Genomic DNA, 44,343 nt, shown 5'->3' on the forward strand with positions numbered 1-44,343 from the left:
TAAGAAGAAGAAATTTATAACATCAGTTACTGGAAAAAGCAGGAGTATTGAATTATTGATTGGAAAAGATCAGTTACCTGAATTTAAGTAAGGGCAACTGATCAAAATATATGTGAAAGGGTACTAGCACCTAGCACCTAGCACTGTAGGCGTGAAATTTATTTCGCGCGATGATCTATTTAAAACGTGTCATGTAAGCAGAACGACTACATATTTTATTTACTACGCGATATAAAATCGCGGCTACAATCTTGCAACTCGCACCTACGTCAAACGTAGGGCGATGAACTCAGCGAGTTTATCTACGGCGGTGCCGGGGTCGTCGGTGCGTTTAATTAAGCTAATACCGATTTGACCAAGCTCAGGGAGGTCTTTGGTTTGTATTTGGTAGTTAAGCTCATTCGGTACGGTGCTTTTTGCGAGTACCGTAATGCCTAAGCCTTCTTTTAACGCCGCAGTTAGGCCAGTTAAGTCGGCATTACTGTAGGCAATGCGGTATTTAATACCCGCACTTTGTAGCGCCTCGATTGCGCGGCGGCGATAAATACATCCCTCGGGGGCGGTTACAAGCGTTACCACATCGTTCTGTGCAAGGTTTAAATCGCCCACCCATACTAGTTGGTCTTGCATAAAAATAGGGAACTTGGCAGATTCTAGCTCTTCGTTTAATGCCAGTACTAAATCGAATTGATCTTGGCGCGAGACCGACAATAAATGCTTACTCAAACGAGAACGCACTTCGAGCGATACGTCAGGGTAGAGGGCCACAAAGTCACCTATGATCGAAGGTAGAATACGTGCAGCAAATTCACTGGGGATCCCCAAACGCACTTTACCGGTCACGTTTTCGCTGGTGAACTGCTGCAAAATGGCATCGTTTTGTTGCAGCATTTGCTTTGCTAATGGCATGAGCAGTTCGCCATATTGATTAAGCACTTGGCGCTGACCTTGCTTTTTAAACAGCTTATGGCCCAGCATGTCTTCAAGGCGCTTTATTTGTAAGCTCACAGCCGGTTGCGATAGCCCTAATAATTCACCCGCTTTGGCAAACCCGCCAACTTCAACAACAGTGACTAAAGTACGTAAACTATCGGTAGAAATGTTTTTCATTAAAAAATTCTATTTATAGGGCTGTATATATAAGCATTATTTATCAATTGATAAATAATTACAATTTGTTGTTGCTAGCACGGCGCAATATACTTCAGCCATTAATGATTGATAGGTGTCACATATGACTTTTACGCCAATAATGTTTGCTCGCCACAGCCAAGCTGAGACCCCAGTAGACAACGTGCTACAAGCTAATAGCGATACTGCCATTATGGATTTTAGTGGCACTGAAGCAATCCCATTTTTAACGGCTATTTTAGGTCTTGATATTAATAAGCTAACCGCCTGCGGTTTAGGCTTACGTAGTTCATTAGACGATGACCTAACAAGCAGCTACGCTTATGCCCTGTATTACTTTAACGAAACTGCATTTCGTTTTGTGCTAGGTAAAGATGCCAGCGTGCAATTACAGTCGCTTATTAGTGAGCAACAACTACGTTACGACATTGATTATGTAATGCGTGACGATTTAAGCGCACTAACCCTAAGTGGTGAGCAAGCGTTTGATGCTTTGGTTGACAGCTTTAAGCTAACGCCGGGGCTGCGTTTATCAGACATGCACAGTTGTTATGGTGCACAAAGCGGTGAGGTATTTATTACCGCCATAGATAACCAAGCAACACAGCAATTTCAGCTGGTGGCGCGCCAAGCAGAGCTTGATAAATGGCAAACGCACTTACAGCAGCTCGGCTTTGATTTAGCCTTAGCCAACGTTGCTTAAAACATAAAATTTTTAAAACAGCTACGCACTTGGGTGTTTAGCTGTTTTTTAGTTACAAAATCGCAATTTGGGTGTGACAACTGTGCAACTAATGTATAATCGCCGCCCATGTTATTCCCCCTCATTAAATTGAGGCCACGCCCCACAACTTGTGGGTTAATTTAAAAGTGAAGGAATATTATGACTTCTAAAACAGTTTTACATGCTAAGCACCTTGAAGCTGGCGCAAAAATGGTTGATTTCCACGGCTGGGAAATGCCAATCAACTACGGCTCACAAATCGAAGAGCATAATGCGGTTCGCACAGATGCAGGTATGTTTGACGTATCTCACATGACTATTGTCGATATTCAAGGCGAGCAAGCGCAAGCGTTCTTACGTAAGCTAGTTGCAAACGACGTTGCTAAGTTAACTGTACCGGGTAAAGCACTTTACACAGGTATGCTTAACGAAGAAGGCGGCGTAATCGACGACCTAATCATCTACTTCTTCTCAGAAACGAACTACCGTTTAGTAGTTAACTCAGCAACACGTGAAAAAGATTTAGCGCATTTAGCTAAAGTTTCGGCTGATTTCGCCGTAACGGTTACTGAGCGTCCAGAGTTTGCAATGATTGCCGTTCAAGGCCCTAATGCACGTGCTAAAACAGCAACAGTACTTAACGCAGAGCAACAAGCTGCTGTTGAAGGTATGAAGCCTTTCTTTGGTGTGCAAGCAGGTGATTTATTTATTGCGACAACAGGCTATACTGGCGAAGATGGTTATGAAATCGTAGTACCTAACGATCAAGCTGCTGATTTATGGCAACAACTTCTAGACGCAGGCGTAGCGCCAGCGGGTCTAGGTGCGCGTGATACGTTACGTCTTGAAGCGGGTATGAACCTTTACGGCCTAGATATGGACGAAAGTGTTTCTCCACTTGCTGCAAACATGGCGTGGACAATCGCATGGGAGCCAGAAGATCGTAAGTTTATCGGTCGTGAAGTATTAGAACAGCAACGCGCTGACAAGAGCACAGACAAACTAGTTGGTTTAGTGCTTGAAGAAAAAGGCGTATTGCGTAGCGGTTTAAAAGTCATCGTAGAAGGTGGTGAAGGGGTGATTACCTCTGGTACATTCTCACCAACCCTTGGTCACAGTGTTGCGCTAGCACGCGTTCCGCGTTCAACTGGCGAAACAGCCCAAGTAGAGATGCGTAAAAAACTGGTTAACGTTAAGGTTGTTAAACCTTGCTTTGTACGTAACGGCAAATCAGTTATCTAAACTATAAAAAATTTGGTGTTATCACCCAATATAAACCAAAGGAACAAAAAGATGAGCAATATCCCAAGCGAATTAAAATATGCTACTTCACACGAGTGGGTTCGCGACGAAGGTGACGGTACGTTTACTGTAGGTATCACTGAGCACGCACAAGAACTTCTTGGCGACATGGTATTCGTTGAATTACCAGAAGTTGGTGATGAAGTTGACGCGGGTGAAGACTGCGCAGTAGCTGAGTCTGTAAAAGCAGCATCAGACATCTACGCACCAATCGGCGGTGAAATCGTTGCAATCAACGAAGAGCTTGAAGATTCGCCTGAAACAGTAAATAACGACCCGTACACTGACGGTTGGTTATTCCGTATCAAAGCATCTGACACATCAGAGCTTGATAACCTGTTAGACGCTGAAGGCTACGCTAACACAATCGACGAAGACTAATTAATTAGTCACGCCGACTAAAAGCCCCGTCTAGATCCCCAGCTAATTAAATGCGCTGCTTGGGTTTCACAGGGGCTTTTATGATTTTATAGCTTACTTTTCCATACGCTGTAAGTTACTGAATCAACCTGTTTTTAAGTTATTGCCAGTTACCCATTGGCAGTAACCACTTTTTTTTGGATCATAGGAATCTGGACAAATGTCAAACGCCAAATCTCTTGAACAATTAGAGCAAAAGCAAGATTTTATTCGCCGTCACATTGGGCCAAGCCCAGCGCAAGTAAGCGACATGCTAAGCGCTCTTGGAGTATCGAGTGTTGAAGAGCTGATCGGTCAAACGGTACCTGCAAGCATTCGCTTAGAGCAAGGTTTATCAATTGGCGAAAGCCGCACTGAAGTTGAAACACTAAGCTACTTAAAATCAGTAGCAAGCAAAAATAAAGTGTTCAAATCATACATCGGTCAAGGCTACCACCCAACTCACGTACCACACGTAATTTTACGTAACGTACTTGAGAATCCAGGCTGGTACACTGCGTATACACCATACCAACCAGAGATTGCACAAGGTCGTTTAGAATCATTATTAAACTTCCAGACTATGACCCTAGACCTAACAGGTCTTGACCTAGCAAGCGCGTCATTACTTGACGAGTCAACGGCTGCGGCAGAAGCAATGGGCCTTGCAAAGCGTGTTGCTAAAGCTAAAAAAGCAAACATCTTCTTTATTGCTGATGACGTACACACACAAACAATCGACGTTGTTGCTACACGTGCAGACCAGTTTGGTTTTGAAGTAGTAGTTGGTCCTGCAAGCGAAGCGGCTAATCATGAGATTTTTGGTGCATTATTCCAATACCCATCAACAACCGGTGAAATCACTGACGTAACTGACCTAATCGCACAAGTACAAGACAAAAAAGCGATTGCCTGTGTTGCTGCAGACATCATGAGCTTATTAATGCTTAAAGCACCAGGTAAACTAGGTGCAGACGTAGTACTTGGTTCAGCACAGCGTTTTGGTGTACCTATGGGTTACGGTGGTCCACACGCTGCATTCTTCGCAACACGCGACAAGTATAAGCGTTCACTACCAGGTCGTATTATCGGTGTTTCTAAAGACCGTTTAGGTAACGACGCACTACGTATGGCAATGCAAACACGTGAACAACATATTCGTCGTGAAAAAGCCAACTCAAACATCTGTACAGCGCAAGTATTACTAGCGAACATGGCAGCGTTCTACGCGGTTTACCACGGTCCACAGGGCCTTAAAACTATCGCTGAGCGTATCCACCGTTTTGCAGATATCTTAGCGGCAGGCTTAAAAGCGAAAGGTGTAAACCTTAAGCACGACACATGGTTCGATACACTGACTGTTGTTGCAGATAACAAAGACGAAATCGTTGCACGTGCAGTAGCACACGGCGTTAACTTTGCGTCTAACCGCGCAGGTGAATACTCAATTTCTGTATCAGAAACAACAACGCGTGCAGACGTAGCTGAGTTATTCGACATCATCTTAGGTGAAGATCACGGCCTAAGCGTTGATGCATTAGCAAACGAAATCGAAGTAAATGGCAGCAACTCAATTCCTGCAAGCCTAGTACGCGATGACGAAATTTTAACGCACCCTAACTTCAACTCGTACCACAGCGAGACTGAAATGTTGCGTTACATCAAGCGCCTAGAGAACAAAGACTTAGCGCTTAACCACTCAATGATCTCATTAGGTTCATGTACGATGAAACTTAATGCGACAGCTGAGATGATCCCAATCACTTGGCCTGAGTTTGCAAACTTACACCCATTCTGCCCACTTGATCAGGCAGCGGGTTACCAAATCATGATGACTGAGTTACATGATTGGTTAGTAAACATCACAGGTTACGATGCAGTTTCACTACAACCTAACTCAGGTGCACAAGGTGAATACGCAGGCTTAATCGCGATTCGTAAATACCATGAGTCACGCGGTGAAGGTCACCGTAACGTATGTTTGATCCCAAGTTCAGCGCACGGTACAAACCCAGCGTCTGCACAAATGGCAAGCATGAAAATCGTGGTTGTTGACTGTGATAAAAACGGTAACGTTGATATGGCAGACCTTAAAGCGAAAGCCGAAGAGGTATCTGAAAACCTATCTTGTATCATGATCACTTACCCATCTACACACGGTGTTTACGAAGAAACAATTCGTGAAATCTGTGACATCGTGCACCAGCACGGCGGTCAAGTGTACATGGACGGCGCAAACATGAACGCGCAAGTTGGAGTTACAAGCCCAGGTTCAATCGGTTCTGACGTATCGCACCTTAACCTACACAAAACATTCTGTATTCCACACGGTGGTGGTGGTCCAGGTGTTGGCCCTATCGGTGTTAAATCTCACCTAGCGCCATTTATGCCTAACCACAGCGTAATTAATGTTGCTGGCACAAACATCGGTAACGGTGCGGTTTCTGCTGCTCCTTACGGCTCAGCAGCTATTTTACCAATCTCGTGGGCATACATTGCTATGATGGGCTCTGAAGGCTTAAAACAAGCAACAGAAATGGCTATCGTGAACGCTAACTACTTATCTGAGAAGCTAAGCGAGCACTACCCAATTTTATACCGTGGCCGTAACAACCGCGTTGCGCACGAGTGTATTGTTGACCTACGCCCAATCAAAGAGCAAACAGGCGTAACAGAAATGGACGTAGCTAAACGTCTACAAGACTACGGCTTCCATTCACCAACTATGTCATTCCCAGTAGCTGGCACACTAATGATTGAGCCAACTGAGTCTGAGTCTAAAGTTGAGATCGACCGTTTCATCGAAGCAATGGTGTCAATCAAGTCAGAAATCGACCGTATCGCATCTGGCGAATGGTCAATTGAAAACAACCCGCTAGTGTTTGCACCGCACACACAAGCAGACGTACTAGGCAATGAGTGGGATCGTGCATACGACCGTTTCTACGCAGCATTCCCAGTACCAAGCGTAGCAAAAGACAAATTCTGGCCTACAGTAACCCGTATCGATGACGTATACGGCGACCGTAACCTAGTTTGTTCATGCCCAGCGGTTGAGACATACCGTGACTAAGGTTTGATTGTCGAGCTCGAATAAAGAATGCAACTATCGGAATTAAGTTTGCAACTCAAATAAAGTTTGCAACCGATAGTTGGATTTTGAGGTAAGTAAAATAAAAAAGCGAAGCAGAGATGGTTCGCTTTTTTTAACTGTTTGGAGCTTACGAGCCCAACGTTCAACATTATAATTTCTTCAGTTGTTCGTTACTCTTTGACAGTAGCAAAAGTCACCATATTGCCATCAATTGTTTTAATTGCGACTGGAAGCCCTATCTCATAGGTAGAATCGTTTCTAACAGACTGAACTACATAGTCTGTAATGTCTTCTTTCAATGTATTACCGGTATTAATCGCATTTTGAGCGACCGCATTAGCTTGAGCCCCGTAGGTATTAACCATCCCCAAAACACCAATATCGTTTGCTTGAATTAGCTCTTTTTGGCAGAAGGCTTCAATTCCACCTTCCAATAAATTTCTAGTTCTAAATGAGTATTTGTAAAGATGATCCACCCTTTGTACAGGGCAAGTAAGACCAAGCATAATTTCCGTTCGCATTGCATCTAAAGCTTGTTGGTCTATTACATGTTTCATTTTGGATTCAAGTGCTTTATTTATGGAATGCTCTACAACATCTGAAACAAACTCGGCAGTTAGCAAGTTTTGATAGTCTCGCTCAGGGATAAAGATATCGTCATCATAAACGCTGGATCTTCCATTTGATATCAAGTTATTTGCGTCACAGTTTTTTCTAACAATACATTTAAATTCATTACCAGATTCATAATCAATTCTCAATTTCCCCAAATGCCCAGTAATGTTATTGATAATGTGCTGAGCTGTAAGGGTGCTTCCTGCAAATGCAATTAAACATTTATATGTGGTGAATACTTTAATGTAGTCGTGAAAGTTTTCACCGATAAAGTGCGGTTCCCAAACATGAATCGGAACTTCCACAATTTTCCTAAATTCAGATACCAGAGGTTTTCTTCCAGTGGCAGTTACAGTACTAATAATACTGTCAGCAACCATAAAAATTCCGGAACGTCTATCAGGAATAAATGTATTTTTTTTGCCCCATGTGAATTTATTTTGTTTATAACCAGCTACTACTAGTGTCATTACGATCCTTATAACAATTTCAAATTGGATTCGACTCTCTTACGAAGTCATTTACCTCTATTCTTTAACTCATCTTGAAAATTGAATTCAGTAATTACTAGTGAAGGAGGAGTATCCCCTAAATTTTCTTCTTCGATTTCTGCGTCTAGCATTTTTCGGCTTAGTCTTTCTTTCATTGCTTTATAAGGCTTCTGTAAAAGTGAAATTGCACCAGCTATCGTCAAACCTTTTTCAGCCACACCGATAGCAGTCGAGCCAATGTCTAAAGCCACTTTACCAACTTCCAAAGCTGGCTGATAAAGGCTTATTGCGATTTCAAAAATAGAGCTACCTTCGCTGACAGAACTTAGCGACCAAATGAGAGAAGAATCCCCATTAGATTCCTCAATATCGCTAAAATCAGTATCATCGAAGCATGATTTAAGTTCGCTTGTTAACTCAAAATATGCTTCTAAATGCTTTGGTGTTGATACGCCAATTTCTTTCAATTCTTGGTAATTGCCAAGAACACTTAATCCCACAACATCATCAATATATGGGATATCAGTTGTTATAGTGATTGACGCCAACTTTGTTACATTGTGCAGTGACATTATCTGATGCGTACGATAGAGACTTTTATTCCCAAACTGAAGAGGTAATGGCTCTTTTGATTCGGACTTACTTGATTTCAAATAATTATAAACTTTGTGGAGGAGGTGTTCAGAGGCTAGCCCCCTGAATTCAGCGTCTCCCATTAGTTTATTAAAAATTTCTTCATTGCCATCCATTCGTTCTATAACAAGGCTGCTAAAAGCCTTATTAAATACGTACCTGAAGTCATCTATATTGTTTGCTTGCGCAGCAAGCTGTAATTTTTCACTTTCTACAGCTTCTTGCTGAATCTGGTCGAAAAACAATTGATCAGCTTGAGTGAAATCAGTTCCAAAACGATCATTAAGCAAATCAACAAGTTCAGACAAACGAATCATATCTTCGCCTTGTTGACCTGTTCCTACATCTGAAGGGCCTTTAAGGGGCTTAGCTTCGCCAGTATTGAGGTTTATTTGACCTTCGCTAATTTTTTGTAATCGGTAGTACTGTAATTCAACATCATCTTCAACGTGATAATCTGGACCGCTTGCTTTTCTGGGAAGTTTAGTTAAAAGAAAGCGGGCGTATGTATATAACTGCTCTAAGTCTGAGTCTTGGTAAGGAATAACCTGTGACATAAAGGCATACATGTTACGAAAATCAACTAGTAACCCTTTAAACTCAGATTGCTCATCCTCATCTAATTCTTTAAAGCGCTCAACGGCTTTATCAAGAATATTGTTGAATTTCGCATGATCTGTTTTCGTTTCTTGCCTTCTTGGCTGGAAGTAAACAGCACAGAATTGAGCTACTTCTTCTTGAAAAATAATACCAGTCTCATTAATTTGATCTTGAAGACGATACAGGTGTTGAGGGTCGGTCAATTCTTCAGCTTTTACCTCTTCATAGAAGTCTTTAAACGCTCTGAAAATATCTTCCCTTTTATTTTGGAAATCTAATACAAAAGTGTCTTCTTTGCCTGCACACATTCTATTTAGGCGAGAAAGAGTTTGAACAGCTTGTATACCTGACAACTTCTTGTCCACATACATTGTGTGAAGCAAAGGTTGATCAAAGCCAGTTTGATATTTTTCCGCTACTAACAGCAATTGATAGTCGTCGGTATCAAATTGCTCTGGCAGTTCGCTTTCTTTAATACCCCCATTTAAACCTACTTCAGTATACTCTTTGCCTGGAACTTTTGGATCACTAACTGTGCCCGAAAAAGCGACTAATGACTTTACATCGTCATATCCTTTTTCTTGAATATATTGGTCAAACATTTTCTTGTATTCGACGGCTTGTAAACGAGAACTTGTTACGACCATTGCTTTTGCTCTGCCACCAATTTTATGCCTTACATGCTGTCTGAAGTGTTCAACCATCACTTCAGTTTTTTGGTATAAGTTGGTCGGGTGACTATTTAAGTTTCTGGCCAGTGCTTTGGCTGCTTTTTTTCTCTCTACATGAGGGTCGTTTTCGGACGATTTAGCGATACCGAAATATGCTGTATATGTCGTGTAATTTTTAAGAACATCGAGGATGAACTTCTCCTCTATTGCTTGCCTCATTGAATACTTGTGGAAGGGTACTTCTCCAGTAACTGGGCTAGGTTCATTAAAGACATGTTTTGTTTTGTATTTCGGAGTTGCAGTGAAAGCAAAGAAACTAATGTTAGGCTGTTTGCCGCGTTTCATCATCTCTCGACAAACGTCTTCAAAGTTGTCGATATCCTCGTCATCTACATCATGCTCTACCGCGTATATAGCCGCTTCTTGTGCAATACCGTCTTTATTTAAAACACCTTTTAGTTCCATAGCTGTTTCGCCAGTCTGTGAGCTATGAGCTTCATCAACAATTACGGCAAAATTTTTACCAGCAGTACTAAATTGTAACGCCCCATCTAGCTGGTTTTCTTCATTCAGCTTTTCAATTGTTTCTGTAACAAAAGGGAATTTCTGTAAAGTTGTTATGATTATCGGTGTTCCATTAACCAATGCATTTACAAGCTGGCGTGTATCTTCATCTATTTTCTCAACAACACCTTGTTTATGTTCAAATTGATATATGGTGTTTTGTAACTGCTGATCTAAAACTCGTCTATCAGTAACCACAATAACCGAATCAAAAATTCTATTCTCTTCTTCGTTATGTAAACTACTTAAACGGTGTGCTAACCAAGCAATTGAATTAGATTTACCTGAACCTGCCGAGTGTTCAACTAGGTAGTTATGGCCTGGCCCAACTTGGTAAGCATGTTTTATTAAGCTCCTAACCGCATCCAATTGGTGGTAACGGGGGAAAATCATGGTTTCTTTAGTGACTTTCTTAATGCCTTTATCGGTGAGAACTCGCTTTTCCTCAACTTGAAGATGCATAAAGCGACCAAGAATATCTAATATGCTGTCTTTGCTAAGTGTTTACTCCCACAGGTAAGATGTCTTATAAGAATCATTTTGGCTCTCAGGATTACCAGCTCCGTGGTTACAGCCTTTATTAAAGGGTAAAAAGAACGTTTTATCACCATTAAGCCTTGTTGCCATAAAAACAAGCTGGGTATCAACAGCGAAGTGGACCAAGGTGCGTTTTTTAAATTCGAAAATTAGCTCTTTAGGATCACGATCATGCTTGTATTGTCGCTTAGCGTGTTCAACGTCCTGCCCTGAAAGCTCGTTTTTAAGCTCCATAGTGACAATTGGCACACCGTTGAGGAATAGAACGACATCCAATGAGTTTCTGTGTAAGTTAGAGTAATAAAGCTGGCGTGTAACACTTAAAATATTGTTTTTGTATAAAGCCCAAGTTTCTTCATTTTTGTTGTTATTTGGCGCAAAAAACGCCATTTTAATTTTCTTGCCGTAACACTTAAAACCATGTCGAAGAACTTTTAGCGTACCTCGGGTATTTAACTCTTTGGCCAGTGTATCGACGATTAAATTAGGTGTACCTTCACCATGTATTTTTTCTAGCGCAGACCATACCTTTGGTTGTGTAGTTTGAACAAAGCGAACAACTCGTTGTGGTTCAAGTGATTTTTCAGTATCAAACTCATTGCTAATGCCTTGTTCGTAGAAATGTTTTTCTAGTAGGCAGGCTTCTATTGCGTCTTCAAATCGAGCTTCCGTATGTTTTTTCATCGTACTTCCTTACCCAACTAGCACAGGGCATTGATTGTCTAATTCTTCTAATTTCATACCATTCAATTCATCGTAGTGGTAATGGCGAATACTATGATCTCTAATAATATAACCTTCATCATCAACAAAACGACTGGGATCATCCATTGTTGAAAATACAAACTTTTTCAGATGAAGGCGCTTCTTTTCATTAGTATATAAACTGATAATTGCCTGAACGGCTTTGCACCAAGATTCTGTCGCTGAAAGCTGGTCAACCAAGCTTTCAGGTAAAGAAGCCGATTTAAACTCAATACAATACACCGACAATTTATTGCGATAAAGCTGGAAAATAACAAAGTCACATCGTTTAGACCAAGGCCTAGCATCGTCCTCTAAAAAGTGGAATAGGGGATCTGTATTGCCTTTTTGATTTTTCAAATCCAGTTTGAGCGCAAGTATTTCACCGCTAAATGCCAAACGCACTTTTTGCTTACGTTCTGCACCACCTGCAAGGAAGATTTTTTCTTCTAAAACAACACGGCCACCGTCTCGTTTAGTTATTTCATAGGCATTGGTGTTTAAGTAGGCCTTCAATCCCCTGAAATATTTATTTGCATCCACTGCCATATGGTCAATCTTCCTTTCTTACATCAATCTGTCCTGTTATGGCCGCAATGATTGAAGCTGAGCGATAATCTATAAGCTTGGATATTGCGTTCTCATGTTGAGCTATCACTTTATCAATTGCTGATACTTTGGTATCTAGATAATCTTTGATTGCTAACTGTTCATGATATGGAGGACAGCAACAAAAGTAGTTTTCTAAATCGCTCTGAGTAATACTTGGCAATGCTGTCTGTGTAGATAGATACCGATATTGGATGGTCAATGAAAAGTAGTACATATATTCAGGGGAGACATTTTTTTCTGGAACGGAATAGAACATTGTATCTACTGTCCAAAATTTTCCATAAACCAAGAGTGGTTTATCAATAGTTCCTTTACGTCCATAAAGTACCGATGGACCATCATGAAGATATTTATTAGCCTTTCTAAATACACCTCCAGAACCATAAACTGGGTGACCATCTTCATAGTCTTGAATTTCAACATGCTTATAGTCAGTGCCATTTTTAATACTGGACATGAATTTCAATCGTTTCACTTCCCAATGTGCGGGAATTTTACCTAAAAAGTGGGTGTCAGATTCTTTTAGTCGAACTTCTGAATCTAATCCTTTAGTTACTGAATGATATATTAATGCTTCACGTTGCTTCTTTAATATTCCTATAATTTCTTTCTTTTTCTTGATCAAATTATCAATTTTGGCCGACTTTTTTTGAATAAAAGAAGCTATTTTATTTTGTTCTTGGAGAGGTGGGTAAGGTAATTTCTGCTGGTTAATAACTTCGACAGATATTCCTGGTTGTGCGGCTGCTGTAGACAAATTTCCAAGGTTCATTACGCGTAACGTTTCACCTAACCAGAATGTGTTAACCTCACGATCTGGGGTTACTACAATCGCGTGTTCAGAAGCCCAGAACTTTCCTGAGGCATAATTAATATTTCCACACAATGCCCCCTGTCGGCCAATTAGTACAAAATCACCATCATGAGTAAAGCTATGAAAACGTCCACGCGTGCCATTTCCTCCGTACACAAGATAGTCACCTGAAGGGTCCATTTCTACGGCTGTAATATTTACACCACTTTTCAAAATCGCCATATGACTTATTTTTATCATATCCCAATGAGAAGGGATTGTAGGAAGCCAGTGTACCCCGGACTCCTTCTTATCATCATATTTGATTTGTTCCATTACAATCCCTTGTTTATCATAGCTATAACGTCTTGCTCTAAAGCCTTAATTTCTCTTTCAAGAAGCTCTAAGTCTCCAGGTTCTTCATAGGTATAAAAGTGGCGACTGAATGAAACTTCATAGCCTACTTTTATTTTGGAGTAGTCTATCCAAGCATCATATCTATATGGCAGAACCTCTTTTGCTAAAAACTTTTCGCAATGATCTTTGGCTAGCTCCAATAGTTTAGAAATGTCTACTTTGCCTTTGTTCTTTTTGGTTTCGTAATCAAGCGGAAGTGGTAAATCAATTAATGGGTTCACTTCATCTCGTTTGCCATTAATTAATATGCCACCTGGAAATGGGATATTCTCGTAATCTCTTAAATCAGAATCAGGCTCAGGTTGCCCCTTAGAATCTAAACAAGGTTGAGCAGTCGGGTCTTTTTCTGCTAACGCACCATTAGAAAGTAGTGCCTTTTTCATTGCCGCATCGAATTTTATTTCTGAGCCAGCAAACAGTTTTTTAAGTTGGTTCTCAATAACTTTTCTATCTTTTACTAACTCACCATTTGCGTATAGTTTTTGGGCTTCAATTAAAATTCTTAGCAGTTCTTCTTGGTCAGCCTTTCCAGCAGCAATTTCATCAGCTATAGCTGCTTTATCTTTGCGTTTAGCTGAAGTAGCTAAGTTTAAGAAAAAGTCAGAGTTTTTGACTCGTTCAATACGCTCATCATTAACAATAAAGTTTAATCTTAGTGGTCTTTCTACAGTAACTTTAAAATAGCCAAAGTCTTGATTATTAAATATTTTTGAAACAAAAATATCTCTATCTTTATCACGCTTTTTATCTTTCGGGCTATCTAAGTTAGTTCCTATTTGATTTAAAGTTCGGGTTACACCATCTTCAAAGTTGGCATAGAGCTTTGTGATTTCAGAGATATGATCGGGTTCGTTTACGTCTCCATTTACTGGACCTTCGCCAATTTTCTTACGCTTGTCACCCAAGCTTTTTTTCATCTTCCACGCATAATCTGTGGCATTGATTAGCTGAACTTTACCTTTTCTTCGAGCTTCTTTACGGTTAGTTACAATCCAGATATAGGTATAAATACCAGTGTTATAGAACATTTGGTCAGGCATGCCGACAATGGCTTCTAGCATGTCATTTTCAATAATGTAGCGTCTGATATTACTCTCACCGCCACCGGCATCCCCTGTAAACATTGGTGAACCGTTAAATATAACGGCTATGCGTGAGCCTCTGCCGCCTTCAACACCGCCTGGTGCAGGTAGCTTGTATGACTTTGGTGGACGTTCCATTTTTGACATCATGTGCATCAAAAATAGCAATGCGCCATCATTAATGCGTGGTAAGCCAGGACCAAACCTTCCGTTGAAACCAAATTGATTGTGCTCTTTTGTTACGTTGTCTTTCTCTGGTTTCCACTCCACGCCAAAAGGAGGGTTTGCAGCCATGTAATGAAACTTTTCATCAGGGTGGCCATCACCATCTGCAAAACCTTCTTTAAACTTCCCAGTGCCTAACGTGTTTCCGTATACAACATTGTTGACATCTTCACCTTTGATCATCAAATCAGAGCCACAAATTGCATATGACTCAGCATTGTATTCTTGACCAAACAACTCAACGTTAGCGTCGCTATTGAGGTCTTCGAGGATAGTGCGTTCTGCTTCAGATAATATGCCACCAGTACCACATGCTGGATCGTAAATTTTAATTACTTTACCGGCTTTATGGATTTGTTCTTCCCCAGCGAAAAGCAAATTAACCATCAATTTAACCACTTCTCTAGGTGTCGAAATAATGTCGTTTTCGACAAATGAAAAATTGTTACCACCCCGTATTTATTGACTTAAAGAGTGGTAACAGTTTTTGAGGAATTTACTCTAAAAACAGGAGTAAATTGAGGCGGGAAAATACAGTTTTGTTACTATTTCTAACGCTTTTTATTGGATTGTGATAACACTGATCCTGCAAGTTCTTTTGTATCTTTATTGTATTTGTCGCTTTGTAGTACCTTTGATGCGAAGTCTTCCATGTCAGCACCTGTTTGCTTACTAGTTCCTTTTTGCGACAAGGCAGAACCAGCTAATTTTTTGGCTGTCTTAGAGGCATTAGGATCGGTTAATGTTTTAGCTGCCTTAGATGCCACGCTTTGGGATGTTTTCTTTGTGTTTTTACTCATAGTAAATACCTCATGGTTGTTAATTAAATTATGAAAATTTAGAGTCCGTGTTTTAGCCGTTCAGCAAAACCATTACGCTCTGCCAATACTTCATCGTACATGTTGTAAACCTGCTGAATATGCTCCCACAACGACTCATTTTGCGTTCTCAAATCGTCAGCTAGCTCCTTATAATCAACGTTCGATTTTTTTAACGATTCAACTTCTTTCTTAAGCTGCTCATTTTCAGTACCAACAGCAATAGACTCAGCCTTGTGTTTCTGACGCTTTTGCGCAGTCTGAATATCTGGGATCTTTTCAGGGTTAAACTTGTAGATTGCAGAATTTGAAATTCCTAATCGTTTCGCAACTTGGCTAACGTTGATTTTTTCATTATTTGCTGCCATTTCAGACAAGGCCGTATCAATTTTGTCTGCCATTGTGATCTCAACTGATTCGCTCATATTAGGCTTCCTTCACTTTTATCGTTAACTGGTCAATGATGATATTGGCGGCTTCAAGGTTGTCGTTTAATGCCGTACTAAATGCTTTTAACCGCAGCTTTATCTCTGACGGAAATTTTTCAAATGCTGCTAATTGCGATTCACATCGCTTTTTAACAACCAGCCAGTGTGGTAAATGTCGAGGTGTTGCAATGTAGCTATCGCACCATACACAGTGGCTTGGATCTGCTACATTACGAACTTTACACTCTGCCCCCTTGGTACAGTAACCATGTGACACGCCTCTAAAGTTGTTGGTATGTTTAGCAGCAAACGTGATCAACTCTTCCATATTTTTGAAGTGAGGTGTGCTTCCGGTAGTAAGATCATCTGCCAGAATCTCAGTCAATTTGGCGATAAATTTTTGTCCGCCTTTTCCTGCTAGTGTGCCGTCTTGTGCAGCGCTCACCATATCTTCCATTGCTTGCGAGATCATAAACTCAGAGAAGCTTTCAGTTAGTCCAATTAACTCCTCCATAGACTCATATCCTCGTTGGCTGTAAACCAACGACATCATGTTCTCTAAATGTTTGTACTGATACTTAATATCGTCTAAATCACCCAATCGATTTGCGACCATAAACCAAGCAAAGGTATGTCTAAATTGATGGGCGGTAAAATTAAAGAAATCGCCTACTTTGTATGGTTTCTTAAACTTTTTATGATTTGAGCTGACGGATTGGCAATTGCACCCCATGCGCTCAAGATCGGCAATATCATGCTCAGTAACTCTAATCGAAAACATTTTGTTTATGTTGTTAAAGCTATTTTTAGTGGACTTAGTATTTAATGAAAACTCGCAGGACTTTTTATGGGGTGACACACCAAACAAAGTTCGATTACTCAAACCAAACTCTAAATTCAACTTCCGCTTTCGTGGCAATAAATCGCTGTGATACTTTAGTAGCAAAGCTGCACGCTCACGGTAAACAGAACAAACTCTTGTGAGCAGTTTTACCGCCCGGTAGGTGACTTCATTCGTGACCCATTCTAAGCTTTGGGTTTCATCTGTTGTTTTAGACAACAACGTCTTGATAAAGTATTTACCGTTTCGCTCAATAGCTGAATCATCAGTTAGTGTCATTGCTTCGCTATAACGCATACCTGTATAACTAACCACAAGCACAAAGGTATATCTGCGAAGATTTTTAATCAGCTCATAATACTCGTCTAATTCAGCAGATTCTGACTCATTTAATCCATCAACGTATGTCGAGTTTTTAAGGTACTTTTTCGGTGCGTATTCAACACCGTCATTGAGTTTTGTTTGTAGGCTTTGCCACTTATCGATGATCTTCTCAACGGTATTAACATGTTCTTCGCTTGCCTTGAGAACTTGCTTCATTATTTGAATCGGAATGACTGAATGTTTGTTTCTGCGTTCTTTTTTTAATAATGTAAATGGGAAAAAATATTCATTCATTAAATCAAAAAACGGCTCGCTTTTAACTACTGAATAAAGCTTCAACCAATAGATAGCTGATAGAAGTGACTGTGCATAAGATGGATGCTTCTTTACATCAGACGCTTGCACCCAGTCCAATATGATATTGCGCAAACGCAATTCTGGCAGTTTGTCTAAGTCACCAAAGCTCTCAATACCATAACGTTCAAGCCACTTAGCAAGGCGCTTAAGGTTAGCAATATTACTACGTATCGTAGTCCATGCAAGCGGCTCCATGCCTTGTCCTGAGCCTTGCGTATACATACCAAGTGCTAGGGCCTTAAGTTGGTATTGATACTTCGGCCCAACACCGTTAAAGGTTACGGATAAATTGTTGCCTTGCGAATACCAAGAATTATCCCCGAACAATGTGATCTGTTTTTTATTAGAGCGGATATATTGCCAAAGCACCAACGGTGTGAGTTCGGCATCAATCGATGAACTATAGGGGTTGATGTTGATAAGTCCATCAATCTTTAAACAGGCATCTACAGCAGTTGAAATTCCTGTCATAAAATATCTCCCACATTCTCTACTGACGTTACTGCAAATGCCCAAAACGGATGCATTCCTTTTTCCGCCATCAGCTCTTTTCCCTTAGTCACTGCCTTCGGGTTTTTAATTGCTACTTGCTCTAATATGTCATCAACTCGCTGATGCAGTGCCGTAATCGCTTCTTGCTGAAATTCATTATTTTCAATATCAGAAATACTGGCCGACATATCTGCCAGCACATAATCTCGATAGCTAAGCAACTGCCAAACATGCTCTGGATCAGCGACTGTTCTGAAGTGCCTGCACCACACACAAGCCAAAAAGTCACTACACCATCCATTTTCCTTACTGCCTGATAGGTGCCGATGTTCTTTACCGTATTGTGAAGCTTCTGCATCGTTACCTTGCGATGCACACTCGCCTGAGGGCGTTTTTTGAGTGCTACCGTCATCAACCATTAACACCTTAATTTCCGGGTCAATTTCTCTACCTGTAAAATAACGCTGCATCACATCTACTGCGGTGTGCAAAGTTTGTTGTGTTTTTTCTTCACTCACTCGTTGGTAGTGCTTGATGAACGTGTCGAAGGTGTGAAGTTTTGCTGATTCATAAGCACGCATTTGCTTTGCTACTTCACGGTAAAGGTGATTTGCACCATTCTTGCGAATGCGCATCGAATCATAATCAACTGTGCAACCAAGTCGCTTTAAAATAGTTTTGATATAAGCAATGATATTGCCTGCCAATACACGACTTACATTCGTTTTTTCTTTGGAGATAAATAGATATTGCCGTGTATGTCCATCTGCAAGGTGGCGATAGTTGTTGGTCAGAGTATCTCTTACATGAACTATGTCACGCATCACACTATTTACAGTTCGCCCATCTAATGAATAGGTGTCGGTGTCATAACCTTTTCTCGGTTTTTGGATCAACACTGTAATACTTTTTTTAGCGGTTGGCAGAGAAACTTCCGTGATATCATTGAGCTCTATGTCCGTCATAGGTGACGTATTCCAACAACTTTTTACTTGGATACGAGCAAAGTACAATGCGATTAATTGCTTTACGTTATCCGTTTCTTTGATCCCTTTTTCAATGTAAAAAATCAGTTCTCGCAATTCTTGATCATTGTATAAATCTTCGATTTTCATTCTTCTGGCGTGACGTTGATGCCGTTTAAATGACAGTTTGAAAGCTTCAACAACGGTCTGACCTGTAATTGCCATTACCCATCTTATTATTTCAAAATAAGATGCTCCCGTTCTTAAGCTTATGGTTTGCCCTTTAACACCAGACTGAATGCGTTGAAACACACTTTTTTGTATTTGGTTTTTGTTTAAGCTAAGGCATTTAAAACCATGCTTTTTAAGTTGCTCTGTATAATCAGGTAATACAAATTTCACCAAAATTCGATTAAGTCTGATGAAGCGACCATGTAAAGTAACCATGCCATAGTTCTTCTCTGGCAAAAGTTCGGTTTCAGATTGATGGATTTCTAATAGCTCGCTCTCAATTTCAGGACACTGCTTCACTAATTCAAAGTAATTAATGTGTCTAAACATCTTCTCTTTTTCAAAATAAAAAGGCAGCAAATGATCAACGTAATCATGGCGATGAATCTCATGCCCAAAGTGCAGCTCTAGCAGTAAAAGCAACTCAGTGAATTGATCTCTTCTTAGTGATGTCTTAGCTTCTTTAAGTAAAGCAAATTCATCTTTCTTGAAGCTATCAAGCCCTTCATCAACAAAAGCACACTTATTCTTGCCAGCGACTATTCGAATGCTACTCATAACAGCAATAAAGCGCCTAGTTATTGACACAACATCATGCTCTAGCTTCCCCCTAAATTTATCTGAGTTAGCAAGCGCTTGGAGCTGTTCAACCAACAGTGGCTCAATATCGTTTAAATCAGTAACGTCTATGCATTTATCATTAATAGTGATCCGAATAACTTGAAAATGATCTGGCTTAAATGCGCTAAGCACCGAGAGTAATGCCGGCTGAAGTACGCAGTGTTTATCTTTAATCGGGTATTCGTTAAAAACCTGTCTAAAGTGCATGGTTGAGTTAAACCATAGCAAACCATACTCATTAAGCTGCTCAGCGACTGAAGGAGATGCTTCACACAACAGTTGTAAACATTTTTGCGCCATTTGTGCGTAAAAGAGTGTGGTGCTTCTTGCAAGCGTTGACCGCTTATCCCACGCACCTATGGCATCGTTAAGCTCTTTACCTAAGCGAAAGCTTTTCCGATACCAATGCAATAAATCAATATTTTTATCAAAAACTAAAACGGTGCTAGGTCTTGAATTGATCTTGGTTAATGCGGTTGCAAAATGAAATAAGCAACGCCTGAATAACACATCATCTTCTGGTTCGATATGTTGTGCCTGTATCTCTAGTTTGAGCCAATAGTCGTCTCGAAATAGCGAGTTAAAATCTTGTATTAAACTTTGGCAATGGCTTCGCAACACTGAATAACGCAGCAAAAGCCGTTTTAGAAAGCTAATGTGTAATTTAATCCGTTTACAGTTTTCGTCAGTTACACATCTGCCTAGCTGCTCTTCCAACTGTGACAAATCAAGCACGGTATCAAGCATCTGCACCTCCTGATTGCTCAGCAAGAAATGCATCTTCTTGTAGTGGAGCAACAAACTCACCAAACAATTTATCTACCCAACTCGCCATTTGCTTATCGAATGTCAGTGATCGAGCGAAATTGATGTACTTCTGAGTTGTTGAAAAATCCGCATGACCCATCAACTGCATCAACTTGTATTGCACAAAGCCAATGGGCAGATTCTTATGGATTAGGAAACCAGCAAGGTTTGTTGCAAAAGTTGAACGTAAATCATGAAAATCACGCTTTAGTGTTTTCCCGAATGGCACTAATTCCTTACGCACTTTTGAGATCACATTGCCGATAGATTTACGAGACATAAAATCACCAGAGCGATTAAGAAACAGCGGTGCATCATCACAGTTACCATGTTCAAGCTGCCACTTAGCTAATCTGTCTTGGTGTTCTTTGCCGTTACGATACTGCCAAAGTGATGTCATCAAGCCTTTTGACACCATTATCGTGCGCTCTTTGTCGTACTTGCCGATTATAGTTACGTAATAAATTGCTTTATTATCCAAGGCAGGATCAACAACATGACTGGCAGTAAAAGTGGCAATTTCTTCCGCACGCAAGCCGCATTGCACGGCTAAATCTACTCGCAATTTAGCACCTTGCTTTGTCAGTTCCTTGCTGGCATAGAGCAGATTCAATTCATCTTGGCTGTAAGGTGATAAACCTTCATCGCCTGATTTCTTTTGCTTATACTTTTTAGGGATCAGCAAATCAGTCGTGGTAATGGTAAAGCCTTTTTCCTCACTCCCGTAGTCGGTAAATAGCAAATCTAAACCGCCATCTTTGCGCTTTTTCTTAATGACTTTGGTTTTATATTTGAATGGCACTTTATCAATTCTGCGTTGCTTTCTTGCCCACTCGTAAAACTGCCTAACATGGTTGATGTATAGGTTTGCCGTATCTCGGTCTATATCCTTTGCTATAACTTGTTCTATAAGGTGCTTGCGATAGCGGTACACAGGAAGCCAATATTTCGCTTTATCACTGTCACTTACGGCATAAACCTCATGCCAGTCCACGTTATTCTTCTCAACCCATTGCAAAAACAAACTCATCGAATTTGCTAATGACTGCACTGTCGTAAGCGACACGCCACCAAGAGGGTTCTTTTTACCGCCACGTTTAGGCGGCATAAAAAGCCCTTTATATCTGTGCTCTAGGAATAAATTGATTTCGAGAGCGTCCTGAATTCGCAATAGCGATAACACTCTAGGGAAGCGTTTCACAATATGATCTTCATGAAAAGCTACAGTATGTAACCCACCCCCATCAGCATTAAGAAAATAAGGGAGACATCCTACATTCACACTTCTGCGTACAACTCTCGGTTTAACGAACACAAACTCACTCCATTTCAATGATGCATAAAAAATAACAAGATACAATTGAATGTCAATCAAAATTAATGGAAATAATGCATCATATTCATACCGCATGAATTGCACCATTTGTATATCGCAAAAAATTTTAGTTATAAGTTATCTTTTTTTGTATGAATATGCTTAAATCTAAAAACTAAGCTAAAACATTCGTGCTTTAGCAACTAAATAAGTGGTTTATATATTTTATAAAAAGGTATCAGCTCCAATGTTTACAATACTTTGCGAGGTTGCTGATGTGTTTGCTGGCTATCCCTTTAGAGGAACTATTCCTTCTGATGAAAATGGGGATGTGCACGTAATCCAAGTTAGAGATACACGCGCTACAGGAGAAGTTTTTCAGGATGAAATGATTAAAGTAATACTTCCCGGTAAAAAGGCGCCAAATTGGCTACGTTCCGGTGATGTGCTGTTTGTTGCTAAAGGTGTAAAGCATTTTTCTGCTTTAGTTGAAGACTTGCCAGTAAAAACAGTCTGCTCCCCACACTTTTTTTTGATACGAGTAAAACCTGAGTATCAAAATCGAGTGAAACCTGAGTTTATCTGTTGGCAATTAAATCAGCTACCAGCTCAGCGCTATTTCAGAACCACCGCTGAGGGGTCGTTGCATTTAAGTGTGCGTAGGCAAGTACTAGAGAACACCCCGCTAAAGCTGCTAGATATTAAAGACCAACAACTTATCGCAAATATGCATAAGTGCGCTATTAAAGAGCGCTCAGCATTACTTCAACTGATTGAAAATAAAGATAAAGAACAAGCAGCAATTGCATTAAATTTACTGAATTAAGATGTTTATAATTAACTAAATTAAGGTATGTCACGACTATGGAAACAACTATAAATCAAATCAATCAGGACGATATTAACAAAGCGGTGTGGAACGCCTGCGACACCTTCCGTGGTGTGATCAGTGCCGATACTTATAAAGACTTCATCCTCACCATGCTGTTTTTAAAGTACATCTCTGATGTTTATAAAGACGAATACAACAAATTAGTTGCGCAGTATGGTGATAACCCTGAGCTTATTCACGCCATGATGTCGAAACAGCGCTTTGTACTGCCAGAAGGCGCAAGTTTTTGGGATCTATATGAAAAGCGTTATGAAGCAGGCAACGGTGAGCGAATCGATAAAGCCTTACACGCTATTGAAGAAGCCAACGGCAGTAAGCTTAAAAACGTATTCCAAGACATCAGTTTTAACACTGACCGCTTAGGCCAAGAAAAACAAAAGAACGATTTACTTCGTCACTTGTTAGAAGACTTTGGGAAAGACATTTTAGATTTAAGCTCAGAGCGTGTGGGTAGCTTAGACATCATCGGTAATGCCTACGAATACCTTATCAAACACTTTGCGGCTGGCAGTGGTGCTACCGCTGGTGAATACTATACCCCGCCAGAGGTCTCAACCCTTTTAGCAACGGTTTTAGAGCCAATTGAGGGCGACCAAATCTGCGATCCATGTACAGGAAGTGGCTCGCTGCTTTTAAAATGCGGTGCAATGGTGCGCAAAAACTCTGGCTCTAAAAAATACGCATTATTTGGACAAGAAGCGATAGGTTCAACTTGGGCGCTCGCCAAAATGAACATGTTTCTTCACGGTGAAGATAACCACCGTATTGAATGGGGCGACACCATACGTAACCCACTACTAAAAGAAAAAGACGGAAACGGCTTACTGCACTTTGATGTGGTGACAGCCAACCCTCCATTTTCACTTGATAAGTGGGGACATGATGATGCCAGCAACGACCCTTATGGGCGCTTTAGACGTGGTATTCCGCCAAAAACTAAAGGTGACTATGCGTTTATCAGTCATATGATTGAGACCCTAAAACCAGAAACGGGTCGCATGGGCGTGGTAGTGCCACATGGTGTGTTATTTAGAGCATCTAGCGAAGGTAAAATTCGTAAGCAGCTGATTGAAGAAAACTTGCTTGATACCGTTATTGGCCTACCTGAAAAGCTGTTCTTTGGCACAGGTATCCCAGCCGCTATTTTGATATTTAAAAAGCACAAGACCGACAACAACGTATTGTTCATTGATGCCAGTCGTGAGTTCAAATCAGGCAAAAACCAAAACCAATTAACTGACGAAAACATTCAAAAGATCATCGACACCTACAAGGCTCGTGAAAGCGTTGACAAGTACGCATACCTTGCCAGTTTTGATGAAATCAAAGAAAACGATTTTAACCTCAACATCCCACGCTACGTTGATACCTTTGAAGAAGAAGCAGAGATTGATTTAGTAACAGTGCGCACCGAGCGTGTTCAGCTTAAAAATGAGCTGCAAACTCTCGAAGTAGAGATGGAAGGCTACTTAAAGGAGTTGGGTTATGGTGCCTAATGGATGGGAAGTAAAAAAATTTGGTGATCTCTTTAATGTAAAATCAGGTTTTGGCTTTAAACACTCTGAATACGCAGATTCAGGTACACCTTTAATAAAAATAGATAACGTATCTCACGGATATGTAAAATGGAACAATGTTAGCTATTTACCTGATAGCTATCGAGAAGACTATTCAGATATTTTATTGAAAGAAGGTGACTTGTTACTTGCTTTAAATAGACCAATTACCCAAGGAAAGCTTAAGCTTGTTAAATTAACTAAGAGTGATGTACCTAGTATTCTTTATCAAAGAGTTGGTCGTATCGATTTCAAAACAAATGACTTAGAAAAAGATTTTTATCTTTATCTACTTGATACAGCCATCTATAGGTTTGTTTCTCATAAAGCGATTGGCTCTGATCAACCATTTATTAGCACAACTGAATTAAAAAAGTTAAATATTGTTAAGCCTCCTCTTCCTGAACAACGCAAAATCTCCAAAATCCTATCTACTTGGGATAAAGCAATTAGCACCACTGAGCGCCTAATCGACAATAGCACACAGCAGAAAAAAGCACTCATGCAACAACTGCTCACAGGCGCTCATACCCAACGAAAGCGCCTACTTGATGATTCAGGTAAACCGTTTGAGGGTGAGTGGGAAGAAAAACGCCTTTCAGAATTAGGGGATATTTACTCTGGTGGAACACCGAGTACAGCAAAGCCTGAATACTGGGATGGTGATATTAATTGGGTTACACCTACCGATATTACTAAGCAAGATAGTATTTATATTGAGTCAACTGCTCGGCTAGTCTCTATGGACGGTATTAAAAACAGCTCTGCAAAACTTCTCCCTAAGGGCACACTGCTTGTTTGTACTCGTGCAACGATAGGTGAAATGGCAATTGCAAGTCATGAAATGAGCACCAACCAAGGTTTTAAAAACATCGTTCCAAATGAGAATACAAATATTGAGTTTGTGTATTACCTTTTAAATTTCTATAAGCATAAACTAATTAGCAAAGCGAGTGGCTCAACGTTCTTGGAGCTTTCCAAGAGTGCTTTTGAAGGACTGTACTTTTATGTTCCCGAATATCAGGAGCAGAAAAAGATAGCAGCAGTATTACTGAATGCTGATCGTGAAATCGATGCATTGCAACAACAGCTTGCTGACTTAAAACAAGAAAAGAAAGCCTTGATGCAGCAATTGTTAACTGGCAAAAAACGAGTATTAATTTAAGGAAGAATAATGGCAGTAAAAGTATTTATAAGTTATGCACACAAAGATGAGCAATTTAAAGACAGTTTAGTCGAGCACATGTCTGGGTTAGTTAGAGCGAATGTTGTAAGTGAATGGAATGATAGAAAAATAGTACCCGGTCAAGATTGGAGTGACGAGATTTCTGAAAACTTAGCCTCGTCAGAAATAATTTTATTTTTAATTAGCTCTTCTTTTATGAATTCTGACTATTGTATGGGCGTTGAAGTGCAAAAAGCACTTTCAATGCATAAGGAAGGCAGAGCACAACTAATTCCTATAGTTATTAGAGCTGTTGATTGGTCTGATTCAGAGCTTTCGAAAATACAAGGGTTGCCAAAAGATGCTGTACCTATTGCATCTTGGGGTAACGAAGATGAAGCTTGGGTGAATGTTATTGGAGGTGTTAAAAAGCACATCCAAGAGTTTAAGCCTAAATTACACCCAATTAAAAAAGCTAAAGCACAAGGAGTGCAATTAACTGATAAAGCGAGTTCTTGGCTCAGTGATACCGAAATAGTGCTCACACATCGTAAAGTTAACCAAGTAAGTTTAGATGATATTTATGTTGTTCCAGATGTTGAATTAGATAGCTCCAATGATTTAGTAGACATAAAGCCAGCAAAACATTTATTACAAAATCTTGGTCATCACATTATATCTGGCGAAGAGCAACAAGGTAAAACTTCGCTTCTAAAATATCTATACAAAGAGTTACTGAAACTATCATTTCTTCCAGTCTATCTTGATGCATTAAACATAAAAAAAGCGTCCGCTGAGCAAGAAATATCGAGGGCATTAACCGAGCAATATGAAAATCTCACGTTTGAAGGCTTTAATAAAAATGAAAAAGCTGTCGTTCTCATCGATAACATTGATGAAATTGGCCTAAATAAAAAATTCAAAAGCAAATTTCTTGAAGAGATAAATCAAACAACCGACAACACTTTTATAACTTGTCATAGTTCATATACGTTTATTTATGGTGATATTCCCGCTCTAGATGAACATGACCGAATCGAATTGATGGGGCTTGGGAACAAAAAAAGAGAGGAATTAGTTCAAAAATGGATTTCTCTTGGTGTTGAAGAAAGCATTGAAGAAGGTGAACTTTACGCTAAATGTGATGAACTTAAGGCTCGACTTAATATTGTCATCAAAAAAAATATTGTCCCGCCAAAGCCAATATACGTCTTGATGCTATTGCAGATGTTTGAAGCAAATGCGCAACTTAACTTAGACTTAACATCATATGGTCATTGCTATCAGCAGTTAATTTACCAATCATTTGATAAAGCGAATATTGATAAACAAGATTTTGATAAATACCTCAATGTACTAACGGAATTGGCTTGGGAAATTTTTCAACATGGCTCCGATCTCAACATTCATCAGATTGAAGAATTTTTTAAAAATTACAGCGAAGTCTATTTGCATGTTGATAAAGAAAAAGTACTAAGAAAGCTTGTTGGACACTCAATTTTATCAAGCAACGGTATTAATGTTGGCTTTAAATACCCTTATATTTACTACTTCTTTGTTGGCAAAAAAATTGCCGAATCATATAGAGATAGCGAAGAAACCCAAGCCAAAATTCAAGATTTATTAGAAAGACTCCATAGAGAAGACTTTGCAAATATTCTAATCTTTATTACGCACCACACAAAAGATTCGTGGGTTTTAAATGAAATAAAGTCGATATTAACTTCATTATTTGATGATCAAAAGGAAGCTACTTTAGATAAGGAGCAGCTTTCATTTATGTCTGAGTTTATGAAGGCTATCCCTGAATTAATTATTGAACAACGTGAAATTCAAAATGAACGTGACAAGCAAAATGAACGTTTAGATCAAATGGAACGAAATTCTGATGATAAAGATGAAGTTGAGCTGGATATATTAGCCAATATCAACAAAACCTTTAAAGGTATGGAGATTGCGGGACAGATTATTCGCAATCGACATGCAACACTTACTCGTGATGCAATGGAAGAATTAGCTAAAACAGGAGCGAATGCTGGTTTAAGGTTTTTGGAATATTTTATTAAGATCTCTGATACAGCGAAAAAAGAAATCGTTAAGTTGATATCAACTCACTTATCTGAACACCCAAATTTGACAAATAGAGAGATTGAAAAACAAGCAGAAAATGCGTACCTACATCTTACTTATGGCGTAATAAATGGTATCACAAGGAAAATTGCATCTTCTGTAGGCTCGAAAGAAGCTTTGGAAGTTTACAGAGAAATGGAAACAAATGTTGGTACACCTGCTTTCCATTTGATACGACAAGCAATCGAACTTCAGTTCAATAAATCTATAAATATTGAACACATTTCTAGCTGCGTTAAACAACTTAAAGACAATCAAGTCTGCCTTAGAATTTTGAAAGAAATGGTAATTCAGCATATTTACCTTTTCCCTGTGGACTATAAAGAGAAACAACAATTGTCGCACCTTTTAGGAATATCAGTGCAAGGACAGCGATGGATGGATACGAAAAAAACAGGGAAAGGCTAAAATGACAGTCAGAGTTAACTTCCAAGAAGAATTCAGCGCTAAAATTCCTGCGCTTTCGTTGCTTACAAATTTAGGCTACAACTTCATTCAACCAAGTGAATGCGAAGCGCTACGTGGCAATGCCCTAGCGAGTGAAAAGAAAAGTACTCATCAGGTTATTTTATTGCCTCTAATGCGTGCTTTTTTAGCAAAGCAAACGTTCTCGTTTGCGGGTAAGCAACACACATTATCAGAAGCAGCTATTGATAAAGTCTTGCATGAGCTAAACCCTGCCATGAACTTAGGGTTAAAAGCGGCTAATGAGAAAATTTACAATGCTTTAATGTATGGCGTGAGCGTTACTGAATTTATAGATGGAAAAAAAGCCTCCCCCACCATTAAACTTATTGATTGGCATAATATTGATAATAACCAATTCCATTTTACTGAAGAGCTAGTGGTTCAAAATGCCGAAGGTACTGGCAACCGCATTCCCGATATTGTGTGTTTTTTGAATGGCTTGCCATTAGTGGTTATCGAGGCGAAACGCCCGGATTCAAATAAAGAAGGGAAATCGACCAACACTGAGGCGATTTCTCAGCACATTCGTAATCAAGGTCAGGCTGAAATTCCTCACTTGTATGCCTATAGCCAATTGCTACTAGCAGTAAATGGGCATGTAGGCTTATATGCCACATGCGGCACCCCTGAAAAGTTCTGGGCGAAGTGGAAGGAAGAACAAATACCAGAAGCGGAATTTGTCAGGCTAAAAAATCATAAGTTGAGCGATGAACAATTAAATGAGCTGTTTAATCATCGTCCTGCCAAAGCTAAAGATGCCTACCTGTCATTGGTTGCTGCGGGTGACTTAACTGTTACCGATCAAGATAGGCTTATTGTCAGCTTACTGCGTCCTGAGCGCCTATTGGATATGACTCGCTTGTTTACCTTGTTCGATAAAAAAGCAGGCAAGATTGTCGCTCGATATCAGCAGGTGTTTGGTATTAAGGCTCTGATAGAGCGTATTAATACGTTTGATGACACAGGCGCTCGTGAAGGTGGTGTTATTTGGCACACAACAGGCAGCGGTAAGTCATTTACGATGGTGTTCTTATCCAAAGCACTTATTTGGCTTGAAGAGCTTGCGCAATGCAGGGTGATCATAGTCACAGACCGTGTAGACTTGGAAGATCAACTAAGCCGTACCTTTGCATCTGGCGGTGTATTAACTGACCGAGATAAAAAAGATGCAATGGCGACCACTGGTAAGCGTTTAGCTGAACAAATTGGTAAAGGGAATGAGCGAGTTATCTTCTCGATCATTAATAAGTTTGGCTCAGCGATCAAATATAAAGAATGCTACAACGATAGCCCAAACATTATTGTACTTGTTGATGAAGGCCACCGTAGCCAGAACGGTGAAAATAATATCCGTATGCAGCAGACGCTGCCTAAAGCCGCCTATATTGCTTTTACGGGTACACCACTGTTAAAAGACGATAAGACCGAAAACAAATTTGGTAAGATCATCCACTCTTACACCATGCAACAAGCGGTTGAAGATAAAACCGTTACCCCTCTGTTATACGAAGAACGCATTCCAGAGTTGAACGTTAATGACAAAGCTATTGATGCATGGTTTGAACGCAGCACTAGCAAACTAAGTGATAAGCAAAAGACCGACCTAAAGAAGAAGTTTTCTCAAAAAGGTCAAATCTACCAAACTGAAAGTCGAATTGATCTGATTGCTTATGATATTGCCGACCACTTCCAAAACTTTAAACAGCAAGGCTTAAAAGGCCAATTGGCTTGTGACTCCAAAGCCTCTGCAATTCGTTATAAGAAGGCATTAGACAAAATTGGTACAGTAACATCGGTTGTGGCGATGTCGGCTCCAGATACTCGTGAGGGTCACGAGGCGGTTGATCAAGAAAGTAAGGACATTGTGCAAAATTGGTGGAAGGCAAACGTTAATAAAATGGACGAAAAAGCCTACACGAAAGCCATTATTGAAGACTTTGGTAGAGATGATGGCCCAGACATCATGATCGTTGTTGATAAGCTCCTTACAGGCTTTGACGAGCCAAAGAACACTGTGCTTTACATCGATAAGCCTCTAAAGGAGCACAACCTAATACAAGCAATTGCCCGTGTTAACCGATTACATAGTAAAAAGCAGTTTGGTTACTTAATCGATTATCGAGGCATTTTAAAAGAGCTTGATACCACCATTGAGAAATATCAAGACCTTGCGGAGCGTACCCAAGGCGGCTTTGATATTGATGATCTGAAAGGTTTGTACAACCGCATGGATACGGAATACAAAAAGCTTCCGGGACTGCATAGCGATTTATGGGCGATATTTGAAGGTGTTAAAAACAAGCAAGATGGCCCAGCACTTCGCCAAGCGTTAGCGCCTAAAGTGCAAGAAGTTGATGGCAAGCTTGTTGATACGAATCTTAAAAAGCGTGATGACTTTTATTCTGCTCTAACTGCATTTTCTAACTGTATGAAAGTAGCATTGCAATCAGCGACCTACTTTGAAGATAAGTCATTCGATAACAAACGTGACTTGTACAAACGTGATCTAAAAGCCTTTGTCGATTTGCGAAAACAAGTGCGTGAAGATGCTGACGAAACCATTAATTATGATGAATACGCTGAAGACATTCGCAGCCTTCTAGACAAGCACATAGCTGGTATTGAAGTGAAAGAGCCTGACGGAGCGTACTTGGTTGGTAATTTAGGGAAAGACGTTAAGCCACAGGATATGAGCGATGATGAGGCTCGTAACCAGACTGATAAAATCACAGGCCGAATCACTAAGATAATTGAGCAAGACTTAGCAGATGATCCTTATGCACAGGAATATTTCTCTAAGATGCTGAAAAAGGCGATTGAAGATGCCAAAGCGATGTTTGATGCGCCTGTTAAACAATACATCCTTTTTGCTGACTTTGAGCAAGAAGTGAAAGAACGCAAAGTGGCTGATGTTCCCAATGACTTTGTAGATGACTCCGGCAAGTTAAATAAACATGCACAAGCCTATTTTGGTTTGTTTAAGCACCTATTTGAAGCTGAGTTCTTGACTGAAAAAAATCTGGATAACGACAAGTTAGTAGCCTTGGCGTTTAGCATTGATGATGTAGTGAATACCGCTGTTGCAGAGTATTCAATCAACCCTGCGGAAATTGAAAACGCTATTCACATGAAGCTGTTGCCGCTGTTATTTGCTGATCTTGGCCTTAATAACGCTCAAAAGCTGATTGAAGAAGTGTTAAAACGAGCAAGGTTAGGATTATCAAGAGGTGACTTTTAGTGTCTAATTTGACATTAGCTGCTGAGATCCGAACAACAACCAATGAACGTGGTGTTTTTACCTATGGTAACGACACCATTCACTATGATGTTATTCGTAAAACCAAGCCTGTTGAAAATGCTAAAAAAACAGCACGCAAGGTCATTATTAAGGTTCACCCTGATCAGCGTGTTGTAGCTACTGTTCCACATGATGCAAGTGATGATGCTATTCAAGATGCCATGCATAAGCGTGCCAGATGGATTTGGCAAAGCATTGATGAGTTTGCTAAGCAAAAAGATACCGTTTTACCTAAGCGTTACGTGAGTGGCGAAACGCAGTTTTACTTAGGTAAACGCTATGTATTAAAGATCATCAATGATGCCGAGCAAGTTCCCAATGTGAAGCTAAGCCGTGGAAAATTGAACGTCACTATCAAGTATGACATTAGCAAAAATAATGATGATCGGTTGATGAAAATTAAACCACTAATCGACAAGTGGTATCAACACAAAGCAAAAGCAATTTTTCATGAGCGACTATCCGAACTACTTCCGAAAGCCACTTGGGTAACAGGCATTCCTTCTTTTCGTGTGATGGCAATGAAAAAGCAATGGGGAAGTTGCTCAACCAAAGGCAACTTGATGCTCAATCCTCACCTAGTTAAAGCACCGAAAGAATGCATTGATTACGTGATACTACATGAGCTTTGCCACATTGCTGAACATAACCACAGCGAGCGCTTCTGGCGTTTATTAACCCAAGTAATGCCAAACTGGAAAGAAGTAAAAGCCAAATTGGATGACATGGCGGAGATGTATTTGAATGAATAAGGATTGCTGAATGAAATGCCCAACTTGTGAAAAGTATATTAGCTGGGATTGGCTAGAAGATGAATGCATTGAGCCTAATGAAAGCTTTGATTGCCCACACTGTGATGAAACCTTGCGCTATGGAGTGGATGAAGGTACGTACTTTGGTGCTCAACATGTAACGATTGAAGTTGTGGATGATTGATATGAAGAAAACAGCAAAACTGTCCGATTGTAGAACTTACCGTTATGAACTTTGGCGCACTTGGGACGAGTCGAAACCCTATGCGATGTTCATAGGACTTAATCCATCAACAGCAGATGAAACTGAAGACGATCCTACTATTCGTCGCTGTATTAATTTCGCTAAAACGTGGGGCTATGGTGGCTTATGTATGACCAACCTTTTTGCTTATCGAGCTACTCAGCCTGAAGACATGAAAAGAGCATCTGATCCTATCGGTAATAAAAATGATGAGACACTTATCCTACTTGCCAAAAATGCGGGAGTAATTGTTGGGGCTTGGGGAAATGATGGTATGTTTTTGAATCGCTCTAAACATGTTCGAGCCTTGATTCCAGAATTAAATGTATTGAAAGTCAATAAATCAGGTGAACCAGCTCATCCACTTTATTTAAAATCGACTTTAACACCTATTGAGTGGTAACACTTTATGCTGCTATTGGAAGGTGGCATTCGTTAGTAAAAAATGAAGATGACATTATGTAGTGATCACCAGCTTCTTCGTTAGCTTGTTCATTGAATCGTCTAACGAGATCTTCAAAGACATTACCCATTTTATCGTTTGGTACTCTATCTGGGTGCAGATCTACATCAGCCATTGCTTTAACAACCTCGTAGAGGCGGTTAGCATCGTCTAACTTTTCGATCTCTTCGGCAAAGCTGAATTTTTCAATGATGTCACGAGCTCTTTTTGAGAAACCAGCAATGAACTTATTGAGGTTAGCAGCAAGTTTATCGGGATCATCCAGTAAAGTTTTAAAGGTGAAATTTGAAGTGTTATAAAACTTAAGATCAAATTTTTGGAAGATGATTTGTTCGACAGTATCTTCATCTTGGTTGGCTTTTACTAGCTTTTCATATTGCTCTAAAACTTGCTGCTTGGTTTCAAGTAAAACAGAATCTAAACGTTTTAAAACTGTAAGGGGGATCATTACTCTGCGGTACTGAGGTGGTCTGTACGGTCCACGCAATAAATTCGCAATTTCCCAAACCTTATTACAGTGTTCTTTAAATTGTCCAAGTTCTATCATTTTCTATTTATCCATTGATTTTGTGTTAGGTTAGGGCCTAATTTTCAAAAAGTTCTTCGTCTATTTTCTTCAGGTGTAATACCTGTTCGTCACGGCTGCCGATGTTGTATCGCAGCATGCGCTTCGCTAATTCAGTGCCGTTGATAAGTACAATGCGAGTACCTAAATTTTGTGCTGTCTCGATGGCTGATGCAGTGAACTCAGAAGTAGTAATAAAAATACCTTTCTGCGCTTTTTTAAGATTTAGCGCTCCGAAGAAGTCTCGGATGTCACCAGCACTTACGTTATTGCCTTCGGCATAACGCTTTGCCTGAATGTAGATTTGATCAACACCAAGTGGGTCTTGGTCTATAACGCCGTCTACACCATTGTCACCTGTTTTACCTAGCGCATGTGCGGCACCTTCACCGGTACCGCCATAACCCATGGCGACGAGTAGCTCAATCAACAGATCTTCAAAAAACGCTGGAGTGACTTTACGGGTTCTATCGAGAATATCTTGCGCTAAAGCATCGTTAATCTTTTTGTAAGCCGCTCTAAGTGCTTCATCAGGGGTAATGTCTTTGTCTGGCTCTACATCAATGCTATGCGCATCTGATTCATTTGTCTTTTGCTTAAATGCGACAAATTCATCAAATTGCTTGAGATAGTCATTGTCAATTTTAACACTGGGATCTTGCAAAGCTGATATACCACGAGCGGTGATCACAAAATGTGCTCGTCGTGTTGTTTCAAGCAAGCCTGCTTTGGTTAGGTAAGTCCTAGCCCAACCAACACGGTTATCAAGAATAGATTGTCTGCCGCTTGGCAGTGTCTCTTCACGTTCTGCTTCAGTTAGACAGAACTTATCAGCTAACTGATTTATCACATCGCGTAACCTAACTTCTTTGCCATCAGCTTGATGAGCTATTTCGAGAAAGGGGCGCATGAATTCTTGATAACTAGGGATCATATAACGTCCTTATTTATTCTTTTGGTTGAGGACTCTTTTGTTCTTCAATCCACTTTTCCAAATCTACGCGCTTAAAGCGCCAACTTCCACCCACCTTGAACCCGGGCAATTTGCCTTCACTTGCAAGACGATATGTCGTCTTTTCATTTAGCTTTAGGTAGGTTGCGACCTCTTGAATGGTCAAAATATCATTGGCCATGTTTAATCTCTGTATGTGAACAAATGATAGTATGAGAAAATTGAGGAGTAAGCAATTGATCACGACTGATCTTAATAGGCTTTTTACTGGTTTTATGATTTAAGAAAATAGGAATTAGGTCTTTCTTTATGCCTAACCCCTTCATCAACCCAAAACCATTCTGTTAGCACCTAGCACCTAGCACCTAGCACTGTAGGCGTGAAATTTATTTCGCGCGATCCCATTAAAAAACAACTTCGGAAGAATTTTTGTATTTATATGGGTACAAGCATCAAATAACCTGTATTATGCATGCTTTGTTGTTGGGTGGTGAAACCTCTTAATTAACCACCTGATTATGTTGTTGAAAATTTAAGGTGAAAGAATGTTAAAAGGGAACTTTGTGCGCATTAAAAGGGCTTTGGCCGGTTTGCTTGTGTTAAATCTTGGGGTTGCTGGAGCTTCGGCTAATGACGATACACCAATAGAGAGTGTGGTTGCTGATGCTAATCTCTTAACGTGTTTACAAGAAAGTGGCTATAAAACTGTGGGTGAGGTGACAAAAATACATTGCAGAGATCGCGGTATTACCTCAGCCAAAGGGCTTGAGCATTTTAGTAACTTAACAAAACTCATCCTCAGTAATGAAGGGGATAGCTTCATAGTTGGTGAAATTGGTGGCATTACAAGTAGACCTGCCGATAAGAAAGTGCCAAACCAGCTGACCGAAATCGACATAAGCCACAACAGCCAGCTTTTCCATGTTAATTTAAGCCAAAATAGCCTTACGAGTATTGATGTAAGTAACAACGAAGAGTTAGAGACTTTAATGCTGAGTGGTAATAAGCTTTCAAAGCTTGATGTAAGCACTAACAGTAAACTTACATGGCTTGATCTTAATGATAATAAGCTGACAGGTGAATTGACGCTTGTTAATTCTGAACTATATCAACTTAACCTGTCGGGCAATAAGCTCACAAAAGTAAATATACCGAGTGGTATTCGTAACCTTGAGCTTGCAAATAATCAGTTAAAAAACATAGATTTAAGCAAGTTCAAGATGCTCAGCGAACTAAACCTAGATGCCAACCAGCTTAGCGCTTTAGACATAAGCCATAATAAAAAGTTAACTGCACTTTACGCCAGTAATAATCGCTTAAGCACTATCGATTTAACAGCAAACCCCATGCTCCAAGTGCTCTTTTTGTCGAATAACAAATTAAAAAACATTGATTTACGTGAACATGCAAATTTAGAAGATATCAGCCTTTTTAATAATCCACTAAAAAAAGTAGATGTAAGCAAAAGCTATAATTTAGAGCTGTTAGAACTCGACAGTGGTGTTGAGTGCATAGGCATAGGTTGTGCAACAAGGTTTGAAGGGTATTAATAACAGCGTGTTGGGCAGAGCACTGCGAAGCTCAATAAGTTAGCGAGGGGAAAGGAGCTATCAGCTTTCAGCCGTCACCTATCAGATTAAAACAAAAGAGCTTTAAGCCATAAGGTTTAGGTTAGATTGTGCCTGTACCTTGCTATGGCTAATCCCGATACCGTAGGTGTGAAATATATTTCGCGCGAAATAAATTTCACGCCTACGGATGAGCATTCCAATTTAAGTATGCGTAGGCACAATCTAATCTGACTTCTAACGACTGATATTTAATAACTCTTTTTTCGGCGTTAAAACGCCTCCTACGACTCGAATTTCGCCTCTTTCCCCTTTACTCTTTCTAACTCGCAAACTTGTGTTCGTAATCTGATAGCTACAAATGTTGGGTTTCGCTCCGCTCTAACCAACCTACAAGCTGATGCTCTTATGTTCATCGCGCGAAATAAATTTCACGCCTACGGATGAGCATTTCAATTTAACTATGTGCGGGCACAATCTAATCTGACTTCTAACGACTGATATCTATTATCTCCTTCCTCGTCCCTCGCACCTATTAAAAATTTTTATCCCTCCATAATTCATCCATTATTGTGATTTACCCTTTGAAATATGAACCTTTTGTACCCCAATTTGGGTGGGTTAAAGCTTAACCATTTCGAAAAGAAGTCGGTCGGACTTTGAGTAGAAGTAAGCATTTTATTAATTAATAGTTTGTCGAAATTACAATCAATAATTAGGAATCGTAATATGAATCAGTGTAAAAGGATTAGTGCTGTGTTGGCTTTATCCCTACTTTCAATAGTTGGGTGTTCTGATGATGACTCTACCGAACAAGAAGCTGTTGCTAATGTCGCTTTGAAATCTATGACCTCAGTCTCCGATGACGTTTATCAACCAGGACAACAGATCACAGTTGATTTCAGTACCGAAACAACCTTATTAACGAATGAACACGTTGGTGTTTCATTTATTTTAATTGAAAGAAGTAAAGTCGCTGAACTCGAAACTGAAGATGAGCCTGATGGCTACGATTTGGGTGAGTTTTATATCGAGCAGTTACAAGAAGGCGAGCAAAATCATACAGCAACATTAATTTTACCAAATGAAGATCTCGTATCGGGTGAATTTATTATTGCCGCTTTTGTTGACACAAGTGGTGTGATCTCAAACGAAGTTGATGTTACAGATAATAAATCCCGTGGCATTGAATCTGGTGACGAAAGCACCTATAGCTCAGTAACCATTAGCGATGGTCATTACCATGATTTTGTTTTAGATAAACTTAAAGTGGGCGACGGCTTTGCTATTTTTCCTGGCCCGGGTAAAAGAGATACCACAGGTACAGGTGAGCCAACACAGAAAGTACCTGATTTAATAGGTTTTATTAATGCCACCAAATTTGGTAATTCAGTCAACGAGGCTGACATCAGTGCAACAATAACCATCGGCGAAACGACTTATCATGCTCACTTATGGAATGAGCAAGCACAAGCTTATATGGAGACGATGCGTATTAAGTTTCCTGATCATGAGCAATCTCATTACTTTCCTTGGGATGTTGCAGTAAATGGCGTATTGCTAAAAGCGATACACGATGATTTTGATCACGATGGTGGTGAAAACAGTTTTAGCATGACATTTACCTTCCACGACAACTCTGATGAAATTGAAGCTCATAGCGAAAATAATAGTATTACCGTTGAAGTACCTTATGCGCTTTATCATGATGAAGTGAGTACTGCAGAATCGGTAGAGCTAAATAGTAATAAAACAACAATAGCGTCAGCATCAGCGATGCAGACTACAGCTTCATCAGCAACAACGTTAGCCAAAGTTGGCAGTTGGAGTGCTACCTATGGTGACAGCGATGCTGTGGCAATCAGCCCTTCTTTTTATAGCTATATGAATGTTTCTTCTAGTAATGGTGGTTCAGCCGAGGGGCTAGTTGAAGCAGACCTAGATCTTTACCTCTTTGATAAATCAGCGAGTTTGGTTAGTGCCAGTGCTGAAGCGAGTGCAAATGTAAGTGATGGTGAGATTACTTATGCAGCAAACTTTAGTGTGCTGGGTGACACTTTAATTGACGAGGGCGACACGTTAACGGCCTTAGACAAGTCTTTAGGATATAGCTGGAGCGAAGAGCAAAAAGTGGTTGAAACGACGTTCACCATTGTAATTGTTCCGGTGACAGTGGAGGCAGGTGTCAGTGGCAGCTTGGATTTAGGGGTTGGTTTAGCTTACAGCAATAGCCGAATTGACTTAGGGGGAGATATTGTTACTGCCAGCATGGATGCGTATGCCACTGCAGAAATAAACTTAGGTATTGCAAGTGGCGGTGTTGGTATAGATTTTTTGATTATTGCAGATACATTTAATGCCACACTTTATGCAGATTTAGCTAAAGCTATCACTGATTCTAAAATCACCTTAGGGATTGATGTAACGAATGATATTGAGGCTATTTCCGGCGAATTTTATGTTTATGTGAAATACCCTAAATACAAGTGGTGTTGCACGGTTAAGACAAAAACCAAAACTCAAACTATCTACGATACTAGTACCTTGTACGATAAAAGCTGGACAATTTTAGACGAATCAGCAACCTTAAACTATTAGTATGAAGGCTAAGGTATAATGCGTTTAATTAAACTGAGTTTATTTTTTGGCACTTTATTAGGCTATGCTTCGGCCGCTTATGCAGTGCCTCATTGTACTGTTTGGGGTGAACTTCAATCAAAAGCTGATACGAATATTGTTTCGATGAATAGCCCCTCAAAAAGCCAGTTTGACTTGCAAGGGCGGTTAATTTATCGGCCTTTGTTAGTTGCAGAAAAATTTCACTGGTTGGGTTTTGAGCTATACCAAGCTCAAGCAAAGTTGAATAAAACAGTGAGTACCAGCAATGAGTATGCTGTGCCTTTTGCTGTGAAAGTTAGCAATAACTCAGGTGAAGTTTTAGATTATCGGTTTAACGCTAAATTAAAAGCGGCTGATCAACAAAAGCTGATTGCTTTATACCGTGCCTTTCACCGTGCAAAACCCCCTGAAAATTTACAGGGTGATAAGTACTGGATTAAAGAGCGAGATGATATCGGTCAGTACAAATCACTCTACACGGTTTTAGCTGATAACAAACTAAAGCGTAATAAACTCAGTTATATAGAACCAACTGACACTAGACAAAGCGCTAATGCTGTGAAAAAGCTAATGCAGTTGGAAACGGCGAACATTATTAGTGATGAGTTTATCTTTGAAAACGATAAGTGCTGGTTAACAAAAACCCTCGGAAATAGTCATATTCAAGTCAGTAGTAGTGATGGAAATATGAATATTGAAGTACTGCAAACGTTAAGTTTAAATCGTTCAAATCAATCGATACCCGATGATGCAAGGTTACTACAATTACCCGAAGACCCTAATCAATGGAAAAATTTAAGCACAGATTGGGTTTACCCTAAAGCGCCGCCTCAACCATTAAAAAATACTGAAGCGTTTATCACTGCTTTAAAAAGTATGGATTGGCTAGAGGGAGACCGAAAAACGCTTTTGCAATTTCTTTATGATAACGATCAGTATTTGCTGAGCTTAAAAGAGCTTATATCAACTAAATCAATTGCAGATCCTTTGGAAAGTAAATTGTTTATGTACCTAGGTAAGCATGACTCAGTTAATTCAAAACAATTACTGACAGAGGTATTTGTTGAGCCTGGTTTATTTTCACCAAATCAGCGCTTTAGAAGTTTAATGGCACTAAAATACAGTGAAAAGCCGTTAACTGACTTACAGGTTGAGGCGATTTTTGAGTATTCAATGTCATATGGTCTTGATGAAGAAAATTCTAAGCTGGCTCACAGTGCTTTAATGGTAATGGGGGCGATTGCAAAAAATCAGCAGGGCAGTGAGTTTTCAACTCAGTTAACCCAAAAATTAGCTGATTCTTTGAGCTCTAGTGCAACGGAGCAAAAAGCATCAGCCCTAATCACCGCACTGGGTAATAGTGGAGACTATGATCATCAACAGCTTATTGGTGATTATTTAGCTGGCGACAGTGCAAGATTACGCCTAAATGCGGCAGAGGCTCTGGCAAAAATGCCAAGTAAAACCAGTTTGAATTACTTGAGTAATCAACTAAATCAAGAAACTGATAGTAAAGCGCAAGGGGCGATATTAAAGGCAATGGGTAATAATGAGTTAGGCGCAGAACAAGTCGATAGTATTTATGCCTTTGCTGACGCTAGTAACCCGAAAGATATTCGCAGTGCCGCTATATCGGCGTTAAGTCAACAAGCGAAGTCAAAACCAGAGGTGAAAAGCCGTTTAAAAGCACTGGTTAAGACGGAAACTAATCAAAAGAACCTGCGCCAATTGATGAAAGCGCTGTATGGTTCGTAGAGCTATCAGCTGGTAGGTTGGTTAGAGCGGAGAGAAACCCAACAAGTTAGCGAGATACAAGGGGAAAGGGTAAAGGAGCTATCAGCTTTCAGCCGTCAGCTATCAGATTGAAAAGTTAGCGAGATGCGAGTTGTAGGAGGCGTTTTAACGCCGAAAAAAGTCATAGGGGAGGCGCAACTAACACTACGCTGTTAGCACCTAGCACCATTCCTACGCGATATAAAATCGTTGCTACCATCTCGCTAACTCAAACCTACTGAATCAAACTCACTTGTTTTACGTACGTATCGGTTTGCAAACCAAAGTGGCCGAGAACGTAGGTGTAGGTGGCATTTTCATTCTATAATCGGCTGCTGTGAATGCCGTACACATAACAAGTTGTTCCTAGCACTAATTCGGGTTTAACACTAGGGAGAGGTTATGATCTGAGAGATAAATCTGCTAGCCTTATTTCAGCCCAACTTGTAAAAGCAGGTATTAATTTAATAGAAGCAAACCTATTAGCTTCAGCTTCAGGCTTAAAGGAAGGGCGGCAGAGCTTTTTATAATTAAGAACGATTTATTGGACTATGAAATTAGTCCAAATGTACAGCTATCTTTATTTAATATTGCATATGCAGAGAAAGAAAAAGTTGTTTTGCGAATATGCCAAAAAGCAGATACTGTCGCTGCATATGGAGCTGTTGATTGGGGTCAATTACCAAGTTCTTTATTGGAACTTTTTGTTGATTTAACTTATCGAGGCGAGTATTCGGGAGCCACAAGAAAGTTCTTACAAAAACCACTCGCGCAAGGAGATATTAAAGCTTTGAAGCTTATATTCAGTGATCGCTCTAAGTGGAGTTCAGTGCCTTATCAGAGGTTTGCTATGAGAAGTAAGTTCGCAAGTACTTTATCGGTAAAACAATCGACAATGCAGGTTTCTCCATGAATCTTAAAACAATGGCACTATCCCTTTCTATTTTTACCAGTTTCGCTTGTTCTCAGGAATCGAGTTTAGAGAAGGTTGACAATATCCAGCCGATTCAGGTAATCAAAGGTCAGTTAAAAAATGAGACTGTTACTTATTTGCGCTATAACACTGAGGTTCAACCTTGTATTACACTAAAATTGGACAGAATGGATAAACAAAAGCAGTTATGTATTTTTACCGATCAACAAGGGAATGCGGTTGATGTAAGGACTGATGTTGTTGGAGTCGACTATTTGACCCCCGCCTTTTCTGAAAGTTCTTTCACAGTGACTTTAGATCTATTTAGTTATTACTTAGATTGCCAAATTACCCTTATAAATAAATCAGTAAAAGATCCTGTGTGTAAATTTAGAGATATGGATTAAAAAAAGATTTATAAATAAAAGTAAAATATCTAGGGCTTTTCTAGCTAATGATTAGCCTTAAAATCTACCTAGTATTGCAATTCTACATATTCAACTAGCACATTTTGCTAGTAAAAATCTAATAATTTGTACTTAAAAAACACACAAAAGTTAAATTAATGTAAATTAAATCTTGCTTTCGTACCTGTTTGGTCTATGTTTTTGGTCGGAGGTCACTCCTCCAACCTGATAGATAAAATTACAATCAACAGGAACACACATGAAAATAAAAACACTCTCACTAGTGCCAGCTTTAATGTTGGCAGCGGGTATCAGCCACAGTGCTTTTGCTGCGCAAGGAGTCGCATTTGTGCACGGTACAGGCCAGCAAAGCGATGCGTATAATGACTATTGGACAGGCAGTTTTGTCGACACGGTTCGTCAAGGTTTGCCAAATAGTAGTAATTACACGGTCATTAATTGTGACTTTGATCAGTACATGTGGGCAGATGCGGCATCTGGCTGTCTAGCAGGGCAGCTCACTACATTTATCAATAATAAAAACATCACAGATTTAACTCTGATCACTCACTCTAACGGTGGCAATGTGGTGCGTTGGATTTTATCTAACCCAACATGGGATAGCCGTTATCCAAATATTATTAGCAAAGTAACGCGTACTATTGCTCTGGCTCCTTCAAGTGGTGGTACGCCGTTGGCTGATGCGGTTATTGCGGGTAATTCGTTTGAGCAAAGCTTGGGTTGGCTTTTAGGTTACGGCAGCGATGCAGTAAAACAACAGCAAGTATCCTGGATGGAATCGTATAACGCACAGTGGCTGTATGGCACACCGAACCGCCCAAGTTTACCGTCTCGATTCGAAACCGTGGTGGGCAGTGATGTTGAATCAGCGGTATGGGATAGCGACAGCTATTGTGGCGGTTATCAAAATCAAGTGGGCCTTGAAGTAACACAAAACTGGTTAGACAGCTGTTCAGATGGTTTTTTAAATTGCAGTTCTCAGTCGTTAGCTGGGGTGGTGTGGTTTACCGATAAATCACGAACCCAAGGTGGTGAACCTTTGAGTCATCAGCAAAGTCGACGCAACTGTTTTGGCTTGCCAAACATGCTTAAAAACCGAATTTAGGAGCCAGCTATGATTAATAAGTTAACCACACTAGCCGCTGCAATAGTGCTTGTAAGCACAGCTGCAAATGCTAATGAGCAAACGGTTTATCAGTTTCCTCAAGTTCAACCAGCATCGAGCGCTCAACTGCAAACACTTGAAAAAAACAGTGTTGAATATTGGCAGAAGGTTTCGGGTAAAGAGCTTAAGCGCGGCGTGCCTGTCTTTGTAAACCAAGCTGATAACTTTATTCGCATTGCACCAAAAGCACGCTTTGATAGTGGCGAAGTCTTTAAGCCTCATGGCTTACAGCTAGATAAACTGTCGGTGCGAGATGACAGCTTTAGACAAATGCCAATGCAAGCTATGGTTGCACGTGAGCAAATGGAAAATGCAGGATTTAGCGATGGTAGTGTTGGCTTAAAGCTAGGTCAGGTAAATGGCAAAGCAATGTTAAGAACAAGCCAAGCGCTTAACGATAATGACTCCTACTTGCTGCATGTGATTGAAAAAGGCTCGAGCAATGCTTTGCATGCTAAATCGCAATTTAAAGTGAAAGATCAGCAACAGCGTGTTGCTATGCAGCTTAGTATGGGTAAAAAGCGCTTTAAAGATAGTGATGTGAAGTTAACGCTTTCAAGTCCTGATGGCGAAAAACTAGATGTACGTTACGAAAATGGTGAAGCAGTATTTAATTACCCGCTTGAAACTTTGGGTGCCGCAAATGGTTACTATGAGCTTGAGGCCAGCATAGATACTAAAGTAAATGGCCAAACGGTAAAACGCTCTATAAAAATGCCGTTTGTACATAGTTCACAAACCATCAGTATGGATAAAGCAAAAGTCACTGCGCTTGGCAATAACAAATACCAAGCTAAAGTACCGGTGCAAGTGACCGATTCAGGCCGCTACGCCATTCGTGCAACCTTAACTGGCAAAGGTGATAAAGGTGAGCGCATCAAACTGGCAACGGTTGAAGTAGCAAAACAGATTGATAGCTATGGTAGTTTCACCATGCCTTTTGCGGTCACTCAAGCAGCCAAAGCTCCATATGAGCTGGTGGATATTGAACTTACCGACCAAACGCGAATGTTAAAGTTTGCGGGGGAATAAAGGGTAGCTCTTATTGTATGTTGGGTGGAGCTGAGCGAAGCCCAACAAGTTAGCGAGTTGCTAGGGGTAGGAGCTATCAGCTTTCAGCCGTCAGCTATCAGACGAAAAAGTTTGCGAGATACGAGTTTAGGCGTTTTTTCGCCGAACCCTGTGGTTCAATTTGTTTTGCACAAAGAGAAGAGAATGAGAAATAAATGAGATAGACCAAAAGAGTATTTTGTTTTTTCCTTTTAAGCGCAGCGTCTCTTATCCTCTTTGTGAATATTATTTTTAAATGCTGTTTTTCTCTGTGTAGCGCGAAGTGCCTCGGTGTACTTTGTGGTTCAATATTTTTTTCACAAAGAGAAAAGAATGAGAAATAAATGAGATAGACCAAAAGAGTATTTTGTTTTTTCCTCTAAAGCGCAGCGTCTCTTATCCTCTTTGTGAATATTATTTTTAAATGCTGTTTTTCTCTGTGTAGCGCGAAGTGCCTCGGTGTACTTTGTGGTTCAATATTTTTTTCACAAAGAGAAAAGAATGAGAAA

34 protein-coding genes and 1 pseudogene are annotated in these 44,343 nt (G+C 40.0%); 19 read left to right on the top strand and 16 right to left on the bottom strand.

Annotation, left to right across the window (positions count from 1 at the left end):
* Positions 1-264: 264 nt before the first annotated feature.
* Complete coding sequence (locus L1266_RS18915; RefSeq protein ID WP_054551321.1) at positions 265-1,110, bottom strand: LysR family transcriptional regulator; 846 nt, start codon at positions 1,108-1,110, stop codon at positions 265-267.
* Positions 1,111-1,234: 124 nt separating this feature from the next.
* Between L1266_RS18915 and L1266_RS18920 the strand changes: the two genes are divergently transcribed.
* The 4 genes from L1266_RS18920 (at position 1,235) to gcvP (ending at position 6,629) form a co-directional block, all read left to right on the top strand.
* Complete coding sequence (locus L1266_RS18920) at positions 1,235-1,834, top strand: hypothetical protein (protein WP_235378125.1); 600 nt, start codon at positions 1,235-1,237, stop codon at positions 1,832-1,834.
* 180 nt (positions 1,835-2,014) lie between these two features.
* On the top strand, positions 2,015-3,097 hold the full coding sequence (gene gcvT, locus L1266_RS18925) for a glycine cleavage system aminomethyltransferase GcvT (RefSeq protein WP_054560755.1): 1,083 nt from the start codon (positions 2,015-2,017) through the stop codon (positions 3,095-3,097).
* 51 nt (positions 3,098-3,148) lie between these two features.
* A complete protein-coding gene (gene gcvH, locus L1266_RS18930) occupies positions 3,149-3,538 on the top strand; it encodes a glycine cleavage system protein GcvH (RefSeq protein ID WP_054551324.1) in 390 nt (129 codons plus the stop codon).
* Between the two features lie 199 nt (positions 3,539-3,737).
* Positions 3,738-6,629: an aminomethyl-transferring glycine dehydrogenase gene (gene gcvP / locus L1266_RS18935; protein ID WP_235378126.1), complete on the top strand. Its 2,892-nt coding sequence runs from the start codon at positions 3,738-3,740 to the stop codon at positions 6,627-6,629.
* A 191-nt stretch (positions 6,630-6,820) separates the two neighbouring features.
* Here the strand turns inward: gcvP and L1266_RS18940 are convergent, their stop codons facing one another.
* The 11 genes from L1266_RS18940 to L1266_RS18990 form a co-directional block, all read right to left on the bottom strand.
* Positions 6,821-7,735: a hypothetical protein gene (locus L1266_RS18940; protein ID WP_235378127.1), complete on the bottom strand. Its 915-nt coding sequence runs from the start codon at positions 7,733-7,735 to the stop codon at positions 6,821-6,823.
* Between the two features lie 47 nt (positions 7,736-7,782).
* On the bottom strand, positions 7,783-10,686 hold the full coding sequence (locus L1266_RS18945; RefSeq protein ID WP_235378128.1) for a type I restriction endonuclease subunit R: 2,904 nt from the start codon (positions 10,684-10,686) through the stop codon (positions 7,783-7,785).
* A gap of 42 nt (positions 10,687-10,728) precedes the next feature.
* Positions 10,729-11,445 carry a type I restriction endonuclease gene (locus tag L1266_RS18950; RefSeq protein WP_235378129.1) on the bottom strand — a complete coding sequence of 239 codons (717 nt, stop codon included), beginning with the start codon at positions 11,443-11,445 and terminating at the stop codon, positions 10,729-10,731.
* A gap of 9 nt (positions 11,446-11,454) precedes the next feature.
* Positions 11,455-12,054, bottom strand: a complete 600-nt coding sequence (locus L1266_RS18955; RefSeq protein ID WP_235378130.1) for a hypothetical protein — start codon at positions 12,052-12,054, stop codon at positions 11,455-11,457.
* A 4-nt stretch (positions 12,055-12,058) separates the two neighbouring features.
* Entirely contained in the window at positions 12,059-13,246 is a 1,188-nt protein-coding gene (locus L1266_RS18960; protein WP_235378131.1) for a restriction endonuclease subunit S, read from the bottom strand.
* A complete protein-coding gene (locus L1266_RS18965; RefSeq protein ID WP_328260756.1) occupies positions 13,246-15,033 on the bottom strand; it encodes an HsdM family class I SAM-dependent methyltransferase in 1,788 nt (595 codons plus the stop codon). The genes L1266_RS18960 and L1266_RS18965 overlap by 1 nt, the downstream gene beginning before the upstream one ends.
* Positions 15,034-15,185: 152 nt before the next feature.
* Complete coding sequence (locus L1266_RS18970) at positions 15,186-15,434, bottom strand: hypothetical protein (protein ID WP_184426194.1); 249 nt, start codon at positions 15,432-15,434, stop codon at positions 15,186-15,188.
* A 38-nt stretch (positions 15,435-15,472) separates the two neighbouring features.
* Positions 15,473-15,877, bottom strand: a complete 405-nt coding sequence (locus L1266_RS18975; protein WP_235373611.1) for a DUF6262 family protein — start codon at positions 15,875-15,877, stop codon at positions 15,473-15,475.
* 1 nt (position 15,878) lies between these two features.
* On the bottom strand, positions 15,879-17,873 hold the full coding sequence (locus L1266_RS18980; protein ID WP_235373612.1) for a hypothetical protein: 1,995 nt from the start codon (positions 17,871-17,873) through the stop codon (positions 15,879-15,881).
* Positions 17,870-20,458 (bottom strand): hypothetical protein, encoded by a 2,589-nt coding sequence (locus L1266_RS18985; protein ID WP_235378133.1) that lies wholly within the window; start codon positions 20,456-20,458, stop codon positions 17,870-17,872. Before L1266_RS18985 ends, L1266_RS18980 begins: the two co-directional genes overlap by 4 nt.
* A complete protein-coding gene (locus L1266_RS18990) occupies positions 20,451-21,626 on the bottom strand; it encodes a tyrosine-type recombinase/integrase (RefSeq protein WP_235378134.1) in 1,176 nt (391 codons plus the stop codon). Before L1266_RS18990 ends, L1266_RS18985 begins: the two co-directional genes overlap by 8 nt.
* 418 nt (positions 21,627-22,044) lie before the next feature.
* On the opposite strand from L1266_RS18990, the gene L1266_RS18995 reads away from it, so the two are divergent.
* From L1266_RS18995 to L1266_RS19030, 8 genes are read left to right on the top strand one after another with little or no spacing between them, the layout of a single operon-like run.
* Positions 22,045-22,659 (top strand): restriction endonuclease subunit S, encoded by a 615-nt coding sequence (locus L1266_RS18995; RefSeq protein ID WP_235373615.1) that lies wholly within the window; start codon positions 22,045-22,047, stop codon positions 22,657-22,659.
* 38 nt (positions 22,660-22,697) lie between these two features.
* Positions 22,698-24,221 (top strand): type I restriction-modification system subunit M, encoded by a 1,524-nt coding sequence (locus tag L1266_RS19000; RefSeq protein WP_235378135.1) that lies wholly within the window; start codon positions 22,698-22,700, stop codon positions 24,219-24,221.
* The gene (locus tag L1266_RS19005) at positions 24,211-25,446 is read left to right on the top strand and encodes a restriction endonuclease subunit S (protein ID WP_235378136.1); all 1,236 of its coding nucleotides are present in this window, start codon (positions 24,211-24,213) and stop codon (positions 25,444-25,446) included. Before L1266_RS19000 ends, L1266_RS19005 begins: the two co-directional genes overlap by 11 nt.
* Before the next feature lie 9 nt (positions 25,447-25,455).
* Positions 25,456-27,984, top strand: coding sequence for a toll/interleukin-1 receptor domain-containing protein (locus L1266_RS19010; protein ID WP_235378137.1), 2,529 nt, complete (start codon positions 25,456-25,458; stop codon positions 27,982-27,984).
* A 1-nt stretch (position 27,985) separates the two neighbouring features.
* A complete protein-coding gene (locus L1266_RS19015) occupies positions 27,986-31,282 on the top strand; it encodes a type I restriction endonuclease subunit R (RefSeq protein ID WP_235378138.1) in 3,297 nt (1,098 codons plus the stop codon).
* Positions 31,282-32,094, top strand: a complete 813-nt coding sequence (locus L1266_RS19020; RefSeq protein ID WP_235378139.1) for a M48 family metallopeptidase — start codon at positions 31,282-31,284, stop codon at positions 32,092-32,094. The genes L1266_RS19015 and L1266_RS19020 overlap by 1 nt, the downstream gene beginning before the upstream one ends.
* A 10-nt stretch (positions 32,095-32,104) precedes the next feature.
* Positions 32,105-32,278, top strand: coding sequence for a hypothetical protein (locus L1266_RS19025; RefSeq protein WP_235378140.1), 174 nt, complete (start codon positions 32,105-32,107; stop codon positions 32,276-32,278).
* 1 nt (position 32,279) lies between these two features.
* On the top strand, positions 32,280-32,741 hold the full coding sequence (locus tag L1266_RS19030; protein WP_235378141.1) for a DUF1643 domain-containing protein: 462 nt from the start codon (positions 32,280-32,282) through the stop codon (positions 32,739-32,741).
* Between the two features lie 4 nt (positions 32,742-32,745).
* On the opposite strand, the gene L1266_RS19035 is transcribed toward L1266_RS19030, so the two are convergent.
* The 3 genes from L1266_RS19035 to L1266_RS19045 are packed head-to-tail and all read right to left on the bottom strand — an operon-like array spanning position 32,746 to position 34,499.
* Positions 32,746-33,348 carry a type I restriction-modification system subunit M N-terminal domain-containing protein gene (locus tag L1266_RS19035; RefSeq protein WP_235378142.1) on the bottom strand — a complete coding sequence of 201 codons (603 nt, stop codon included), beginning with the start codon at positions 33,346-33,348 and terminating at the stop codon, positions 32,746-32,748.
* A 37-nt stretch (positions 33,349-33,385) separates the two neighbouring features.
* Entirely contained in the window at positions 33,386-34,300 is a 915-nt protein-coding gene (locus tag L1266_RS19040) for a restriction endonuclease (RefSeq protein WP_235378143.1), read from the bottom strand.
* 13 nt (positions 34,301-34,313) lie between these two features.
* On the bottom strand, positions 34,314-34,499 hold the full coding sequence (locus tag L1266_RS19045) for a helix-turn-helix domain-containing protein (RefSeq protein ID WP_235378144.1): 186 nt from the start codon (positions 34,497-34,499) through the stop codon (positions 34,314-34,316).
* A 364-nt stretch (positions 34,500-34,863) separates the two neighbouring features.
* Here L1266_RS19045 and L1266_RS19050 point away from each other — a divergent pair, with 364 nt between their 5' ends.
* From L1266_RS19050 to L1266_RS19060, 3 genes are all read left to right on the top strand, one after another.
* Positions 34,864-35,868: a hypothetical protein gene (locus tag L1266_RS19050; protein WP_235378145.1), complete on the top strand. Its 1,005-nt coding sequence runs from the start codon at positions 34,864-34,866 to the stop codon at positions 35,866-35,868.
* A gap of 747 nt (positions 35,869-36,615) precedes the next feature.
* Complete coding sequence (locus L1266_RS19055) at positions 36,616-38,484, top strand: hypothetical protein (RefSeq protein WP_235378146.1); 1,869 nt, start codon at positions 36,616-36,618, stop codon at positions 38,482-38,484.
* An 18-nt stretch (positions 38,485-38,502) separates the two neighbouring features.
* The gene (locus L1266_RS19060) at positions 38,503-40,260 is read left to right on the top strand and encodes a HEAT repeat domain-containing protein (protein WP_235378147.1); all 1,758 of its coding nucleotides are present in this window, start codon (positions 38,503-38,505) and stop codon (positions 40,258-40,260) included.
* A 253-nt stretch (positions 40,261-40,513) separates the two neighbouring features.
* Here L1266_RS19060 and L1266_RS22530 read toward each other — a convergent pair.
* Positions 40,514-40,639: pseudogene (locus tag L1266_RS22530) on the bottom strand (lipase); the annotation flags it as partial.
* 183 nt (positions 40,640-40,822) lie between these two features.
* Here L1266_RS22530 and L1266_RS19065 point away from each other — a divergent pair.
* The 4 genes from L1266_RS19065 (at position 40,823) to L1266_RS19080 (ending at position 43,816) form a co-directional block, all read left to right on the top strand.
* On the top strand, positions 40,823-41,191 hold the full coding sequence (locus tag L1266_RS19065; RefSeq protein WP_235378148.1) for a hypothetical protein: 369 nt from the start codon (positions 40,823-40,825) through the stop codon (positions 41,189-41,191).
* On the top strand, positions 41,188-41,598 hold the full coding sequence (locus L1266_RS19070; RefSeq protein WP_235378149.1) for a hypothetical protein: 411 nt from the start codon (positions 41,188-41,190) through the stop codon (positions 41,596-41,598). The genes L1266_RS19065 and L1266_RS19070 overlap by 4 nt, the downstream gene beginning before the upstream one ends.
* 259 nt (positions 41,599-41,857) lie before the next feature.
* Positions 41,858-42,724, top strand: coding sequence for a hypothetical protein (locus L1266_RS19075; protein WP_054560749.1), 867 nt, complete (start codon positions 41,858-41,860; stop codon positions 42,722-42,724).
* 9 nt (positions 42,725-42,733) lie between these two features.
* Positions 42,734-43,816 (top strand): DUF4785 family protein, encoded by a 1,083-nt coding sequence (locus L1266_RS19080; RefSeq protein WP_235378150.1) that lies wholly within the window; start codon positions 42,734-42,736, stop codon positions 43,814-43,816.
* The last annotated feature ends 527 nt before the right edge of the window (positions 43,817-44,343 follow it).

It is taken from the genome of Pseudoalteromonas sp. Cn5-37 (genome assembly GCF_021532495.1).
Classification (GTDB): domain Bacteria; phylum Pseudomonadota; class Gammaproteobacteria; order Enterobacterales; family Alteromonadaceae; genus Pseudoalteromonas; species Pseudoalteromonas simplex.

Excerpts from the sequence above, each read along its gene's own strand:
- L1266_RS18915 (WP_054551321.1), bottom strand. The coding sequence starts at position 1,110 with ATGAAAAACATTTCTACCGATAGTTTACGTACTTTAGTCACTGTTGTT.
- L1266_RS18920 (WP_235378125.1), top strand. The coding sequence starts at position 1,235 with ATGACTTTTACGCCAATAATGTTTGCTCGCCACAGCCAAGCTGAGACC.
- gcvT (WP_054560755.1), top strand. The coding sequence starts at position 2,015 with ATGACTTCTAAAACAGTTTTACATGCTAAGCACCTTGAAGCTGGCGCA.
- gcvH (WP_054551324.1), top strand. The coding sequence starts at position 3,149 with ATGAGCAATATCCCAAGCGAATTAAAATATGCTACTTCACACGAGTGG.
- gcvP (WP_235378126.1), top strand. The coding sequence starts at position 3,738 with ATGTCAAACGCCAAATCTCTTGAACAATTAGAGCAAAAGCAAGATTTT.
- L1266_RS18940 (WP_235378127.1), bottom strand. The coding sequence starts at position 7,735 with ATGACACTAGTAGTAGCTGGTTATAAACAAAATAAATTCACATGGGGC.
- L1266_RS18945 (WP_235378128.1), bottom strand. The coding sequence starts at position 10,686 with ATGCATCTTCAAGTTGAGGAAAAGCGAGTTCTCACCGATAAAGGCATT.
- L1266_RS18950 (WP_235378129.1), bottom strand. The coding sequence starts at position 11,445 with ATGAAAAAACATACGGAAGCTCGATTTGAAGACGCAATAGAAGCCTGC.
- L1266_RS18955 (WP_235378130.1), bottom strand. The coding sequence starts at position 12,054 with ATGGCAGTGGATGCAAATAAATATTTCAGGGGATTGAAGGCCTACTTA.
- L1266_RS18960 (WP_235378131.1), bottom strand. The coding sequence starts at position 13,246 with ATGGAACAAATCAAATATGATGATAAGAAGGAGTCCGGGGTACACTGG.
- L1266_RS18970 (WP_184426194.1), bottom strand. The coding sequence starts at position 15,434 with ATGAGTAAAAACACAAAGAAAACATCCCAAAGCGTGGCATCTAAGGCA.
- L1266_RS18975 (WP_235373611.1), bottom strand. The coding sequence starts at position 15,877 with ATGAGCGAATCAGTTGAGATCACAATGGCAGACAAAATTGATACGGCC.
- L1266_RS18980 (WP_235373612.1), bottom strand. The coding sequence starts at position 17,873 with ATGACAGGAATTTCAACTGCTGTAGATGCCTGTTTAAAGATTGATGGA.
- L1266_RS18985 (WP_235378133.1), bottom strand. The coding sequence starts at position 20,458 with ATGCTTGATACCGTGCTTGATTTGTCACAGTTGGAAGAGCAGCTAGGC.
- L1266_RS18990 (WP_235378134.1), bottom strand. The coding sequence starts at position 21,626 with ATGCCGCCTAAACGTGGCGGTAAAAAGAACCCTCTTGGTGGCGTGTCG.
- L1266_RS19000 (WP_235378135.1), top strand. The coding sequence starts at position 22,698 with ATGGAAACAACTATAAATCAAATCAATCAGGACGATATTAACAAAGCG.
- L1266_RS19005 (WP_235378136.1), top strand. The coding sequence starts at position 24,211 with ATGGTGCCTAATGGATGGGAAGTAAAAAAATTTGGTGATCTCTTTAAT.
- L1266_RS19010 (WP_235378137.1), top strand. The coding sequence starts at position 25,456 with ATGGCAGTAAAAGTATTTATAAGTTATGCACACAAAGATGAGCAATTT.
- L1266_RS19015 (WP_235378138.1), top strand. The coding sequence starts at position 27,986 with ATGACAGTCAGAGTTAACTTCCAAGAAGAATTCAGCGCTAAAATTCCT.
- L1266_RS19025 (WP_235378140.1), top strand. The coding sequence starts at position 32,105 with ATGAAATGCCCAACTTGTGAAAAGTATATTAGCTGGGATTGGCTAGAA.
- L1266_RS19030 (WP_235378141.1), top strand. The coding sequence starts at position 32,280 with ATGAAGAAAACAGCAAAACTGTCCGATTGTAGAACTTACCGTTATGAA.
- L1266_RS19035 (WP_235378142.1), bottom strand. The coding sequence starts at position 33,348 with ATGATAGAACTTGGACAATTTAAAGAACACTGTAATAAGGTTTGGGAA.
- L1266_RS19040 (WP_235378143.1), bottom strand. The coding sequence starts at position 34,300 with ATGATCCCTAGTTATCAAGAATTCATGCGCCCCTTTCTCGAAATAGCT.
- L1266_RS19045 (WP_235378144.1), bottom strand. The coding sequence starts at position 34,499 with ATGGCCAATGATATTTTGACCATTCAAGAGGTCGCAACCTACCTAAAG.
- L1266_RS19050 (WP_235378145.1), top strand. The coding sequence starts at position 34,864 with ATGTTAAAAGGGAACTTTGTGCGCATTAAAAGGGCTTTGGCCGGTTTG.
- L1266_RS19055 (WP_235378146.1), top strand. The coding sequence starts at position 36,616 with ATGAATCAGTGTAAAAGGATTAGTGCTGTGTTGGCTTTATCCCTACTT.
- L1266_RS19060 (WP_235378147.1), top strand. The coding sequence starts at position 38,503 with ATGCGTTTAATTAAACTGAGTTTATTTTTTGGCACTTTATTAGGCTAT.
- L1266_RS19070 (WP_235378149.1), top strand. The coding sequence starts at position 41,188 with ATGAATCTTAAAACAATGGCACTATCCCTTTCTATTTTTACCAGTTTC.
- L1266_RS19075 (WP_054560749.1), top strand. The coding sequence starts at position 41,858 with ATGAAAATAAAAACACTCTCACTAGTGCCAGCTTTAATGTTGGCAGCG.
- L1266_RS19080 (WP_235378150.1), top strand. The coding sequence starts at position 42,734 with ATGATTAATAAGTTAACCACACTAGCCGCTGCAATAGTGCTTGTAAGC.